We start from the raw sequence: 55892 nt of genomic DNA, 5'->3' as shown, positions 1-55892 counted from the left end.
GGGCTTCCGTCCCTGCGCTCCGTCGGGAAAATAAAAACAAATACAGTATTTTATCTTTATTCTCTGTGAAAAGAGATCCGCCTGAACAGGGGCGAACCTGATATATTCAGGCGAATCTGTGGGGTTTATTCTCTCACTGTCTCCAGATAGTCCACAATGGCGTCGATCTGAAAGGCCACGGTCCTGTCGGCGGCCTCGGGCACAAACAGGGGCAGGGTGCTGGGGATGGCCCGGCGGAGGATCATGATGCTCAGGCTCAGGTTGGTGAACAGGGCCACCCGCTCCCCGTTCGCCCGGACGCCGAAGCACTCCAGGATGTCTCCGAAGAGCCGCGCCTGCTTCTCCCGAAAAGTCTGGTAGCTCTCCGGCGAGAGGCGGCGGAAAATGAGCTGCTGTTCCTCCACGGTGAGGACGGCGATGCCGTTTTTCTCGCCGTAGCAGCATGCGTGGAGAAACTGCCGCACTCCATCCCGCCAGCTGAGGGACGGGTCGGCCATCAGCTGTCTGGCGTAGGCCAGAATTTTGGGCTGCTGGAGGTAGAGGGTCTCCACCACAAAGTCCTCCTTTGTGGGGAAAAAGGAGTAGAAAAAGGTCCGCGAGATGCCCACTGCCCTGTAGATCTGTTCCACAGTGGTGTGCTGGATGCCCTGCCGGGCCATCAGCTCCAGCCCCGTGGCAAGCAGCGCCGCCCGGACCCGCGCCCGCTCCTCCTCCGTATAAGCCACCTTCGGCATGGTGTCCCTCCCAGAATAAAAACAAATCTCTGATTTTGTATTTATTATACCACGCCGCCCCGGCCATGGCAAGCCCCAGCCGGAGCGGCCGCCTCAAATCACACCACGACCTCCACCCGGCTGCCGCCGGTCCGGTCCTTGGTAACCACGATCTGCTTGTCGATCTTCTCCTTCAGCTCGGCCACGTGGGAGATGATGCCCACCAGGCGGTTCCCCTCGGTCAGGCCGGTGAGGGCCCGGATGGCCTGCTGGAGGGACTCCTCGTCCAGGGATCCGAAGCCCTCGTCCACAAACATGGTGTCCAGCCGGATGCCCCCGGCGGCGGACTGGATCTCGTCGGACAGGCCCAGGGCCAGGGAGAGGGATGCCTTGAAGGACTCGCCGCCGGACAGGGACTTGACGCTGCGCTCCGAGCCGTTGTAGTGGTCCACCACGTCCAGCTCCAGGCCGCTCTGGCTGCGGTTGTCCTCCGCCTCCCGGCGGCGCTTGAGCTCGTACTGTCCGCCCGACATGACCAGGAAGCGGACGTTGGCCCGGCGGAGAATGCGGTCGAAGAAGGTCATCTGGATATAGGTCTCCAGGGCCACCTTTCCCTTGCCCTGCAGGGCGCCGTTGGCCGTGTCGGACAGGGCCCGCACCCAGGTGTACCGCGCCTCCAGGGCCTTCAGATCCGCCGCCTTCCCCCGGATGTTCCCCAGGGCGGTCTGGTTGGTGGTCAGGCGGGTGTGGATGGTCCGCCGCTCCGCGGCCCGGGTATTCCGGGCCTCGTTCAGCGCCTGGCTCCGGGCCTGCTGGGCCGGGACGTCGATGGTCTCCCCGCCCTCCAGCAGCTCCGTCAGCCCCCGGATGGCGGTGTCCAGCCCGGCCAGCTCCTTCTCCCGGGCGCCGCAGGCCGTCTGGGCCGCCTCCAGGGCCTTGTCCAGCCCCGCGATCTCCTCCTTCAGGGCGCTCTGCCGTCCCCGGGCGGCGGCGTCGTCCGCCCAGCGGAGGCCGCCGCGCAGCTCGGCCAGCTGTCCCGCCAGCTCCCGCTTCCGGCTCTCCGCCCCGGCCAGCGCCTCCCGGCAGTCGGCGTGCGCCTGCTCCAGCTTCTTCTCCTCCTGCTCCGCCGAGGGGATCTTCTCGTCCAGCTCCTTCTTCCGGGCCGCACGGGCTGCGGCCTCCTTCTGCCGCCGCCCCAGCTCATCCAGCGCGGCCCGAGCGGCCTCCAGCTCCGCCGGAATGCGCAGGGGCGCCGCCTCCAGGGTGCAGCCCTCCAGCTGCTCGGCCAGCTGCCGCCGGAGCTTGCCCTCCAGCTGTTCCCGCTGGCCCTGAAGGCCGCTCTGGGCCACCTCCGCCCCGGTCATGTCCGCCCGCAGCTGCTCCTGCCGGGCGTTCAGCGCCGCCAGTTCCTCCTCCTGGCTCCTGATGCTCCGTCCCAGCTCCTCCCGGTGGGTCTGCCGGGCCTCCAGGTCCTGCTGCTCCCGGTGGATCCGGGCCAGAACAGCGGCGGTCTCCGCCTTGCAGGCCGACAGCTGCGCAGCGGCATCCGCTATGCTGGGCTCCGCCACATAGGGGGCCATCTGGAGGAGCAGCTGCTCCTCCCTGGCCTCCAGGGCGGTCTTCTCCCCGCCCGCCGCCAGGCTCTTCTCGCCGGCCGCCCGGCGGGCGGCCTCGGCAGCCGCCTTGGCCTGGTTCAGTTCCGCCTCGGTGGGGGCCTCCGCGGACGCCCGGGCCGGCGCGGGGTGGTGGAGGGCGCCGCACACCGGGCAGGGCTTCCCTTCCTCCAGGGACTGAGCCAGAATGCCCGCCTGCTCGTCCAGAAAGGCCCGGTTCTTCCGGGTGTAAACCGCCTCCGCCTCCTCGGCTCGTTCCTGCGCAGTCCGGTAGGCCGCCTGGGCCCGCTCCAGAGACGCTCTGGACGCCCGGCAGCGCTCCAGCAGGCCCTCCAGATCGTCCAGGGCTTTGGCCCGCTCCTGGGCCTTGCTCCGGCTGTGGGACAGCTTCTCCCCCTCCGCCTCCAGGCCCTCCGTAGCCGACCAGGTCTCCCGGCTGGCCTGAAGGGCGCTGCTCTGCCGGGAGACCTCCCCGGCCAGCTGCTCCCACTGGCGGGACAGGGCCTCCCGCCGGGTCTGGCTCTCCTGGAGCTGGGCACCGTAATTCTTCCACTCCGCCATGTCCCGGGCCAGGGCATCCAGGGCGGCGCGGCGGCTCTGGGCCATGGACTGCTCCCCGCTCAGCCGCGCCTGCTCCGCCTCCGCCTGGGACAGCCCCTCGGCCTCCTTCTTCCACTCGGAGAGCCGGTCCGCCTGCCCCTGCCGGGCCCGGACCAGCTGCTCCTGCCGCTCCTTCAGGCCGGAAATACGCTCCTCCAGGGCGTCCAGCGCCGCCTGCTTGCCGGTGAGCTCCTGGTAGCGGGGCAGCTCCGCCTCCAGAGCCGCCAGCTCCTTTGCCAGCGCCTCCCGCTGCGGCTGCCTCCCCTGCTCCGCCGCCAGGGCCCCGCGGGCCTCCTCCAGTCTGGGCAGCATCGCCTGCCGCTGGGCCCTGGTCTGCTCCAGGCTGCGCCGGGTCTTGTCCAGTTCCTCCGCCCTGCCCAGCAGCGCCGCCGTCTCCTTCAGCGCCCGGTCCAGCTCCTCCATGGCCTCCTGGCACCGGTCGTCCGCCTCTCTGTCCCGGCCGATCAGGGTCTCGATCAGCTCCTCCGTCTCCTGGAAGGGCAGCTCCCCCGCCTTCGCCTTCTCCAGCCTGGGCGCCAGCGGGTCGTCCTCACGGCAGAGCACGCCGCCGATATACTGCTGCACGCTGGCCCGGGCGGTCTCGCAGGCCTTTTGCAGCTTTCCCGCCTCCCCTTTCACCCGCTCCTGGAAGACCATGTAGTACCGGGTCTTGAAAATTTCCCGGAAAATCTCCTGGCGGGTTCTGGTGTCCGCCTCCAGCAGCTTGCGGAAGTCCCCCTGGGCGATCATGGCGATCTGGCTGAACTGGTTCCGGTCCAGGCCGATGATGGCGGCGATGCGGCTGTTGACCTCCCTGGCCTTGGTCACCAGGCTGCCGTCGGGCAAGCGGAGCTCTGCCTCCGCCTTCTGGACCGTCGTGCCGCCGCCCCGCCTGGCGGGGCGCTGGTACTCCGGGTTCCGGCGGACCGTGTAGGTGCTGCCGCTGTAGGAGAACACCAGCTCCACCTCCGTGGGGGTGTCGGGCCGGGCGTACTTGGAACGGAACATGGACGGGTCCCGGCTCTCGCCGCTGGGCTCGCCGTAGAGGGCGTAGGTGATGGCGTCAAAGATGGTGGTCTTGCCCGCGCCGGTGTCGCCGGTGATGAGGTACAGCCCCTGGGTGCCCAGCTTCTCCAGGTCGACCACCGTCGTGCCCGCATAGGGCCCGAAGGCAGACAGGGTCAGTTTCAGCGGTCTCATGCCTCTCCCTCCCAAATATGCTCCATCAGGTCCCGGGCAAAGGCCCGCTGGGCCTCCTCCATGGGCCGCCCATTCTGCTTCTCGTAGAATTCCTCCAGCAGCTCCAGCGGGGATTTGTTCTCCCTGTCCTCCGGGCCGTCGACCACGGTTCCCGCCCGGGTGCGGGCGTTGTCGTAGTCCAGCTTCATCAGATAGGGATAGATGACCCGCAGCTTGCTCACCGCGTCGGGGATGTCTTCCTCGTCGGTGAGGGTGATGTGGACATAGTCCCCCGGATAGCCTGTCCCCTCGTAAAAGCCCCGGAAGGTCAGCGTCTCATAGGTGCCCTTCAGCTCCGCCATGTCCCGCATGGGGGTGAGGGGCACGGTGCGGACTGCCACGTCCCCCTTGGCCCCCAGCTCCACCACGGTGACCGACTTCTGCTGTCCGGCCTCGGAGAAGGAGTATTTCAGCGGGGTGCCGCAGTAGCGCACCGTGTCCCGGCCCACCCGCTGGGGGCCGTGGATGTGCCCCAGGGCCACATAGTCGAAGGAATCAAAGACGGATACGTCCACGTTGTCCGACCCGCCCACAGACACCTCCTCCGAGTCGCACCGGGCCGCGCCGGTGACGAACTGGTGGGTCACCAGCACGTTGCGCCCGGCGGTGTCCACCTCCATGGCCTCAATGGCCGCGGCCAGGGCGTCGGTGTAGGTGGCGATCTCCCGCTGGGGGAACCACCGCCGGACATGGGCGGGCTTGAGAAAGGGCAGCAGGTACAGGTTCACCGGGCCGTACCCGTCGGTGAGGGTGATGGGCTCCACCCTGCCGCCGTACACGGGGGCCAGGTGGACGCCGCTGCCCTCCATGAGCCGCCCGCCGAAGGCCATGCGCTCGGGGGAGTCGTGGTTGCCGCTGATGACAAAGACCTGGAGGTTCCGCCCGGACAGGCGCACCAGAAAATCGTCCAGCAGGGACACCGCCTCGGCGGAGGGCACGGATTTGTCGTAGACATCCCCGGCGATGAGCACCCCGTCGGGCGCCTCCCGGTCGATGATCCCGAGGATCTCCGCCAGGATGTACTGCTGGTCCTCCAGCATGGAGAACTCGTTGACCCGCTTGCCCAGGTGCAGGTCGGAGAGATGAATGAGCTTCATGGCAGGGCTCCTTCCCATTGGAACTTGGTTTGAAGTGATAAAAGCGGCCGGAATCCGCTGTTTTATGAATCGCCTGGTACAGACAGTATTATACCGGAGCGGTCCCCCGGACGCAACCGGGGCCAAAAAAGCACAGGCCGGACGGAGCGGCGCCCCGTCCGGCCTGTGCCGGTCTCGGTCAGTTGTTTCCCGTGGGGATGAAGGGCCGGATGGCCATGGCCACGCTGCTGATGGGCATGGTCTGGAGCCACACCTTCCCCGGGCCGGTGAGCAGGGTGTTGAAGATGCCCTCGCCGCCGAAGAACATGTTCTTCAGCCCGGGCACCTGCTGGATGTCCATGGACACCGTGGGCTCAAAGCCCGCCACGTTCCCCGTGTCCACCACCAGCTGCTGGCCCGGCATCAGGTCGTACTCGATCAGGTCGCCGTCGATCTCCGCGAAGGCCATGCCCCGGCCGGACAGCCGCTGCATGATAAAGCCCTCGCCGCCGAAAAAGCCCGCGCCCAGCTTGCGGTTGAAATGGATGGACAGCTCCACCCCCGCCTCCGCCGCCAGAAAGGACTTCTTCTGCAAAATCATCTCCCGGCCCGGCCCGATCTCCATAGGCATGATCTTCCCGGGAAAGCTGGAGCCGAAGGTGATCATGCCGTCGCCCCGGGCGGTGTAGATGTTCTGGAAGATGTTTTCGCCGGAGAACGCCCGGGAGAACATCTTGCCCAGGCCGCCGCCGCTGGTCTCCATCTGCATGTTGGGCGACATCCAGACCATGGAGCCGCTCTCGGTGATCATCTTTTCGCCGTTTTCCAAGTGGCACATCACAACGGGGAAGGAACCGCCTGCAATCTCATACCTCATAGCCATCCTCCTCAGCGTTTCTGGATACCTCCATCATAGATGCAGCCGCCCAGGCCGTCAAGCAGTAATTTCGAATCGCGGAAAAACTCTCCCGCCTTCCAAAAGCCGGGAGATCTCCCCCGGACGTGACAACCCGGCCGGGGTATGGTATGATATTGTCCGCTCGATCAACCCTTCTGACGAAAGGAAACGCTTATGAGAGAGAAAAATAGAATCAAGATCCTGTTGGTGGTGGTGCCGCTGCTGGTGGCCTTCCTCTCCGTGTTCGTGGTGTCTGGGATCGCCTCCTCCACCGAATTCCACGCCGACTCCATCGCCTCCCTGGACGCCAAACAGACCACGGTCCTGGAGCTGACCGCCGCCTCCACCGCCGCCTCCGCCGCCCTCACCCTGCTCCCCGGCGACACCGCCACACCCATCGCCGAGAAGCTGGCCGACCTGAGCTCCGGCTTCCTGGTGGTGCTGTGCGCCATCTACCTGGAGAAGTACCTGCTGACCCTCACCGGGTTCGTCTCCTTCACCTTCCTCATTCCCATCTCCTGCCTGCTGTACGCCGTCAACGTGTTCCTGGACCGGGACGGCCTGCGGACCCTGGCCAAAAAGCTGCTCATCTTCGGCCTGGCCATCGTGCTGGTCATCCCGGTCAGCGTGAAGATCTCCACTCTGATCGAGAACACCTACCAGGCCTCCATCGAGGCCACTATCGACAGCGCCAAGCAGACCACCGAGGACGTGCAGGAGAGCACGGAGGGCACGGAAGAACAGGACGACGTGGGCTTCCTGGAGGGGCTTATCTCCAAGATCACCCAGGGCATCTCCAACGTGGCCTCCGGCATCTCGGAGAAGGTGGGCGACATGATCAACAGCTTCATCGAGGCCCTGGCCGTCATGCTGGTCACCTCCTGCGTCATCCCCATCCTGGTCATGCTGTTCTTTGTGTGGCTGGTCAAGGTCACCTTCTCCATCTCCCTGCCCGTCAGCTACACCGGCGCGGTCAAGGGCGTCAGGGGCGCCTTCCCCCACGGGGAGAAGGGCAAGGACACGGAGCAGTCCTGAGGCATACATATTTCCCCGCCGGACGCATATCCTATCCCCGGGTGATTGCGTATGATCAAGCACACATGGAAGGTCTACGGGGCGTGGATCCTGCTCTCCGAGGCGGTGGGCGGGCTGTCGGGCTGGCTGACCCAGGACGGAGCCAAGGCCTACAGCCAGTCCATCGTCAAGCCGCCCCTGTCCCCGCCCCCGCTGGTGTTCCCCATCGTGTGGGCCATCCTCTTTGTCCTCATGGGCATCGGCGCGGCCCGGGTGTTCCTGGCCCCCGCATCCGCCGCCCGCACACGGGGCCTGCGGCTCTTCTTCGTCCAGCTGGGCTTCAATTTTCTGTGGAGCATCCTGTTCTTCTGCCTCCAGGCCTTCGGCTTTTCCCTGCTCTGGCTGCTGGTCCTGTGGGGGCTCATCCTCTGGATGCTCTTCACCTTCCTTCAGGTGGACAGGGCCGCCGGATTGCTCCAGGTCCCCTATCTGCTGTGGGTGACCTTTGCCGCTTACCTGAATCTGGGCGTGTGGGTCCTCAACTGAGCGCCGGACCGGCAGGATATCCTGCCGGTCCGGTTCTCTTTTTACGCGCTCTGTCCCTCCTTTTATTTTAAATACGAAATTTAAGAATAATTTCAGCCGCGGGGGCCAGCGCCCGGGCCCGGATCGTCAAGGGCGCGGCGGGCGGCGCCTGCATCGGGCTGATATGCGGCTTCTTCGGCGCGGGCGGCGGCATGATGATGCTGATGGTCCTCACCGTCCTGCTGGGCTATGAGCTGAAAACCGCCGTGGGCACCAGCGTGTTCGTCATGACCTTCTCCGCCCTGACCGGCGCGGTGAGCCACTTCGCCCTGGGCAGCCCGCCCCGGCCGGACCTGCTGGTGCTGTGCGTGGTGTTCACCCTGGCGTGGGCCCAGATCGCCGCCAAAATTGCCGCCCGGGCCGACGCCAGGCTCCTCAACCGCCTGACCGGGGTGATCCTCACCCTGCTGGGCTTGGTTCTGGTGGTTATCACCTTCCTGTAAGGCCCCCTGATATGCACAAAGGAAAGCGGGTGAATGCAAATGACAACAAAGCGTATAAAAAAGGCGCTGCTGATTCTGGTCATCGCCGCGGCGGTGCTGGCGGTGGGGGTGCCCATGGTGGTGACGGCGGTCTCCAAGGCCTTCACCGCCCAGGAGCACGTGGTGCGCACCGACTGGGAGATCGACGCGGGAGCTGTCATCGACCAGAGCGAGGAGTTCCGGGTGGACATCGCCCAGGCCAAGCTGGGGGACGGCCTGCGGGCCGTTCAGCTGGTCCCCCAGGACATGGACGAGGAGGGCTTCACCTACTACGACCTGGATGTGCAGCGGCGGCTGGACGGCGCCCTCCAGAGCCTGAAGGAGCTCTCCGGCATCTCCTGGACCGCCACCATGCCCCTGGCGGTGCTCAACCCCTTCGGCACGGGCAGCAACGGCCTGTACCTGTACTTTGAGACCGACATGGCCACCAAGGTCACCTACACGGTCCATGTGGAGGGCGGCGATATCGCCGACTTCACCGCCGCGGCCGCCGACAGCTCCGGGCAGGAGTTTACGAAAACCCACGAGTTCCAGCTCATCGGCCTGGTGCCCGGCGAGACCAACCAGGTCACCCTGACCATGACCGGCCAGTGGGGCAACGCCCGGCAGATCGTGACCTTCACCGTGGACATGCCTTCCACCTCCTCCGGCTACTCCACCCGCCTGGAGGTGACCGAAGGAGCGTCGGACCAGGCCCAGGCCGACGGTCTCTTCGCCATGATGCGGGTCAACGGCTATCTGGGGTATGGCTTTTTCTTCGACAACGACGGGGTGCTGCGGTACGAGATGGTGCTGGAGGGGTACGGCCTGGACCGGCTGCTCTTCGACGGGGACGAGATCATCACCTGCGTGTCCTCCTCCAAGCTGGCCCGCATCGACGGGCTGGGCCGGGTGACCCAGGTGTACCGGCTGGACGGATACGACCTGCACCACGACATCGGCCTGGGGGCCGACGGAGAGGTGCTGGCCCTGGCGGAGGTGACCGGCGGCGAGACGGTGGAGGACAGGCTGCTCTCCATCGACCCGGACACCGGCGCGGTCACCGAGCTGGTGGACTTCAGCCAGCTGATGGCGCCCTACTTTGAGACCACCCGGCCTGTGGGCGCCGGGGACGACTTCTTCTGGCAGGCGGGCGAGTGGGACTGGCTCCACCTCAACAGCGTGCAGTACATGGCGGAGGACGACAGCGTGATTATCTCCTCCCGGGAGACCTCTTCCATCATCAAGGTGACGGGGCTCCACAGCACCCCCGCCGTGGACTGGCTGGCGGGGGATGAGCGCTTCTGGGCGGACACCGCCTATGCCGGTCTCTGTCTCACCCAGGAGGGGGACTTTGTCCCCCAGTACGGCCAGCACTGCGTGGAGTACTACGCCGACGGCGAGGAGGCGGGGGTGTACTACCTGGCGCTGTACAACAACAACTACTGGTCCCTGAACAGCCGGGACGGCCTCACCCTGGAGGTGGCGGACAGCGTGGGCACCGAGCTCTACGGCGACGGGGACGACGCCAGCCAGGTCTACGTCTACCGCATCGACGAGAACGCCCGCACCTATTCCCTGGTCTCCAGCTTTGACGTGCCCTACTCCAGCATCGTGTCCAACGCCTCCCCCTGCGGGGACAACTGGGTGGTCAACAGCGGCGTGGCCATGGTGTTCGGCGAGTACGACAGCGCCGGACAGCTCATCCGGCAGTACGCCTACGACTGCACCATGCAGAACTACCGCACCTTCAAGTACGACATGGCCATCTGGTTCCAGTAATTGCCCGCCGTTTTTCACATACTCCTCCCGCTCGGACGCGGCCGGCTGCCCAGTGCAGCCGGCCGCGTCCTTATTTTTTTCTCACCGTCCGTTTCTTTAGCGCCAATTTAGGGCAGCGCACTATATTGAATCAGGTATGGGCGGCTCAGGCCGCCCGGAAACCGCCATCAACGGCGAGGAGGTTCCGCAATGATAAAAGTTGAGCATCTGACCAAGTACTACGGCGACTTTCTGGCGGTGGACGACCTCTCATTCGAGATCGACGAGGGGCATGTCTACGGCTTCCTGGGCCCCAACGGCGCGGGCAAGACCACCACCATGAACATGATGACCGGCTGTCTCTCCGCCACCTCGGGCAAGGTGGAGGTGGGCGGCTACGACATCTTCGAGGACGCCAACAAGGCAAAGAAACTGATCGGCTATCTCCCCGAGCAGCCGCCCCTCTACATGAACGAGACGCCGGAGGAGTACCTGCGGTTCGTGGGCGAGGCCAAGGGCCTGCGGGGCAAGGAGCTGGAGGAGCAGATCGACCGGGTCATCGCCCAGGTGAAGATCCAGGACGTACGCAGCCGCCGCATCTCCGCCCTGTCCAAGGGCTACAAGCAGCGGGTGGGCATCGCCCAGGCCCTGCTGGGCAGCCCCAGGGTCATCATTCTGGACGAGCCCACCGTGGGCCTGGACCCCATCCAGATCATCGAGATCCGGGATCTCATCAAGCAGCTGGGCCAGGAGCACACCGTCATCCTCAGCTCCCACATCCTCTCGGAGGTCCAGGCCATCTGCGAAAAGATCCTCATCATCGCCCACGGCAAGCTGGTGGCCTTTGACGAGCCGGACAACCTGGAGAGGAGCCTGCTGTCCTCCAATGAGATCGTCTTCACCACCGACGCGGAGGCGGAGCAGGTGACGGACATTCTCTCCGGCGTGGAGCACATCTCCGGCGTACAGCTGGACGAAAAGGAGAACGGGCTGGTGTCCGCCCGGGTGAAGACCGACAGCAGCGACATCTACGAGGTGTCCCGTCAGCTGTTCTTCGCCTTCGCGGACCGGAGGCAGGCCCTGCTGGAGCTGTCTCTGAAGAAGGCCAGCCTGGAGGACATCTTCATCGAGCTGACCGAGGGGGGCGACCCCGGCCAGCCGGGCGCGGGGGCGCCGGACAATCCGGCGCCGGAGGGGCCCCGGGCGGAGCAGCCGCCGGAAGGGCCGCCGCAAGATGGGGACGCCCAGTCCGCCGGTACAGAAAGTGAGGCAGATCAGCTATGACAGCGGTACTGAAACATGAATTGAGGAACTATTTCCACTCCTTCACCGCCTACGTGTTCGGGGCCTTCCTGCTGGCCATCGCGGGCATCGGCTCCATGCTGTACAATCTCCAGGCCGCGGTGAGCAATTTCGAGTACGTGCTCAGCTTCGGCAGCATCGTGTTCGTGGTCATCGTGCCCATCCTGACCATGCGGGTCATCGCCGAGGAGCGCAAGCAGAAGACCGACCAGCTGCTCTACTCCCTGCCCATCACCACCACCCAGGTCATCGCGGGCAAGTACCTGGCCCTGCTGGTGGTCTACCTCATCCCCCTGGCCATCATCTCCATCTACCCCCTGATCTTCGCCCAGTTCGGCGAGGTCTACCTGCCCACCTCCTACGGCTCCCTGTTCGCCATCTTCATGATGGGCGCCGCCCTCATGGCCCTGGGGGTGTTCATCTCCTGCCTGACCGACAACCAGGGCCTGGCCGCCGGCATCGGCATCGCGGTCATCCTGTTCAATTACTACAGCGTCAGCCTGTCCGAGTACGTGTCCTCCACCGCCTTCGGCTCGGTGGTGGCCCTGGCCGTCCTCATCCTGGCCCTGGGCGCCCTCATCCGGTACCTGACCAAAAACGAGCTGCTGGCCTACGGCGTGAGTCTGGTGCTGGCGGTGGCGGTGTGCGTGACCTGCTTTGTGGACGCCTCCCTGTTCGAGGGCCTGCTGCCCGCCATCATGAAGCAGCTCTCCCTCTTCGAGCGGTTCAGCGCCTTTGTCAACGGCGTGTTCGACATGACCGCCATTGTGTACTACCTGTCTGTGATCGGATTTTTCCTCTTCCTTTCGGTCCAGTCCCTTGAGAAACGGAGGTACAACTGATGAAGCGCTGGAAGCTCCATGGGGACGGGGAGCAGGCGGCGAGAAACCGCATCGCCTTTCAGGGCGGCTCCTACTCCCTGATTATCACGGCGGTGGTGCTGGCCATTCTCATCGCGGTGAATGTGCTGGTGTCCGCCCTGCCCACCACCCTGACCAAATACGATATCAGCTCCGCCAAGCTCTACTCCATCACCAGCAACACCAAGGTGGTGGTCAACGCCCTGGAACAGGACGTGACCATCTACTGGATCGTCCAGTCCGGCGAGGAGGACGACATCATCGAGAATCTGCTCAACAAGTACGAGAGCCTGTCCGACCACATCTCGGTGGTCAAGAAGAACCCGGACGTGTACCCCACCTTTGCCGAGCAGTACACCGACGAGACGGTGCAGAACAACAGCCTGGTGGTGGAGTGCGGGGACCGCAGCCGCTTCATCAGCTATGACGACATCTATATCCAGGAGGCGGACATGTACTCCTACTCCTACAACACCTCCTTTGACGGCGAGGGCGCCATCACCTCCGCCATCGACTACGTGGTCACCGAGGACCTGCCCCAGCTCTACGTGCTGGAGGGCCACGGTGAGCAGGAGCTGCCCGCCACCTTCAGCGACCAGATTGAGAAGGAGAACATCGAGGTGAACACCCTCTCCCTGCTGACGGTGGACGAGATCCCCGAGGAGGCCGACTGCATCATGATCTACGCCCCCTCCTCCGACATCTCCACCGAGGAGAAGGATATGCTGGCCCAGTACACCCAGAACGGCGGCAAGCTGCTGGTGGTGGCCGGGCCGGTGGAGGACGGCAGCCTGGACAACCTGTACAGCCTGCTGACCGACTACGGCGTGGAGCCCCGGGAGGGCATCGTGGTGGAGTCCGACCGGGAGCACTACACCCTCCAGCCCTACGTGCTGCTGCCCGACATGGCCAGCAGCGACATCACCGACTCCCTCATCGACGAGCACTACTACCCCATCATGCCCATCTCCCTGGGCCTGGATATGAGCGGCGCCGACAGCGCCGTCACCGCCCTGATGACCACCTCCGACGCCTCCTTCAGCAAAATTGCGGGCTACGACCTGGAGACCTACGAGAAGGAGGACGGGGACATTGACGGCCCCTTCGCCGTGGCGGTGTCCGTGGACTGCGGCAGCGAGGGGCAGATGGTGTGGTTCACCTCCTCCGCCTTCCTGGAGGACATGTACAACGCCTTCTCCTCCGGCGCCAACTCCGACCTGGCCATGAACGCCCTGTCCTCCCTCATCGGCGAGCGGGAGGCCATGGCCATCCGCAGCAAGTCCCTCAACTACAACTACCTGAATATCAGCAGCTCCACCGCCTCCCTGCTGAAGGTGCTGATGATCGGCGTGTTCCCCCTGGCCTATCTGGGCATCGGCATTGGCGTGATTGTGAGAAGAAGGAGGCTTCAGAATGAAGCGGGCTAAACGGATCTATATCCTGCTGGGGGTGCTGGCGGTGGTGTGCGTCGCCGCCTTTGCCGTCATGCACTACCAGGAGCAGCAGGAGCTCATTCAGAACACCGACGAGATTATCCTGGAGGTGGACTCCAGCACGGTCCAGTCCCTCTCCTGGACCTACGACGGGGAGAGCCTGGCCTTCCACAAGGACGGCGCCTGGCTCTACGACGGGGACGAGGCCTTCCCGGTGGATGAGGAGAAAATCAATAACCTGCTGGAGCCCTTCCAGGCCTTCGGCGCCGCCTTCATCATCCACGACGTCACCGACTTCGCCCAGTACGGCCTGGACGACCCCACCTGCACCATCGATCTGGCCACCGAGGACGCCAGCTACGAGATCCAGCTGGGGGACTACAGCACCATGGACGCCCAGCGGTATGTGTCCATCGGGGACGGCAACGTGTACCTGGTCCAGGAGGACCCCCTGGACACCTTTGACGTGGAGCTCAGCGACCTGATCGCCAACGACGAGACCCCCGACTTTAATCAGGTGACGTCCATCCAGTTCACCGGCAGCGACTCCTACCAGGTCATTTATCAGGAGGACAGCGGCTACTCCTACTGCGCCGACGACGTGTACTTCAAGGAGCAGGACGGGACCTACCTGCCCCTGGACACCGCCCTGGTCACCAGCTACCTGAGCGGCATCACCAGCCTGAGCCCCACCGACTATGTGACCTACAACGCCGGTGAGGAGGACCTGGCGACCTACGGCCTGGACGACCCGGAGCTGACCGTGGCCGTCACCTACACCCCCGAGACGGACGAGGACGGCAAGGAGGCCGCCGAACCCGTTGTCTTTACCATCAGCGTCAGCCGGGACCCCGACGAGCGGAGCGCGGCGGAGGATGCGCAGTCCACTGAGGAGGACGACGCCGACATCACCGCCTATGCGCGCATCGGCGAGTCCAAGATCATCTACCAGATCACCGGCACCCAGTACAAGGAGCTGATGGCCGCCTCCTACGACGACCTTCGGCACCAGGAGGTGTTCTACGCCGACTTTGCCGACGTGACCGGTCTGGACATCACCCTGGAGGACGCGGCCTATACCATCACCTCCCAGGGCGCCGGCGACAGCAGGGCCTTCTCCTATGACGGCGAGGAGATTGAGATTGACGACCTACGGGACGCCCTGGAGGCCCTGACCGCCTCCAGCTTCACCGGCGAGGCGCCCACCGAGAAGGAGGAGATCAGCCTGACCGTCCATCTGGACAGCGAGGACTACCCGGAGATCCGGATCCAGCTGTACCGCTACGACGGCGAGCAGTGCCTGGCCGTGGTGGACGGCGAGCCCGTCTCCCTGGTCTCCCGTTCCTCTGTGGTGGACCTCATCGAGGCGGTCAACGCCATCGTCCTCTAAACAGAGCCCAACACAGCGCAAAAAACCAGGACCGCTTCTGCGGTCCTGGTTTTTTGTATTACAGCTTTACCCGGAAGCGGATGGTCCGGCCGTCCAGGTTGAAGACGCCGATCTCACCCCGGTGCTTCTCCACAATGGCCTTGGCGATGGACAGCCCCACGCCGAACCCGCTGCCGTAGGTCCTGGCCCTGTCCGCCCGGTAGAACCGGTCAAAGAGGCGGTCCAGCTGGATGCTGCCCACCTCCTCATAGGTGTTGTCCACGGTCAGCACCGCCCGCCGCCCGCCGGACAGCCCCACCCGGATAACGCCGCCCCTGTCGCAGTATTTCACCGCGTTGTCCATGAGGATGGAGAGCAGCTGTCGGATGGCGGCCTCGTCTCCGGTACAGGTCACCCACGGCGGCACGTCCTGCTCCAGGGTCATGCCCTTCTCCCGGATCGTCCCGGCAAAGGCCGCCGCCGTCTCGCCCACTGCCTCGCTCAGGCTGAAGCGGGCCATCTCCAGGGTGCTCTGGTCCTCGTCCATCCGGCTGAGCATCACCAGCCGGTTCACCAGCTCGGTCATGATGCCCGTCTCCTCCCGGATGTCGCTGAGCCACTCATTGGGCCCGTTCTCCGACTCCATGATGTCCAGGTTGGTGCGGATCAGGGTCAGGGGGGTCTTGAGCTCGTGGTTGGCGTCGGTGACGAACTGCTTCTGCTTCTGGTAGCTCTCCACGGCCGGCTTCACCGCCCGCCTGGAGATCAGAATCACCAGCAGCAGCACCACCACGCTGCCCGCCACAAACACCGAGGAGGCGGTCAGCAGAAAGCGCTGGTTCAGCTCCCTGGTGTCAGCGCCGTTGATGAACACCACCGCCGTGCCGCCCGATACGGCGTACACCTTGTAGCGGAAGTTTCCGATCCAGCCCCGCTCCTTCCCCTTCTCCAGGGCGGCGGAGGCGTAGGCCTGGGCCTCCTCCCCGCTGACGCTGGCAATGGCCCGGATGTCCACCGAGTCCAGCTCCCCGTCCCCGTCAAAGCGGACGGTGAAGAACCGGGTGGTGAAGGGGGACTCCTGGTTCACCCCGTCCGGCGGCAGGATCTGCCCCGCCTCCGGCCCGAACTGCTCAAAGTCCGGGAAAATGCCGTCGTTCTCCGACACCAGGTCGGCCAGGGTGTCCAGCCGTGCGCTGGTCTGGACCTCGGTGAACAGATAGATGACCGCAAAGAGGAGGAAAAACACCGTCACAAAGGACAGCATGCAGATCCGGATGAACTTCTTTCTCAGCCGGTCGATCATGCTTCCTGCTCCAGGGTGTACCCCGCGTTGCGGACAAAGCGGATGGTCACAGGGGCCTTCAGGGCCGCCAGCTTTTTCCGCAGGTTGGAGATGTGCACCCACACCACGCTGATGTCCACCTCGCTGTCCCAGCCCCACACGTGAGCGAGAAACTCGTCGGCGGTGACGATGAAGCTGGGCCGCTGGATCAGCATCTCCATGATCTGGAACTCCCTGCCGCTGAGGGCCTGGGTCAGCCCGTTGCAGCTGAGCTCGTAGGTGGACCGGTTGAGCACCAGATCCCCCACCCGCACCAGATCGGGCACGTAGTTGTCCTTCCGCCGCAGCATGGCCCGCACCCGGGCCAGCAGCTCGGAGGTGGAGAAGGGCTTGGACAGGTAGTCGTCCGCCCCCGCGTCCAGCCCCTCCACCCGCTGGTCCACCTCGGTCCTGGCCGTCAGGAACAGGGCGGGGGTGGAGATGCCCTGGCCCCGCACCTGCCGCAGCACCGCCATGCCGTCCAGACCGGGCATCATGATGTCCAGCGCCATGCCGTCGTACTCCTCCGTCTCGGCATAGGCCAGGGCGTCCGTTCCGGTGGACACCGCGTCCACCATGTACTTGTTCTTCTCGAAGATGTGCTTGAGGGATTTCAGCAGCTTCAGGTCGTCCTCTGCCACAAGCAGCCGCATAAGCCCAACCCGCCTTTCCTGGGTGATGTTCTGAGCTGCGCGCCGCTTCTCTCCCTTTGTTTCTTTCCTGTGCCTATTATAGTCTCCCGCCGGTCCGGTATCAACGTGCGGACCGTTTCGTTTACAAAATGTTTTGATTTTCCCGGCTTTTTACAGCTGGATTCACAGTTTGTTCACGAAAAATTTTAGCATGCCTTTAGCGCCCGGCCTTATGCTGTACCTGCGGCCGGAAGAGAGGCCGCTCCACTCCATCAACCAGACCCAAGAAAGAAGGTTGCTGCATGAAACACAATACCAGACGACTTTTCACCCTTTTGACGGCTCTTGTGTGTATCGGCCTGCTTGCGGGCTGCGGGACGGATACGGCGGAGAACGACACGGCGGACGGCGGCACAAACACCCCGGTCAGCTCGGAGGCCGCCGACGCCGCCACCGGAACGGACGCCGCCGAAACTGAGGACCTGATCGGCGAAGTGACCTACGTCAGCGACTCCTACATCAGGCTCAGCGTCTACCAGTCGGACACGGAGATCACCGACTACACCGACCTGGGCTCCGCCGTCCTCACCGACACGGGCAGCTCCGAGACCGTCATTCTGGACTCGGACGCGGTGTTTGAGTACGTGTCTTCCGGCATCCTGTACAGCACCACCGCGGACGGCGTGACCGTGGGGGACATCATCGCCGTCACCGCCACGGAGGACGGCATCCAGGAGTTCATCGTCCTGGACTACACCGCCCCCACCCAGTCTGAGGACGCCACAGAGGGCGACGGCAGCTCTGATGCACAGGACGGCGGCAGCGCCACAGAGGACGGCGGCAGCGACGCCGCCCAGGACGGCAGTACCTCCGGCGATGCGGAGAACGGCTCCGACGCCTCCCCCGAACCCACCGGCACCCCCTCCGCCGACAGCGGTGACTCCACCCTGGTCACCGCCGCGGCCTGACCTCCCCCTTCCGGGCCGGCAGAATGAATCCTCATTCTGCCGGCTTTTTTCTCTTTTCCATCTTCCGGCGGCAGCCTTTAGTCCGGCTTTAGTCCGGGGGCGTATGATAGCCGGGAGAACTGCGCCGGAGGCGTGATATCCCAGAACAAGAGAGGTTGAATACCATGGCAGAAATCACAGACAGCGCCCGCAAGGGCAGCCCCGAGGCGATGCGCACCCTTTATGAGCAGAACAAGGACCGGATCATGTTTCTGTGCCAGGCCCTGCTCCTGGACGAAAACGCCGCCTGTAACGCCGTGTCCCACGTGTTCAAGGCCATGTGGGAGCTGGTGGTGTCCGGGCAGGTCATCTCAGAGCAGGATTTCAGGGACACGGTCACCAAGAAGGCGGTCAACTACTGCAAGGCCCAGACGGCCAGAAAGAACGCCAAGGCCTTCCGGGTCCCCGTCAACCGGAACTTCATCAACACCCCCTACGATGCCGGGAAGATGTCCCTCAGCGGAGCGCCCTGGGAGATAGTCCTGAAAAACCTGCCGCCCCTCCACCGCTTCATCTATCTGCTCCACGGGGTGTTCGGGTACGACGACATGCGCATCGCCAAGCTCTTCAACACCACCACCGAGACCGTCCGGCTGGCGCTCCAGGCGGAGGAGGCCAACATCAGCCGTATCCTGGCCCTGGCCCCGGACCAGGAGGGCGTGTCCATGACGGCGGAGGCCTTCCACCAGGCCCTGCTGGAACAGCCCCAGGCGGTCTCCATCCCCAGGACCGTCACCATTACCGTCCAGATGGGCATCGACAACATCTGCCAGCCCTTCCTGGACAGGAAGAAGAAAAAACGGACCAGGAATTCCATCCTGGCCGCCGCCCTTCTGGTGGCGGTGTGCCTGATCGTGGGGGTCTCGGTGGCCGTGGGCGGGAGCGCCGGCCAGACCGACCCGTCGGCCAGCCCCTCCGAATCCGTCCAGGCGTCCGAGACGCCCACAGCCACCGACAGCACCGACGCTGACACAAACGGCACGGATACCGACAGCACCGGCGCCGACGGGAGCGGCACGGATGCCGACAGCACTGGCGCCGACGGGAGCAGCACGGATGCCGGCGGCGCCGGTGAAGCGGAGAACTCCAGTGATTCCGGGGACGGTCTGGTCTACGAGTGAGCTCCGGCACAGACCGCCCCCTTCGCTGACGCTTCCGGCCCGCCGCGGCGGCAGAGGGAATCTCCCCTCTGCCGCCGTTTTCTTGTTCCCTGCGGGGCAAAAGTCTGTTATACTGGAGACATCACAGGGCGGCGCTTTCCCGTCGGGATGGAAGCTGACCGCCAGAGGAGGGACCATCTGTGATCGTCTACTTTACCGGTACCGGAAACAGCCGCTACTGTGCCCGCATGCTGGCCGACAAGCTGGGAGACCACTGCACCGACGCCTTTCATTTCATCCGGGACGGCGTGGCGGTGGAGCTGTCCTCTGCCAAGCCGTGGGTCTTTGTCTGCCCCACCTACAGCTGGCAGATCCCCCGGGTGTTCGCCGACTTTATCCGCGCCGGCCGCTTCTCCGGCAGCCGGGACGCCTATTTTGTCATGACCTGCGGCGGGGACACCGGCAGCGCCGCCGACAAGAACCGCGCCCTCTGCCAGGAAAAGGGCCTCCGCTGCCGGGGCACCCTGACGGTGGTCATGCCGGAGAACTATATCGCCATGTTCAACGCACCGGAGCGGAAGGAGGCCCTGGGCATCATCGCCGCCGCCCGCCCCGTGCTGGAGCAGGGGGCGGGGTACATCCAGCGGGGCGAGAAGTTCCCCGCCCGGAAGGCCGGAGCTGCGGACCGGCTCAAATCCGGCCTGGTCAACACCCTGTTCTACCGCTTCAACGTGAAGGCCGCCCCCTTCCATGTGGCGGGCAGCTGCGTCTCCTGCGGCAAGTGCGCGGCGGCCTGCCCCCTGGGCAACATCCGTATGGAGCAGGGCGTGCCGGTGTGGGGCGACCGGTGCACCCACTGTATGGCCTGCATCTGCGGCTGTCCCACCGGCGCCATTGAGTACGGCAAGGCCAGCCAGGGCAAGCCCCGCTACCAGTGCCCCGACTACCAGGGCTAGTCTCCGCCGGGAGACCCGCCCCTCAGAGGAGCTGATCGCATGATCTACTGCATGTCCGACCTCCACGGCGAGGAGGGCCGTTTCCACGCCATGCTGGACAAGATCCAGTTCTCCGGCCGGGATACGCTGTATATCATCGGGGACGTCATCGACCGCAGCCCCGGCGGCGTGGCCCTGCTCCGGGAGATCATGGCGGCGGACAACATCCATATGCTGCTGGGCAACCACGAGCAGATGTGCCTGGACACCCTGGGGCCCAACAGCGTCTACGGCAGCCGGGCCCTCTGGCAGCAGAACGGCGGCAGCCGCACCTACCGCCACCTGGTCTACCTCTGCTCCCCCCGGGAGCGGTGGGAGATCCTCAAATTCCTGTCCGGCCTGCCCGACCACCTGGACCTGAACGTGGGGGACCGGGCCTTTCACCTGGTCCACGGCATGCCGTCGGAGGACCCCTACCGCCGGATCTGGGACCGGCCGGAGCCGGACGCCCCCGCGCCCCTGCCCGGCCGCACCGCCATTGTGGGCCACACCCCCACCTGCTTCCTCACCGGCCACATGTACGACCCCCTGACCATCTGGCACGGGGACGGGATCATCGACATCGACTGCGGCTGCGGCAACCCCAGCGAGTGCCGGCAGCTGGCCTGCCTGCGGCTGGACGATATGGCGGAATTTTATGTCTGAACAGGCCAAGCGGCCGGACAGCCCTTCAGCTGTCCGGCCGCTTTTTTCTCTTATCTCCGCCGTCCGCCCGCTTTGGCGGTGCACAGGCGCTCCATGTCGTAGGTGCGGACAAAGGGCGCCACGCTGGCCCCTGACTCCAGGTGGTGGAGCAGGATCTCCCCGCAGGCCAGGCTGTCGCTGCCGGCGTGGTGGTGGTCCAGTTCCAGGCCCAGATAGTCGCTCACCGTGTTCAGCTTGTGGTTGGGCAGCTGGGGCAGCAGGCGGCGGCTCATCTGGCAGGTGCAGGCGTAGGGCACCGTGGGACGCCAGCGGATACCGTAGTCCCGCAGGCACTTGGCCAGCACCGACATGTCAAAGGGGGCGTTGTGGGCGATGAGCAGGCCGCTGTCCATCACCGGGGCGATCTCCCGCCACAGCTCGGGAAATGTGGGCTTGTCCGCCACCATCTGGGGGGTGATGCCCGTCAGGGCCATGTTGAACGGAGCAAAGGGCTCCTCCGGGTTCACCAGCGTGTAGTACTCCCCGGCGATCTCCCCCGCCTCCACCACCGTGATGCCGATGGCGCTCATGCGGTCGTTGGCGTAATTGGGCGTCTCCACGTCAAAGGCGATATATCTGCCGTCCATCTCTCTGTCCTCCCGGCGCTGTGTGTCTGACAGGGGCTTGGCCCCGCCTCCGATTGTACCACAGCCCGGCCACCGGGGCAAGCCGTCCCCGGTCAGAGGTACCGCTGGGCAAACCGCTTCATGGGCTTGTTCACCTGCTTGGCGGTGAGGCCCACGCAGATGGCGGCCGCCACCGTGCCCTCCCGGACGCCGGTCAGCTTCCCCAGGAACAGGAAGGACAGGATGGTGGCCAGCACCACCAGCGTCACGTCAAAGCCCACCTTGGCGTTGGCGAACTTCACGTGGAACGCCTTGCACACGGCCAGGACCATGCCCTCGCCGGCCAGGGTGACCACCCCGGCGGTGACCTCAAAGCTGACGCCCACGCCCACCAGCAGGATGCCCACCACGCACAGCACCCACGCCATGGGGTAGGAGGTGCAGGTAATGCCCTGGAGGGCCCAAACACTGAAGTCGGTCAGGGCGCCGAAGATCAGGGCCACCGGCAGCTGGATCAGCTGGATGGGGTCGTACTGCCTGCGCAGCAGCAGGATCTGCAGCACAATCAGGGTGACGTGCATGGCGATGGTGGCGGTCCCCACGGTGAGGGGGGTGAACTCGCTGATGACGTAGGGCAGGCTGGAGATGGGGGAGGTGCCCAGCCCCGCCTTGATGGAAAACGCCACGCCGAAGGCCATGATGGTCAGGCCCACGCACAGCAGGATGTACCGCTTGACATAGGATGTGATCTTGCTCCGAAGTTCTGTGTCCATTATCCATTTCTCCTTCTCTCGGGCGACACGGACCCGTATACCTTCTCCAGCAGGACCCGCAGCTGGTCCTGCTCCTCCGGCGTCAGTCCGGCAGCCGCCTGGGCGTCGGCCCTGCGGAAAATCTCCGCCATCCGTTCCCCCATCCGCCGGCCCTCCGGCGTCAGGGACACGTACAGGGACCGGCGGTTGCCGTCCCGCTGGGTCCGGCGCACCAGCCCGTCCCGCTCCATGCGCAGCAGGATGCTGCCCACCGTGGCCTGCTCGATCTCGCAGAAGGCGGCAATGGCCTTCTGGTTGCTCTCCCCCTGCCCCATCAGGCACTCCAGTACCTTGGGCTGCCCCGGCGACAGGCCCATGGCCGCCGCCTCGTTCAAAATCCAGCGGTTCAGATTGGTGTGGGTCTTCATCAGCAGATAGTGCAGTGATTCCATGTCTGTTCTCCCGAATAATAAGCTTTCTTATTATATCGATGCTTATTATAGTCCGGTCCATGCCGTTGTCAAGCCCCCGCCCCACATTGCCATTTGAAAGCCGGGCCGCTTTGTGGTATCCTGTCAGCAGACACATTCACCTCAGCCCATCCCATACAAGGAGTCCTGCCATGCGGATCATCATCTCACCGGCCAAGAAAATGATTGTGGACACGGACAGCTTTCCGCCGGAAAGTCTGCCCGCCTTTCTGCCCCGGACAGAGCGGCTGCTCTCCGTCCTCCGGACCATGTCCCCAGCGGCGCTCCAGGCCCTCTGGAAGTGCAACGACGCCATCGCCGCCCTCAATGTGGAGCGGCTGGCGGCCATGGACCTGGAGCGGAACCTGACCCCCGCCGTCCTGTCCTACGAGGGCATCCAGTACCGCTACATGGCCCCCACCGTCTTTGAGACGGGCCACCTGGACTACATCCGGGACCATCTGCGCATTCTCTCCGGGTTTTACGGGCTGCTGCGCCCCTTTGACGGCGTGGTCCCCTACCGGCTGGAGATGCAGGCCCGGCTGTCCGTGGACGGCTGCCGGGACCTGTATGCCTTCTGGGGCGGCGCGCTGGCGGAGGCTCTGGCGGCGGAGACCGGCCTGGTGGTCAACCTGGCCTCCAAGGAGTACAGCCGGGCGGTGGAGCCCCACCTGCCCCCCCAGGTCCGCTTCCTCACCTGCACCTTCGGCGAGGAGAAGGGCGGGAAGGTGCTGGAAAAAGGCACCGCCTGCAAGATGGCCCGGGGCCAGATGGTCCGCTGGATGGCGGAAAACCGCGTGGAGCGGGCGGAGGACCTGCGGGACTTCGCCGGCCTGGGCTACGCCTTCTCCCCCGTCCATTCCGATGAAAACCACTTTGTCTTTTTGAAAGGAGCAACCTGATATGCTGGAAGCCGGAACCAAAGCCCCTGCCTTCACCCTGCCCGACCAGGACGGCAACCCCGTCTCCCTGTCCGACTTTGCGGGGAAGAGAGTGGTGCTCTACTTCTACCCCAAGGACAACACCCCGGGCTGCACCAGACAGGCCTGTGCCTTTGCCGCCGCCTACGGTGAGTTTGCGCGGCTGGGCGTGCCGGTCATCGGCGTGAGCAAGGACTCCGCCGCCTCCCACCGGAAGTTCGCCGACAAGTACAGCCTGCCCTTCATCCTCCTCTCCGACCCGGAGCTGGCCGCCATTCAGGCCTACGACGTGTGGCAGGAGAAAAAGCTCTACGGCAAGGTGTCCATGGGCGTGGTGCGCACCACCTATGTCATCGACGGAAACGGCGTCATCGAGAAGGCCATACCCAAGGTGAAGCCGGACACCAACGCCGCTGAGATCCTGGACTACCTGAAGTCCGGACAGTGATTCTTCCGGGAGGAGGCGCCTGCCGTGAACTGTTCCCCGCACTACGCCGCCGACCTGCTGTTCTACTTTGACGGCAGGCCCCTGGAGCTGTCCCTCTACGAGGCCCTTTTTACCGCCCTGGACGCCGCCTTTCCCCAGGCCTCGGTCAAGGTGCAGAAGAGCCAGATCAGCTTCTACGGGCGGCATCTGTTCGCCGCCGCCTCCCTGCCCGTGCGGCGGAAAAAGGACTGGCCGGAGCACTGCATCCTGGTCACCTTCGGACTGTCCCATCAGGTGGCGGACCCCCGCATTGCCGTGGCCGTGGAGCCCTACCCCAACCGCTGGACCCACCACGTGGTGGTGGACAGGGCGGAGCAGGTCGACGGCCGGCTGCTGTCCTGGCTGCGGGAGGCCTGGGACTTTGCCCAGCGCAAGTGATTTTTTAGGAGGAGGGGCTCACATGACGGAGTTTCCCTACTGCAAGCTGGAAATCTTTATCCCTGAGACCCACCTGGACGACCTCCGGCAGGCCCTGATGGAGGTAGACGCGGGGCACATCGGAAACTACGACTGCTGCCTGTCCTATTCCCCGGTCACCGGCTGCTGGCGGCCCCTGCCTGGCACCACCCCATATCTAGGCTGTGAGGGCCAGATCAGCGCCCAGCCGGAACTGAAGGTAGAGGTCACCTGCCGGACGGAGCGGGTGGACGAGACCATCGCCGCCGTCAAGCGGGTCCACCCCTATGAGGAGCCGGTCATCAACGCCATCCCCCTCTACCGGGTGGGACTATAAATACGCGCAAAAGGGCGCGGGCTGTGTTCACACAGCCCGCGCCCTTTTGCTTTTTATATCTTTTGTACCGCGGCGCGGCCCCTGTAGAAGTCGGTGAGCAGCACGCTCAGGGCCTCGGGGGCGTCCTTATTGGACTCGTGTCCACCCTCGGCGATGAGCCGGAACTCCGCCTGGGGCAGCATCCGCGCCAGCGCCTCCCCCGCCCGGCGGTTGGCCCGGTCCTGCTCGCCGCAGAGCACCAGGACCGGGCAGGCCACCTGCTCCAGCTCCGGCCGCAGGTCCAGATCCGCCATGGAGGCGCACAGCCGGATGGCCGTCCCCTTCTCCAAGCCCAGCTTCCGGAAGGAATCCGCGGGCATCAGCCGGAACAGCAGGTTCTGCACCGTCATCAGAACCTTGGGCATGGAGGCCCGGGCGCCGATCAGGGCCAGGCTGTTCACCCGCTGGGGGTGCTCCGCGGCGTACTGGAGGGCCAGCACACCCCCCAGTGACAGCCCGCACAGGTCCAGGGGCCCCTCCAGGCTGTCACAGTATTGTTCAAACGCCCCATAGAGGGAAGAATAGTCCTCCCCTTCCCGCTCCAGGGCATATAGATTCGGACACAGCGCCCGGCTCCCCTTGTCCAGCCGGCTGACAACCGCATTCCAGTCCTCAGGTCTCTGTCCCAGTCCATGCAGGAACACGATGGGCACGGGTAGATCCTCCTTTCTGATGCAGCCCAAGGCTGCGGCAATCACGAGAATATGTCCTCAGTATAGAGAATCTCCCATTTCCCTGCAAGGGGGAAAATCCTTAATTTTTCATAAACTTTCTCTCTATTCGTGTATTTTTTCACTTGATGGGGCCGATTCGCTATGTGTCCAGCTCATAGCAGTAGAGAACTCCGCTTTCCTTGTCGTAAATTGCCAAAGTGAAGTTATAGGAGCCACGCCCAAAGAGCCCGCTGTCGTCCTCCGGGTCCTCCGCCTCACTGTGGCGGTCCAGGAAATAGTACCAGCCGTCGGTCAGGTCCTGGGGTACGTCCTCACACAGGCCCCCGAAATAGTCCTCATACACCGCTCGATTCAGATTCTCCGTCAGGGGTAGAGCCTTCCAGCCGTCGGCTCCGGCTATCTCTTTCTCCAGGGCAGTCCGGTTCTCCCCAGTGAAGGTAAGTATTAGGGTGGTGTCCCCGTCGCCGAGAAAGCCGCCGTGGGTGTCCTCCTCCTCGACCACGTGTCCGTCGGTCAGGTTTACCCCCAATGTCCGGGAGAACTCCCCCTTGAGCCCGGAGGATGGCCAGGGGGCGCAGCCGGCCAGCTGCATGACGGCGGCCAGGGCCATCAGAAGCATCAAAATTCGTCTCACTGCGCTCCCTCCTCCGGCACATACTCCAGAATGTCCCCGGGCTGGCAGTCCAGGGCCTTACAGATGGCCTCCAGGGTGGTGAACCGCACCGCCTTGGCGTGGTTGTTCTTGAGCACCGACAGGTTGGCCAGGGTCAGGTCCACCCGCTGGGCCAGCTCGCTCAGGCTCATCTTCCGCTTGGCCATCATCACATCCAGATTGACCACAATGGGCATGTCTCTCCCCTCCCTCAGATGGTCAGGTCGTTCTCTTCCTTCAGCTCGGCGGCCTGGCGGAAGAGGGCGGACATGACCATGCACAGCAGAAAGCCCATGAGGAACACGGGGACAAACAGGGTGTTGTAGGTGAATACCGGGATGGCGGAGCGGTAGAAAATCACAGCCCAAATGGTCCTGACCAGGGCCACCAGGGCGATGACCAGGCAGCACACCGCCGCCCGCTTCAGGCTGCGGGCGTTGTCCCGGCAGAAGGGATTGCCCCTCCGGATGGTGCCCAGCACCCGCCTGGCCTGCCATAGGATGACGGCCGTGCACACTCCGCAGAACATGAGAAAGGCGGCGATGGCGGCGGTGTGAGGCGTACGCCAGACACGCGTGAGGTACTGCCAGCAGACCACGAAGAAGAGCGTCACCGCTGTGGGCGTACCGGCGGACAGATTGCCTGGGGATACAAAGTCTGCAAAATATCTCAGTCCGCCCTCCGAGGCGATGCCCACCAGGCCGGGCACCAGGGGCAGAGCCAGGAGATTGCACACAAAGGCGATGGTCACCAGGATGTTCAGGATTTTGGCCAGCTTTGCGGCCGCTGAGTTTTCCATGGGAAATCCCTCCTTGCTGATGGGGCCATTATAGCGCCGGTCATATTGTTTGTCAATCTATTTTTATTGTTTTTCGATAAATATTTATTGATAAAAAGGGTGGGCAGGCAAAGAGCCCGTCCACCCGCAGGTTTTACTTCACTTGTATGCCGCCCAGCACCTGGCCGATGGGGGCGGCGATGACCAGGTCGGCGTTCCGGTCGTAAGGCGTGGGGCTCTTGTTGATGAGCACCAGCTTATTGCCCCGGTAATAGTTCACCAGGCTGGCCGCCGGATAGACCGCCAGAGAGGTTCCGCCGATGATGAGCATGTCCGCCTGCTCTATGGCCTTCAGGGCGGCGGTGAGGATTCCCTGGTCCAGGGCCTCCTCATAGAGGACCACGTCGGGCTTGACCCGGCCGCCGCACTTGTCGCAGCGGGGCACGCCGTCACAGGCCATCACGTCCGCCAGGGAGAAGAACTTGCCGCACTTCTCGCAGTAGTTGCGCAGCACCGAGCCGTGGAGCTCCAGCACGTTCCTGCTGCCCGCCTTCTGGTGGAGGCCGTCGATGTTCTGGGTGACCACGGCGGTCAGCTTGCCCGCCGCCTCCAGCTCGGCCAGCTTTTTGTGGGCGGCATTGGGCTGGGCGTCGGGAAAGAGCATCTTGTTCCGGTAGAACCGGAAGAACTCCTCGGGCTGGGCCTCATAGAAGGTGTGGCTCAGGATGGTCTCGGGCGGGTACTTGTACTGCTGGTTGTACAGGCCGTCCACGCTGCGGAAGTCGGGAATGCCGCTCTCCGTGCTCACCCCGGCGCCGCCGAAAAAGACGATCCGGCTGCTCTCGTCAATCCAGCGCTGAAGGAGCGCTCTGTTTTCCTCCATATCACTCGTCCCCCCTGATCTGATGTACCCCTATTGTACCACAGCCCCGCCCCCATTCCAATATGGGAAAATTCCGCTGTGTGAAAATCTTGACAGTGTGGTGCCTTCTCCGCTATACTGAAGCCAAATTGACCGCTGGGTAGCAGGTGATGCTTCTATGACAAATCATTTGAGGAAGCTGGAACTGAAGGAGCGCATCCAAGCGGCAGCCAAGCGCGTGTTTCTGAAGAAAGGCTTCTCTGAGACAAAAATCAGCGACATTGCCGCTGAAGCGGGCATCTCTCCCTCCACCATCTATCTCTATTTCTCCGGGAAAAAGGACCTCTTCGCCTCTCTGGACATCCAGCACATGGCGGACGTCCGGCCGGAATTCGAGCGCAGGCGGGAGGATATCTGCCGCATCGCCCTAAAGATCTTCGGCGACGAGGGCTTTGAGCGCACCACCATGGACTCCATCGCCGAGAAGGCGGGGCTGTCCAAGGCGGCGCTGTACCAGTACTGTTCCAGCAAGGAGGATCTGTTCCTCCAGGTGCTCCAGTACTACATCGCCAGCGGCTTCCACGGCCCGGACGAGACCCGGAACGACAGCGGCGACTGGCGGGAGTACCTGCGCACGGTGGCCAAGAGCTGCCTGAACAATGCCCGCAACGCCGAGCGCAGCGCCTTCCTGGGCACGGTCATCCGGGACTCCAACAAGTTCCCCAGCTTCGGCGCGGCCTACTATCAGTACAGCTACTGCGTGGCCCGGAAGGGGCTGGTCCAGTTCCTCACCCGCCAGCAGCAGCGGGGGCTCATCCGGGCCGACGCCGACGTGCCCGGCATCACCGACGTGTTCCTGGGCAGCCTGATGTCCTACGTGGTGATCTTCCGCATCATCAACGGCGTCACCTGCGACGTGGAGGAGCAGGACTACATCAACAACACGGTGGACACCTTTGTCCGGGCCCTGGAGCCCTGAGCCGGCAGACAGAAAACGCGTGCGTCTCTCCGGAGACGCACGCGTTTTTGTTTTCAGCTGTTCTTTTTTCCGCAGCAGGAGCAGTCGCCGCTGCACCCGCCGCAGGAGCCGCAGTCGCCCTTGAGCTGGCGGCGGACATGGCGGACCAGATAGACCACCGCCCACACCGCCAGAACGGCCACAGCTCCATAGATGATGTATTTCACAGAAAACCTCCCGCGGATTTCACCGCGCAACTCAGAAGATCAGGCTGCCCACCTGGTACACCAGGAAGGAGATGAGATAGGCGCAGCACAGCTGCCACAGGATGGACCGGATGGTCCACTTGGTGGAGTTCATCTCCTTGTGGATGGTGGACACAGCCGCCACACAGGGCACGTACAGCAGCACGAAGACCAGGAAGGCGTAGGCCGCCACCGGGGTCTGGAAGGTGCCGGACAGGGCGGAGGCCACCACCGCGCCGCTGGCGCTCAGGGAGAAGCCATAGAACAGGCTCATGGAGGAGACCACCGCCTCCTTGGCGATCAGGCCGGACAGCAGGGCCACCGCGGCCTGCCAGGTGCCGAAGCCCAGGGGCACCAGGATGGGGGCGATGATGCCGCCGATGCCGCCCAGCAGGGACTGTCTGGCGTCCTCCACCATGACCAGGCCACCGTTCCAGCCGAAGGACTTGAGGAACCACAGCACCACGCTCATGGCCAGGATCAGGGTGCCCGCCTTCACCAGAAAGCCCCGGACCTTCTCCCACACGTGCATCAGGCAGTTCTTCAGGGTTGGCAGGCGGTAGGGGGGCAGCTCCAGCACAAAGGCGGCGGGCTCGCCCTTGAATATGGTCTTTTTCAGGATCAGGCCGGAGCAGACGGCCATCAGCAGGCCGATGATGTACAGGGAGAAGACCACCAGACCGGCGTACTGGGGGAAGAAGGCGGCGGACAGCAGGCCGTACACCGGCAGACGGGCGGAGCAGGACATGAAGGGCACCAGCATGATGGTCATGCGGCGGTCCTTCTCATTCTCCATGGTGCGGGCGCCCATAACGGCGGGCACCGTGCAGCCGAAGCCCATCAGCATGGGGATGAAGGCCTTGCCGCTCAGGCCAAACCGGCGGAGCAGCCGGTCCATGATGAAGGCCGCCCGGGCCATGTAGCCCGAGTCCTCCAGCAGGGAGAGGAACAGGAACAGCAGGGCGATCTGGGGCAGGAAGGTGAGCACGCCGCCCACGCCGGAGATAATGCCGTCCACCAGCAGGCTGGACACCCAGGGGGCGGTATCCGCCGCGGCCAGGGCGCCGGAGACCCAGGTGCCCAGGGCGCCCATCAGGTCCTCGATCCGGTCGGACAGGAACACGCCAGGCCCGAAGGTGAGGGAGAACATGGCCAGCATCATCAGCAGGAACACGGGCACGGCGAACCACTTGTGGGTGACGATGGAGTCGATCTTGTCCGACAGGGTCAGCTCCCCCGCCTTCCGTCCCTTTTCCACCGACACGCTGGTCACCCGCTGGATGAACTGGTACCGGGCGTCGGCGATCAGGGTCTCCCGGTCGCCCAGGGCGTAGGCCTCCTCGTAGTCGTGGAAGATTTTTTCCAGCTTTTGCTTGGTCTCAGCCGGCAGGTCCAGGGCCTTCTCCACCAGGGCGTCCCCCTCAATGAGCTTGATGGAGGCCCAGTGGGCGGGCAGGCCGATCTCATAGGCCCGGTCGTGGATCAGCTCGCCCACCTGGTGGTGGATCAGGTGGGTGTAGTCGTCGTACAGGTCGTCGGGCTCCAGGGTGACGCCCACGTGCATCTGCTGGTGGGCCACCCGCAGCAGCTCCTGGATGTTCTCACCGGTGCGGGCGGTGATGGGGATCACCGGCACGCCCAGCAGCTCGGACAGCCGCTGGCAGTCGATCTTGTCCCCGTGGCGCCGGGCCTCGTCCATGAAGTTCAGGGCGATGACCATGGGCCGCTCCAGCTCCAGCAGCTGGGCGGTGAGGTACAGGTTCCGCTCGATGTTGGTGGCGTCGATGATGTCGATGATGGCGTCCGGGTGCTCCCCCACGATAAAGTCCCGGGCCACGATCTCCTCCATGGAGTAGGGGGACAGGGAGTAAATGCCGGGCAGATCCACCACGGTGACACTCTTGCCATCCACCTCGGCCTTGCCCTCCTTCTTCTCCACCGTGACGCCCGGCCAGTTGCCCACGTACTGGTTGGAGCCGGTGAGGGCGTTGAACAGGGTGGTCTTGCCGCAGTTGGGGTTGCCCACCAGGGCCAGCTTCATCTCACGGGTGTCGTGGCTGGCGTAGTCGGGCACGGAGCTGTGCTCCTCCTCCTCGTGCTGGTGGGCGGCGCTCATCCGCCGCAGGGTCTCCTCGTCGGGCACCCGCTGGATCATGCCGGACCGGCGCTTCCGCTCGCTGCGGCAGGCCTGAGCCTCTTCTCCCATGGCCAGGGTGATCTGGGCCGCGTCCTCCTTCCGCAGGGACAGCTCGTAGCCCCGCAGATTGACCTCGATGGGGTCGCCGAAGGGGGCCACCTTCCGCACCATCACTTCCGTACCCGGCGTCAGGCCCATGTCCACCAGGCGGCGCTTCACCGCGCCCTTGTCGCTGCCCACCCGGAGGATGATGCCACGCTCGCCAGGGACCAGGTCCTCCAGGGTCCTTTTTTCCTTCTCCGTTCTCATGGAAAACTCCATCCTATCCAAAAAAGTTTCTTGCGTCTAACTTCGTCTGTATTATACCTTTGCCTTCTCAGCCGGTCAAGGGAAAACCTGCCCGAAAATCCAGTCTTTCGCTGGGCTTCTCTCTGTATCACTTGTTTTTCGCCCGGTTTCTTATTTTCTGCAAAAGCAGAAATTCCTCTTGACAAGTATTTTCTGCAAATGTAGAATATACTTGAAGATAAGATTTGCATTTGCAGAAAAGGAGGTACCCCCTATGGATGGCTTCAAGCGCCTGCCCGAGTCCGAGCTGGACATCATGCTGGCCGTGTGGGCCGCCGAGGGCGCGATCACTGCGCCGGAGATCCTCTCCGCCCTGGACCGCCCCCTCACCGCCAGCGCCCTCCACAGCTACCTGAAGCGGCTGGAGGAGAAAGGCTTCCTCTCCTGCCGCAAGGAGGGCAAGACCAACCTGTACGCCCCTCTGGTCTCCAAGGCCCGCTATCAGGAGGAGGAGGGAAAGACCGTTCTGGGCAAGCTCTACGCCGGCTCTCTCCGCCGCTTTGCTGCCGCACTCCACGACGGCGGCAGCCTGCGCCAAGAGGATGTGGCCGAGCTGCGGGCCTACCTGGACCAACTGGAAGAGGAGGCGAGGTAAATGGAAGATCTGCTCCTGCGCGTGCTCACCGTGTCGGCGGCCTGCTCCGCCGTGCTGCTGCCCCTGCTGCTCCTGGCCCGGCGCATCCGCCACCGGTACGCCGCCCCCACCCTGTACGTGCTCTTTCTCCTGCTGGCTCTGCGGCTGGTTCTGCCAGTCCAGCTGAGCCGGTCCGCCCCCGCCGTCACGGTGGAGGTGCCGTCCTACTCCATCTCCGCGCCGGTTCAGCGCCCTGCGCCAGTGCAGAGCCAGGTCTCCACCCTGCCCCAGCAGCCCGCCGGGCAGACTGCCCTCACCCCGGTGGAGCCTCTGCCCCAGCAGACCCAGACCGCCCCGGAGACTGAGCCTGTGACCATCCACTCCACCCAGCTGCTGGCCATTCTCTGGCTGGCGGGCGCGGGGGTCTTTCTGGCGTTCCACTGCATTTCCTACCTGCTGGCCCGGCGGCGGCTGCTCCGCCTCGCCCTGCCCCCTGCCCCGGAACAGGCGGACAAGTGCTCCTCCCTCCGGCAGGAACTGCACATCCGGCGGTCCGTGGGGCTGATGCGCTCTGCCGCCGTCAGCTCCCCCATGATGCTGGGACTGGTCCGGCCGGTGATCCTTCTCCCCACCCGGGACCTGGCGGACAATGAGCTGGACCTGACCCTCCGCCACGAGCTGCTCCACCTGAAGCGCAGGGACGTGGCCTACAAGGCGGTCATGCTGCTGGCCAACGCGGTCCACTGGTTCAACCCCCTGGTGTGGTGGATGGCCCGGGAGGCGGGCCGCAACCTGGAGCTGTGCTGTGACGAGGCGGTGATCCGCAGCCTGAACGGCGGCGGACGGCGGGCGTACGGTCAGGTGCTGCTCCAGGCCGCCGCGGATGCCTCCGGCCCTGCCCTGTCCACCCGCTTCGGCAGCGGGAAGGGGCAGCTAAAGGACCGGCTGGGCAACCTGTTCCTGAAAAAGCGCCGGGGTATCCCCCTGCTGTGCTGTGCCCTGGCCCTGGTGCTGGCCCTGGGCGGCCTGGTGGCCTGTGAGCAGGTGGACGGCGGGGAAACTCCGTCCGGAAACACCCTCACCGCCCAGGAGGCCCTGGACGCACTAACGGAGAGCATTGCCTTTGACCCCGATACCGCCACCCTCACCTTCACCGTTCCGGCGGGCTACGCCCCCGCCTCCGACTGGTCCATCCACATCGCGGGACGACAAGAGATGGAGGGCGGCAGCGGCATGAGCCTCCACTTCCTGGACGGCACCGACTGGGAGGCGGGCGAAACCTACACCATCCCCCTCACCGACGCCCAGATTGCCGCCATCCGTACTCAGGACGAGGAGCTGCTGGCGTCGCGGGGCCTCTCCTCCGTCACCGAGCTCACCCTGGACGCCGCCCTGCCCGACCCGGAGAACGGCGAGCGGAGCATCACCGTGGACCTGCTGCCCGTGGTGCGGACAGTGGCCAATCCCTCCTACACCAGCCAGGTCTGGGGCTTCACCCTTCAGCTGCCCGAGAACTGGGCCGGGCTGTACGAGGTGGCAGAGGGGCCGGACAGCTGGGGCTTCTACCTGAAAAACCGGGATGAAATGGGCGGCTGGCTCCTGAGCGTATATACAGAGGACCGGGACGCCTTTTATGAGGCATGGGGCGGCGACCCAGAAGGCGCCTATCCCTCCCAAATGGAAATTCTGGCCGAGACAGAGGATACGGTTTTCTACGCCACATACGCCAGCGACGTGCAGTTCTCCGAGGCGAATCAGGATGAGTACCAGGCCCTGGACGCCACCGGCCGGCAGCTTACCCCGGAGGACTTCACCCTGAGCGGCGCACCCTTCCCCACCCGGCTGACGGGGCAGGTGGTCTCCTTCTCCGACAGCTCCCTCACTTTCCGGACCGCGGACGGAAGTGAGCGTACCTACGCTCTTTCCGACCCCGACTTCCCCGTAAACCTCTTCATGCACGGCTTTGAGCAGATTTCTCCCCTTCCTTACTCCGCCGCCATGGTCTCGCTGGAGGGCCGCCTGAACTCGGGCTACACCCTCTATCTGGACGGAGATGAGCAGGTGGTTGGCCTGACTGAGTCCGCCCGTCAGCCCATCACCTACAGCGGCTATCTCTGGCCCGCCATCAGCCACTACCAGATCGCCCGCCCCTTCTCCCAGGACCACCCGGGTGTGGACATTGTCGCAGTCGCCGTTGCCTCCGTCTGCTCCGGCACAGTCACGGAGACAGGCACGGACCCTCAGTACGGGAATTACATCCTTGTTTCCTGTGAGGAGGGCTCCTTCCGCTATGCCAATCTGTCGGAACTCTATGTGACGGTTGGCGAGCAGGTGGAACCCGGAGACATGCTGGGCCGTCTGGCCGAGGGCGCGGAGGGCAAGGTGCTCCATCTGGAGTGGATTCCCGCCCGGACCGGCCAGCCCGAGGACCCGCTCTCTCTGACCTTTGTAGATGAGGACAATTTCCCGGTCAACGACCGGCTGACCGACTTCCCCGTGGACAAGGCCGTGGACGCCTTCCTGGCCACTGAGGACGGCTATGAGGTGGTGGTGGCCACGCCCTATGAGAGCCCTGAGATCAGCTATCTGATCATCGGCAGCTGGACCGGGAACGGCGAGGTGGGCTATGCGGCCCGGCTGGCCTGGCGGAATGAGGACGGCACCTGGCGTCTCTCGGAGCGGGGCACCTGCCCGCCCCTGATGAGCCCCCGGGTCACCGCCGGTGTGCTGCGGTACGATGAAGAAAACGCCCTGGTGTTCGGCTTCCTGGGCAGCTCCACCTGGACCGATTTCGACGGCCCCGACGTGCCCTACAACACGGCGGAAATCACCGTCCAGACTGCTGGCGAACCTCCCTATACGCTGCGTACCTCAGCGGCTGCCAACGGCTGGTTTGCCCTCAACGTCCCCGCGGAAGTTCTGCCTGTGGAGGACCTGCTCTTCTCCATGGACAACGGCGTCTCCTTCCGATACAGCGACTTCTTCGGCGACGCCCTCTCACAGGAGTAACCCCATACAGACGAAGTGCCCGGAGCGAAAGCTCCGGGCACTTCTCTTATTCAAGGCTTCAGGGAGAGGATGATGCTCTCCTGCTGGTTGGGGTCGGTGTCGGGGAAGTCGGTGCGGGTGTGGCAGCCCCGGCTCTCGGTCCGCCGCAGGGCGGCCTGGAGTACCAGGCTGGCCAGATAGACCAGCTGGGTCAGGCGGCGCTTCTTCTGCTGCTGGACAAAGTTGGGGGTGGGCAGGTCGGAGAGCTGCCGGTCCAGATGCCCCAGCTCCACCAGGCCCTGGGTCAGGCCCCGGGCGTCCCGCAGGATGCCGCCGTACTGCCAGAGGATGTGGTGGATGCTCTTCTCCCCGCCGGTGAGCACCGCCTCGGTCTCCGGGTCGGGCGGGCAGTCGCTGCACTGGCCGGGCGCCTCCCAGGCCAGATCGGCGGGCAGGGGCGTCTTTTCCGCCTCCTCCGCCGCCAGCTGTCCGGCGGTCTGGCCGAAGACCACATTCTCGGTCAGGGCCGTGGCCCCCAGCCGGTTGGCGCCGTGGATGCCGCCGGTCACCTCGCCCACGGCGTACAGTCCGGGCACATCGGTGTGGCAGTCCACATCGATGACCACGCCGCCGCAGGAGAAGTGGGCCGCGGGCACCACCTCGATCAGGTCCCTGGACGGGTCGATCCCCGCCGCCCGCAGGGCCTTGCACGCGCCGAAGCTCTGGAGCAGGGCTTTTTCCGGGATGTGCCGGGCGTCCACATACGCGCCCCCCATGGGGCTGCCCCGGCCCGCGGCCACCTCCTTGGCGATGGCGGCGGACAGGATGTCCCGGGCCGCCATATCCTTCAGCACCGGGTCGTAGCGCTCCATAAACCGCTCCCCGTCCTTGTTGCGCATGATAGCCCCCTCGCCCCGGAGGGTGTCGTTGACCAGCTTGCCCTTCAGGCTGGGAGGCGCGGCCAGGGTGGTGGGCATGAACTGGACAAACTCCATGTCCCGCAGGCGGCAGCCTGCCTCCAGGGCCAGGATGTACCCCTCGCCGGTGAGGCCGGGGGCGGTGGTGGTGTGCTCGTAGAGGGCGGCCATGCCGCCGGTGGCCAGCACCACCGTCCTGGCGGCGATCATCAGGGGCTTGCCCTCCCCGTCCACGCCCGCCGCGCCGCACACCCGGCCGTCCTTCAGCAGCAGCTGGGTGATGAGGACATTTTTCAGCATGGTCACGCCCTGCTCCCCCGCCCGGCGGAAGAGGACGCCGTAGGCGTCGCTGCCCCGTCCGGAGGCGCACCGCAGGGACCGGGGCACCGTGTGGCCGCCGGAGCGGAAGCGGCGGTAGCTGCCGTCCTCGTTCCGGTAGAACGCCACGCCCCAGTCTGTCACCCGCTGGATGGCGGGGTAGGACCGCTCGGCCAGCCGGCGCAGCAGGGTCTGGTCCACCAGGCCCGCGCCGCTGCGGAGGGCATCCGCCATCAGGTGGTCCGCCGAGTCATCCGCCGCGTCGGGCAGCACCACGGCATACCCGCCCGCCGCCACGGCGGTGGCGTTGCCCCCCGTCTTGTACACCAGGGTCACCCGGGCGCCCGCCTCCCGGGCCGCCATGGCCGCGCACAGTCCGCCGCTGCCGCCTCCCAGCACCAGCACGTCAGTATCCAGCTTCACAGGTGTCATTGCTCCGGCTCCTTTCCGTCTTCCCGCATGTTGGCGGCCCCTGCGGCCGCCTGTCTCTTCCCTATCAGAATAACCCCTCCTCCAGGGGGAATGTCAAGAGGATTTTATGGCGCTCCTTGCAGCGGAGATTTCATGGTTGCAGCCGCTCCCCTTCCGTATTATAATAGTGGCTGCCCACAATTTACCGAAAATGAGGGATTTCTATGGAAAAACGCGGGCCTGCCCTGTACTGGCGGCTCTTCTCGTCCACATTTCTGCTCTCCGCCTTCACCTTTGGCGGCGGATACGTCATCGTCCCGCTGATGAAGCAGCGCTTTGTGGACAATCTGGGCTGGCTGGAGGAACAGGAGATGCTGGACCTGACCGCCATCGCCCAGTCGGCGCCCGGACCGATCGCGGTCAACGCCTCCATTCTGGTGGGATACCGTGTGGCCGGTCTGCCCGGGGCCGCGGTCGCCATTCTGGGCACCGTGCTGCCGCCCCTTATCGTCCTCTCTGTGCTCTCCCTGTTCTACTCCGCCTTCAAATCCAATCCGGTGGTGGCCGCCGTGCTCCGGGGCATGCAGGCCGGTGTGGCCGCCGTGATCGCCAGCGTTGTGGTGGACATGGCGGGCAACATCCTCCGCCAGCGGGATTGGCTGGCCACGGTCATTATGGTGGTCTCCTTTGCCGTCACCTGGTTCCTGGGGGTCAACGTCATCTGGATCATCCTGGCCTGTGCCGCCATCGGCATTCTGGCCACCCTGTTCCGCCTCCGGAACCCGGGAGAAGAGGAGGGGCAGGTATGATCTATCTCCAGCTCTTCTGGAGCTTCTTCCAGGTGGGCCTGTTCAGCTTCGGCGGCGGCTATGCCGCCCTGCCCCTGATCCAGGCCCAGGTGGTGGACGGCCACGGCTGGCTCACCATGTCCGAGTTCACCGACCTGATCACCATCTCCCAGATGACCCCCGGCCCCATCGCCATCAACTCAGCCACCTTTGTGGGCACCCAGATCGCCGGGCTGCCCGGCGCCATCATCGCCACTGTGGGCTGTGTGTTCCCCTCCTGCATCATCGTCTCCCTGCTGGCCTTCCTCTACTACCGCTACCAGAAGCTCACCGCCATTCAGGGCGCCCTCTACGGGCTGCGCCCCGCCGTGGTGGCCCTTATCGCCTCCGCCGGCCTGTCCATCCTGATCACCGCCTTCTGGGGTGAGGGCGGCTTTGTGCCTGCCCTCCCCGACCTGGTGGCGGTCGGCCTCTTCCTCGTGGGCTTTGTGGTGCTGCGGAAGTGGAAGCCCGACCCGGTGTGGGTCATGCTGGGCGCCGGCGTGCTGGGCGCCGTCATCTATCTGCTCTTCCCCGGTCTGACCGGCTGAATCCCCTCTCTGAGGCAACAGGAGGGCGGATGCGTCTGCATCCGCCCTCCTGTCTGTTTTCTCTGGATTCAGCGCTCCTCCAGGGTCTTGTAGGGCTGCCGGTGTCCCACGTACTGGTAGGCGGGACGGATGATCTTGCCCATGTTGATGAGCTCCTCGATGCGGTGGGCGCTCCAGCCCGCCACACGTGCCAGGGCAAAGATGGGGGTGTACAGCTCCAGGGGCAGGTCCAGCATATGGTAGACAAAGCCGGAGTAGAAGTCCACGTTGGCGGACACGCCCTTGTAGATCTTGCGGTCGCCCGCAATGATCTGGGGACCCAGCCGCTCCACCAGGGAGTAGAGCTCGTACTCCTCGGTGCGGCCCTTCTCCCGGGACAGCCGCTCCACAAAGGACCGGAGGATATTGGCCCGGGGGTCGGACAGGGAGTACACCGCGTGGCCCATGCCGTAGATGAGGCCCGCCTTGTCAAAGGCCTTCCGGTCCAGCAGGGCCTGGAGGTAGGCCTTCACCTCATCCTCATCCTTCCAGTCCCGCACCTTCTCCTTCATGTCCTCAAACATGCGGATGACCTTGATATTGGCGCCGCCGTGCTTGGGGCCCTTCAGGGAGGCCAGGGCCGCCGCCATGCAGGAGTATGTATCCGTGCCGGAGGAGGTGACCACGTGGGTGGTGAAGGTGGAGTTGTTGCCGCCGCCGTGCTCGGCGTGGAGGGTGAGGCACACGTCCAGCACGTGGGCCTCCCAGAAGGAGTAGGACGCATCGGGCCGCAGCAGGGCCAGAATATTCTCCGCCATGGACAGCTCCGCCCTGGGGGCGTGGATATACAGGCTGTTGCCCTCCTTATAGTTGTAGGCCTGGTAGCCGTACACCGCCAGCAGGGGGAATACGGCGATCATCTGCAGGCACTGGCGCATTACGTTGGGCAGGGAGGTGTCGTCCGCCCGCTCGTCGTAGGCGGCCAGGTTGAGCACGCTGCGGGCCAGGGAGTTCATGATGTCCCTGCTGGGGGCCTTGAGGATCACGTCCCGGACAAAATTGGTGGGCAGGGAGCGGTAGTACGAGAGCTGGCCCCGGAAGGCGGAGAGCTCCTCGGCGTTGGGCAGGCGGCCCACAAGGAGCAGATAGGCGGTCTCTTCAAAGCCGAACCGCTTCTCCTTCAGCGCCCCGCTGACCAGCTGCTCCACGTTGATGCCGCGGTAGTAGAGCTCACCGTCACAGGGCATCTCCTTGCCGTCCACCAGCTTCTTGGCCACGATCTCCGATATCTCGGTCAGGCCCGCAACGACGCCCTTACCGTTGAGATCACGCAGTCCCCGCTTTACGTCGTACTTCACGTAGTCGTCGGGGGAAATACTGCTGTTGGCCAGGGCCAGATTGGCCAACTCGGTCACCTCAGGCGTCACTTCATTGTAATTCGGATTGCTTGCCATTGTCAGACCTCCTTTTTCCGGGAAACGCCGCCTCCGTGCGGCCCAGTAATTTCGCTGATTAAAGTGATAGCTTGCTGATTATTATACCGTGAAATTGTTTCTATTTTATGAATGGATACATAATGTTTTTGTAAAACCCGGTTTTTCAATCTTATTTTATATGAAACATTTCGCCATCCGTCCTCAAATTCACGCAAAAATGTGCAAAAAAGCGTGCTGCTCAGAGAGCAGCACGCTTTTTGAGGTGGATTTATGCCCTCAGCGGCAAAGGCGGCTTACAGGATGTCCTCCGCCACGGAGGCGCCGGCGATGCGGCCGAAGGTGACAGCCGCGCTGTAAGCGCCGCTGATCCAGGTGACCTCACCGGCGGCATACAGGCCGGGCACCACGGTGCCGTCCTCATAGAGGACCTGGGCCCGCTCGTCGGCGGTGACGCCGCCCTTGGTCATGTGGTTGGCGGTCTGAACCTTGGCGCCGTAGTAGGGGCCCTCGGCATCAAAGGGACGGGCGCCCTCGGGCAGGTTGGCGTTGTAGTCCGCCACAGAGGCCTTCAGGCCCTCGGCGTCGATCCCCAGCTTTTCGGCCAGCTCGTCCAGGGTCTCGCCCTGCTGATAGTAGCCGGCGGCCACGTGCTTGCGGGTGCGGTAGTTGTCCTCATACAGGGTGCGGTCAGCCAGATAGAATGCAGCGCCGTCGGGCTGGGCCAGAATGGCGGTGCCCAGGGTCAGTCCGGAGGTGGAGGCCTCATCCACAAAGCGGGCGCCGTCCTTGTTCACCAGCAGGAAGCCGGAGCCGCCGCCGGTCAGGTCACGGCGGGGGTTGAGGATGTAGGAGAAGACGGACATCTTGCCCATGTTCTCCAGGCCGAAGCCGTTCTTCTCAAACACGGGGATGAAGTCGCCGGTGGTACCCATGGAGTTGGAGGTCTCCAGCACCTCATAGCCGGGGGCGTACTTGGCCAGCAGCTCCTTGTTGTTGCAGAAGCCGCCGGTGGCCACCACCACAGCGTCGGCGGTGATGTTGTAGGTGCCGCCCTTGGTCTCCACCACAACGCCCTTGCACACGCCGTCCTCCATGATGAGGTCGGTGCCCTTGTTGTCCAGGCGGATGTCAACGCCCAGCTCATAGGCCTCCTTCTCCAGACCGGTCTGGATGTGGTCGCCGGCGTAGACGTCGCTCTCCGCCATGTGGTTGGTGCCGCCGTTGGACTGGTTGAGCAGGATGTCCATGTCGCGGAGCCAGGCGTCCAGGGTCCACTCGCCCTCAGCCCAGGCCTGGAGGCGCTCGGGAGTGTTGCCGGCATCCTTCTTCTCCTCGATGAACTGCTCGATGGTATACTCAATGCCCGCCTTGTGCTGGGCCTTGGAGTTGATGAGGTCAAAGAAGTTCATGTCGAACTTGCCGTTGCCGGACAGGATGCCCAGCTTCTCGATGAGGATCACGTTCTCCACGCCGCTCTGCTTGGCGGAGATGGCGGCGGCGAGACCGGCAGGGCCGCCGCCCACCACCACCAGCTGGGTGGAGGTATCCTCGGGAGCGGCGGGGGTCTCCGCGCTGGCGGTGGTCATGGTGATCTCACCGAAGTCCTGGCCGTACTGGCTGGCAGCGTCGGCCACAGCGGCCTTTACGGCGAAGGAGGTGAAGGTGGCGCTGGAGACGCTGTCCACCACGGGGGACTGGGCCTCCAGAATGCGCTCCTTCAGAATGGGGAACGCCCGGTTGACAACAGGAGCCGTTTCATGGTTGTCCAGCAGCCGCAGGTCGGTCATCTGTCCGTCTTCCACGGTCACCAGGACGGACACCTCACCGCCGTAGCCGGTACCCTTGCCCTCGTAGACGCCGTTGGCCGCAGTGGTCTGAGCGGGCTCACTGGCCTGAGGCTGGCTGGCAGAGGGGGTGCCGGAGGGGCTCTCCGCAGAGGGAGCGTTGGAGCAGGCCGCCGTCAGGAGCAGGGCGCCGGCCGCAACCAGGCTGAGTACGCGTTTGCTTTTCTTCATTTCATGCATTCCTTTCCACTATCCGCGTTTTTTCTGTGCTGCTTTTGGGCCCTCTGCCCTCTTTCCCGCAGGGCAGAGCTTTTTGCAGCACATTGTGAATTATATATCATTTGTCCAAATTGTCAACTGCTAATTGTCTCCGGCCCCAGAGATTTTCGTCATAATATACAAATTCCGCATGTCCCCTGTTGGGGGACATGCGGAATCACTTCGCAGTTAAAACAAATCGTGTTTTTTCAGGATCAGGGCCACGATGCTGAGGATCAGGATGGCCAAAATCAGGGGAATCCACCAGAACTGATCCAGGGGCAGGCCGGCGGTGATGTTCATTCCATAGAATCCGAAGATGATATTCGGCACTGTGAGCAAAACGGTGATGGAGGTCAGCACCTTCATGATCACGTTCAGGTTGTTGGAGATGACCGAGGCGAAGGCGTCCATCATGCCGGAGATGATGGAGGAGTAGATGTTGGCCATCTCAATGGCCTGACGGACCTCGATCAGCACATCCTCCAGCAGGTCGTGGTCCTCCTCGTAGAGGGTGATGATGCGGCCACGGAGGATCTTCTCCAGGGTGACCTCGTTGGCCTTCAGGGAGGTGTTGAAGTAGACCAGGGACTTCTCCAGGTCCAGCAGCTGGATGAGCTCCTTGTTCCGCTGGGACTTGTAGAGGTGGCGCTCCATGTAGTTGTAGATCTTGTCGATCTGCTTCAGGTATTGCAGGAAGCGTTTGGCCACCTGGAGCAGCATGTAGAGGATGAACCGGGTCCGCTTCTGGGTCTCTGCGTTCTTCACCAGACCGTCCTGGAAGTCCTTCACAATGGAGGATTCCTTCAGGCAGACGGTGATGATGTGCTTTTCCGTCACGATGATGCCCAGAGGGATGGTGGAGTAGACCACCGCGTCGTCCTTCTCCACGGCAGGTACGTCGATGATAATCAGGGTCTGGCCGTCCTCCGTGTCGATACGGGAGGTCTCCTCCTCGTCCAGGGCGGCCCGGAGAAACCCGGAGTCCACGTTCAGCGCCTCGGACACGGTGTTCAGCTCGTCCTCGGTGGGGTAGGTCAGGTTGATCCAGCAGCCGTCCTGGATGGCGTCCAGCCGGGTCATCTTCTTGTCAATGGTCTTATGGATGGAGAGCATTCAAATCACGTCTTTCCGACGCGCCGGGGACAGGCAGGCTCGGTCTCCGCAGCGCCCGCAATGCGGCAGTCCGCCCTTGTCCGTCACATGATCGGGACAAGGGCCGCCGTCGAGGCGCCGGCCGCAGCCGTTCCCGCACCTGCCGGGAGAGGTCCGCGCGTCCTTTTTTGAGGCCGCCGCGGAAAACGCCCTGTCATACCCTCATCCAAATCCCGCGATGGCGCGGGCCTTGGATGGGTGCGTGACGCGCTCCGCCAGCGGCATGGGCGCCGCAGACATGGGGCGGACCGCCTCCGCCCTTCAGCCTCCATGCGCCGTGCTGGTCCTGTTTTTCTTCCACGTTCGACTCAGAGGGTCGCTGCTCACGGCGCATATCACTCCTTCTCCATGCGATTCGCCGGATCTCCCGCCGGCAGCCCCACGGCCAAACCCTGAGGCGGCCTGTCCGGCAGATCCTATCGTAACATACATTATGGCAATGGATAAATTCTTTCAAACCTCCGGTGTGCGCCGTTTGAAAGAATTATGCGGCTGTACCGCATCGATCAAACGCATTGCCGCTGATTCAGCAGACATTATTATAAGCCTGTTTTTTCTGGAATGCAACCCGGGAAGCCCCAGGTATGCCAGCCTCCGGCGAAAAACCACGCCGGTCTGCCCGAGAGCAGACCGGCGTGCAGCGTCACAGTGTTATTTTCCCCGGTTGAAGATCTTGAAGATGTCGTTGAAGGGGTCGTCCTCGATCTTGGAGTCGGCCTCCGTCATGGGCTCCAGGGTCTTGGGGGCCTGAGCGGCGGCGGCAGCGGCGGCAGGCGCCTTCTGCTCCCCGCCTCTGGAGAAGGGGGTGGCGGAGATCTTGCTCTCCACCTCCTCGAAGCCGGTGGCGATGACGGTGACCCGGATCTCGTCGTCCAGGGAGTCGTCAAAGGCGGCGCCGAAGATGATGTTGGCCTCCTCGTGGGCGGCCTCCTGCACCAGGTTGGCGGCGGTCTCCACTTCCTCCAGGCCGATGTCCATGGAGCCGGTCACGTTGACCAGCACGCCCTTGGCGCCGTTGATGGAGGTCTCCAGCAGGGGGCTGGAGATGGCCATCTTGGCGGCCTCCTCGGCCTTGTTCTTGCCGGCGGCCCGGCCCACGCCCATGTGGGCCATGCCCGCGTTCTGCATGACCGCGGTTACGTCGGCAAAGTCCAGGTTGATGAAGCCGGTGTTGCTGATCAGGTCGGAGATGGACTGCACCGCCTGGCGCAGCACATCGTCGGCGATCTCGAATGCGTTGGCGAAGGTGATCTTCTGGTCGGTGGCGTACTTGAGGCGCTCGTTGGGGATGATGACCAGGCTGTCCACCCGGGTGCGCAGCTCCTCGATGCCCTTTTCCGCCTGCATCATGCGGCGGCGGCCCTCAAACTTGAAGGGCTTGGTGACCACGCCCACGGTGAGGATGCCCATCTCCTTGGCGATGTCCGCCACGATGGGGGCCGCGCCGGTGCCGGTGCCGCCGCCCATGCCGGCGGTGATGAAGACCATGTCCGCGTCCTCCAGGGCCTTGGAGATCTGGCTGCGGCTCTCCTCGGCGGACTTGCGGCCCACCTCGGGGTCGCTGCCCGCGCCCTGGCCGCCGGTCAGCTTCTCGCCGATCTGAATCTTATAGGTAGCGCTGGACACGGTAAGCGCCTGCTTATCCGTGTTCACCGCGATAAAATCCACGCCCTTCATCCCGGACTTCACCATCCGGTTGACCACGTTGTTGCCGCCGCCGCCGACGCCGATGACCTTAATGGTAACTACCGTATCGGGGCCGCTGTCCAATCCAAAAGGCATAACTGCTCCTCCTATGTGAAAGAAGTGAAATCTCTCTTTTTATGAAAATTATGGCAGCTCATTTTCTGAGGTCTGACCATTATTTATGTCTCGTTCTATTCTAGCCTTCTTTTGGCGTGAGGTCAATAGTTCCCGCCGGATTTCCGCAAAGTTTTGGAACATGCGGGTGCCGAAGACCACCACCGCCGCAAGATATAGGGGCAGTCCCAGCTTGTCCCCCAGCCAGGTCAGGAACACGGCGATGATGGCGTTGCCGAAGAACCCGGACAGGAAGATGGACAGGTTGAAGGTCTTTTTGATGCGGGCGTTCATGCCGCCCAGAGCGGAGTCCAGGGCGGCCAGCAGGCCGGTGGCCACATAGAGGCTGTACTGGCTGGGCACGTGCCAGGGCAGGAAGCAGCCGATGACCAGTCCCACGATCAGTCCGGCAAATTCGATCATCCCACAGCGCCCCCTTCCGTGCCCTCGCTCTGGGCGGTGGAGGGCTTGGCGTACTGGAAGTCGATGACCCCGTTGTAGGCGGGCACGGTGAGCATCTCGCTGGGGGTCACCTTCACCTCGATCTTCCACTGCCCCAGCACGTCCACCACGCCGTTGCGCATGGTGAGGGCGGAGTAGAGGGTGTCGGGGTCGCCGATGGCGTTGAACACAAAGGGCGCGGTGTACCGCCGGCCGTTGACGATGACCACCGACCCGGCGCAGCGGATCTCGGTGGTGGCCATGATCCGCTCCCCGTTGAGGGAGATGGCCTCCGCCCCCGCGTCCCGCAGCTCGTTGAGCACCGAGAGCAGGTCGTTGTCGTGGATGAGGTAGTCGGCCTCGTCGCCGGTGACGTTGGCGGCGCTGGAGTCCTGCAGGCTCACCATCACGCCCGGTCCAACCACCTCCACCAGGCCGGCCTCCATCTCCAGCTTGTCCACCTCGGCCCGCAGGGCCTCGCTCTCGCCGCTGCCCGAGGCGGCCTCGTCCCGGTAGGTCTGGAGCTCGGCCTGCACCTGCTCCAGCTGGGCCTTGGTGGTCTCCAGGTTGTCCACGGTCTCGTTGTAGAGCTGCTGGAGGGTCTCCAGGCGCCCTGCGCTGGTGGCGTCGGCGGCGCTGTTCACCTTGACGCTGCGCAGCTGCACCGCCAGCAGGATGCCCAGCAGCACGCACACGCCGCCGATGGCCAGCTCACCCCGGTTTTTCTTCCTGCGTTCGGTCTGTTCCATCGCTTCTCCTTCCTTCCCGCCGGATCTCTCAGCCCAGCAGGGATGCGTAGGGGATAAAGTGGGGCTCGTCCAGGGTCAGGTCGATGACGCCCCGGTCGGTCTCCTCCAGGGCCCCGATGGCCGCCTCCAGGATCTTGGCCGCCTGGTTGAAGTCGGTGTTCATGGGGATCTTCACCGTGAACCGGCCGCCGTAGCCCATTTTGATGAAGTTGATGGCGGTCAGGTCAAAGCTCTCGGCCTGGTCCGTCATGCCCCGGGCGGCCAGGGCCGCGAAGAGCTTCTCCAGGCTGGAGAGCTTGTTCTCCTCCCCTTCCGCCGCCTTCAGCTGCTCGCCCACCACGGGGCTGTCCGGCGTCAGGCCGGTGAGGGGCGGGAACTCCGCCGCCCGGGTCTCGTCGGTCCGCTCCAGGATCTTGCCCTTGGTATCGATGATCCACCAGGCGTCGCCGCCCTGGATGGCCGCCGCGGGCACACACTCGGTCACGTTGATGACCAGGGTGTCAGGCAGGCGGCGGGACACGGAGATCTCGTCCACATAGGGCAAGCGGGAGATGATCTGCCGCATGACCTTGAACTTGTTGACGGCAAAGAGGTTGTCCCCCTGCTCCACCTCGGCGGCGCTGATGATCTGGTCCGCCGTGTAGGCCGACTGGCCGTTGACCTCGATGTTCTCCACCCGGAAGAACACCGCGCAGCCCGCCACGATCGCCGCTACGATCACGGCGGCGGACAGCACTTTATAGAGGAAGCCGAAGCGTCCTCTGTTCCGCCGCTTGCGCTTGTTCCGTCTCGCCGCCATTTCCCTGCTCCTCTGCTGCCGCCGGGCTGGGCCCGGCGGCCTGTTTTTTCTTCTCAGTATACCGGAGATAATCGAAAAATGTGTGAGGAAATTCTTAAGTTTCCCTTATCCGTCCGCTTCCCGGCGGACGATGTCCGCCCCCAGGCTGCGCAGGGCCCCGTCCAGGTCCTGGTAGCCCCGATCCACGTGGTGGAGGCCGGAGATCCTGCTCCGTCCCTCCGCCCCCAGGGCAGCCACCACCAGGGCTGCGCCGCCCCGCAGGTCGGCGGCGTGGACTGCCGCGGCCTTCAGCCGCTCCACGCCGAATACCACGGCCACCCTTCCCTCCACCCGGATATGGGCTCCCATGCGGGCGAGCTCATCCACGTGGCGGTAGCGGCTCTCAAAGATGTTCTCCACAAAGACCGAGGTCCCCGCCGCCGTGGTCAGGGCCGCCATCAGGGGCGCCTGGGCGTCGGTGGGAAAGCCGGGATAGGGCGCGGTGCGCACCGGGCTGACCCCCCGCATGGGGCCGGACCGGGAGAGGGAGATCCGGCTGTCGTCGCTGCGGACCTTGCAGCCCGCCTGGCTGAGCACCGCTGTCACCGTGGACAGGTGGCGGCAGTCTGCGCCGGTGACCTCGATCTCCCCTCCCGCGGCGGCGGCCGCCGCCAGGTATGTAGCGGCCACGATGCGGTCGCCCATGACAGTGTGCTCCGCCCCGTGGAGGGGCAGTCCCCCCCGGATGGTGATCATGGAGCTGCCCGCCCCCCGGACGTCCGCCCCCATGGCGCGCAGGAAGGCCTGGAGATCGGCGATCTCCGGCTCCCGGGCGGCGTTGGTGATGGTGGTGACCCCATCGGCGGCCACCGCCGCCAGCATGGTGTTCTCCGTGGCCCCCACGCTGGGGATGGAGAGCACGATGTCCGCACCGGTCAGGTGTCCGCCAGTGCAGCGCAGGGCGCCGCCGGCCTCGTCCACCGCGCCCCCCAGGGCCCGGATGGAGGCCAGGTGGAGATCGATGGGCCTGGGGCCCAGCTCGCAGCCCCCGGGGGCGGACAGCACCGCCTCCCCCATCCGGCCCAGGATGGCCCCCAGGAAGATGACCGAAGAGCGCATCTCCCGCATCAGGTTGTCGGGCACGTCGCACCGGGACAGGCTGGAGGCGTCCACCCGCACCGTGTCCCCCTCCCGGGCCGTTTTGCAGCCCAAGTGCTCCAGAATGGCCAGGGACGCGGTCACGTCCGACAGGTCGGGGCAGTTGCGGATGACGCTCTCCCCCCTGCCCAGGATTGTGGCCGCCAGAATGGGCAGCACGCTGTTCTTGGCGCCGTGGGCGCGGACCGTCCCCTCCAGCCGCCTGCCGCCCTCCACCAGAAAAATACTCATATCCTCCGTCCTCCGCAAAGTTGGTCTTGTTTTCACTCAGGCCATACTATGCGGCCCTTCCCAGGGGCGTTCCCGGGGCAAAGAGGGCAAAGGACGCTGAAATGGGACGGATCTCAGCCTTTCTTCATCAAACCCACCAGGGTCTGGTAGATGTGCTCGCTGGCGTCGGGCACGGCCATCTCCCGCAGGTTCCGGCTCATGTCCTCCCGGCGGGCGCTGTCGGCCATCAGGCCGTTAAGCAGCTCCAGCAGCACCTCCGGCTTGCCGGCGCACTCCTTCTCGGGCAGCAGCACCGCCGCACCCCGGTCGGAGAGCACCTTGGCGTTCTTGGTCTGGTGGTCGGCTACCACGTTGGGGGAGGGCACCAGCACCGAGGGCTTGGCGATGGCGGAGATCTCCGAGATGGTGGAGGCCCCCGCCCGGCAGACCACCAGGTCGGCGGCCGCCATGATAAGCGGCATATCGTAGATGTACTCCCGCAGCTCCACGCCGGTGTCCTTCAGGCTGACGCCCTTCCGGGACAGGGCCGCCTGCATCCGCTGAAAGTCCCGGCCGCCGCCGTGGATGTGGCGGAAGGGCGCGCCCTGGGCGCACTCCTGGGCGATGACGTCCACCATCAGGTCGTTCATCACCGCCGCACCCAGGGAGCCGAAGAAGGACAGCAGCAGGGGCCGGTCGTCGGCAATGCCCAGCTTCTCCCGGGCCTCCTTCCTGGTGTACCGGAAGAAGTCGCCCCGGACGGGGGTGCCCGTCACCACCACCTTCTCCGGATGCTCGTAGTGGTTCCGGCTCTCCTCAAAGCCCACCATCACCACGTCCACCACCTTGGACAGGGCCTTGGTGGTCAGACCGGGGACCGCGTTGGACTCGTGGACCGCGGTGGGGATGTGCCGCTTGGCGGCGGCGTTGACCACCGGGTAGGAGGCGTAGCCGCCGGTGCCCACCACCAGGTCGGGCTTGAACTCGTTCAGGATAGCGTTGGCCTGCTTCTTGGAGCGGCCCATGTTGAAGAGGGTCTTCAGGTTGTGGCCCACCGCCGCCGGGGTCAGGGACCGCTGGAAGTTAGTGATGGTCACCGTGCGGATGTCATACCCCTCCTTGGGTACCAGGCGGGTCTCCATGCCCCCGTCCGCTCCCACAAAGAGGATGCGGCAGCCCGGATTCCGCTCCTGAAAGAGCCGGGCCAGCGCCACCGCCGGATTGATATGTCCCGCGGTGCCGCCGCAGGTGAAAAGGATGTTCATCAATACCTCACTCCAAACCTCTCGTACCGTAACGTATCAGCCCTGTCTGGGCGCCGGTATCTGCCTGGACACCGACAGGACAATTCCCATTTCTACCAATTGTATGACCAGTGCCGTGCCGCCGTAGCTGAAGAAGGGCAGCGAGATGCCGGTGGGGGGGATCAGGTTGGTGACCACGGCGATGTTCAGGAACACCTGCACCGCCACCAGGGTGGTGATACCCACCACCAGCAGCGCGCCGAACCGGTCCCGGGAGTGGATGGCGATCCAGTAGCCCCGGATGACCAGCAGGGCGAAGAGAATGATAATGATGGCCGCGCCGATGTAGCCCAGCTCCTCGCAGGTGATGGAGAACACGTAGTCGTTCTCCGGCTCGGGCAGGTAGTTGAACTTCTGCCGGGAGTTGCCCAGGCCCACGCCCAGCAGTCCGCCGGAGCCGATGGCGTAGAGGGACTGGATGGTCTGGTAGCCGCCGTCGAGGGGGTAGTTCCAGGGGTCCTCCCAGATGGCCAGGCGGGCGGCCATGTAGCTGGTCTGGGTCATGATGAACCACAGCCCCGCGGCCACCGCCGCGCCGCCGGCCACGAACCAGCCCAGCTTGATGCCGCCGGCAAAGAGGACAGCCGCGCCGCCCACCAGGATGAGGATGGTGCCCGACATGTGGGGCTCCATGAGCATGAGCAGGGCCACTGCCCCCAGGATGAGCATATAGGGCACCAGCTCGATGAAGCCGATCCGGTCCAGCAGGTCCAGCAGGCGGCCGGAGGGCTTGCGCAGGTCGTACTTTTTTCGCTTCTCCGTGCTCCGCTTGGACAATCGTGAGGAGAAGTAGAGGATCACGCCCAGCTTGGCGATCTCAGAGGGCTGGAAGCTGCCCAGGCCGGGCACACGGATCCAGCGCTGGGCGCCGGTGGTGGCCTTGCCGAAGCCCAGGGGGGTGAACACCAGGACCAGGCACAGGAAGGCCGCCAGCAGGGCAAAGACCGCCAGCCAGCGGTAGTGCTGGTAGTTGAGTTTGCTCACCAGGTACATGACCACAATGCCGGCCGCGCCGAACAGGGCCTGGCGGACAAAGTAGTAGGTGGGGTCGTGCTTGGCCACCACGCCGTCGTAGTAGGCTGTGGCGTAGGAGGCGGAGAACACCATCACCAGCCCGATTCCCGTGAGCATTAGGGTCAGCATCAGGAAGGGCAGATCCATGGGTCCCCGTGCCAGCTGCTCCTCCACGGTGAGATCCCGCTTCATTTTCCGCGCCGTGACGGTCACCTCCCAAAGGTTTCTCCCGCTCTGTCAGCTCAGAACGGATAGCGGTTGATCAGGCCGAAATAGGCCAGCAGACAGGCCGCCAGCGTGATCAGGGTAAAGACGGTAAAGAGCTTCACCTCGCTCCAGCCCCCCAGCTCCAGGTGGTGGTGCAGGGGCGCCATGCGGAAGATCCGCTTGCCGTGGGTCAGCTTGAAATAGGTCACCTGGATGATGTCGGACAGGGTCTCGGCGATGTAGATGATGCCCACCAGGATCAGGAGCAGGGGGATATCCAGGGCAAAGGCCATGCCGCACACCACGCCGCCCAGGAACAGGGAGCCGGTGTCCCCCATGAACACCTTGGCGGGGTGGAAGTTGTAGATGAGGAAGGCGCACAGGCCGCCGAACAGGGCGGATGCGAACACGCCCAGCTCAGTGGCGCCCCACAGGACGGACACCGCCAGGAAGAACAGGGACACGGGCATGGTCACGCCGGTGGCCAGGCCGTCGATGCCGTCGGTCAGGTTGACGGCGTTGACCGTGCCCACCATGACAAAGGCGGCAAAGACCATGTACAGCCACTCGGGCAGGTCCAGGGTGACGTTGACAAAGGGGATGTACAGGTCGAAGCTCAGGTAGCCGAAGTGGCGCAGCAGCAGGGTGAACACGATGGCGGCCGCCAGCTGGAGCAGGAACTTCATCCCGGCGGACAGGCCGTCGCCGTGGTGGTACTTCACCTTCACATAGTCGTCAAAGAAGCCGATGGCGCCGAACACCAGGGCGAACACCAGCACGAACAGGGCGCCGTAGGCCCCGGCGGCGATGTCCCGCCAGCCCACGGTGAGCACCGCCACGGTGATGCCCACGATAAAGGTCAGGCCGCCCATGGTGGGGGTGTTCTGCTTGGAGTTGTGCCACGCGGGTCCGTATTCCTTCACGCCCTGCCCCGCCTTCAGCCGGCGCAGCAGGGGGATCAGCACCTTACCCGCCAGGAAGGCCACCACAAAGGCCACCAGGAAGCTTACTACATATCTCATCTTTTGAACCTCCCAAACCTCCGCCCGCACACGCCGGGCTTCTCCGGTCCGTTTTCACAAAGTGGTATTTTACCATAAGCGAGCTGGTGTTTTCCACTCAAAAAGTAACAAATTTTCCTTCTGTTTTCCGATTTTCATGGACAGTCCCGGGACTGGCCGTCAAAATAGGCGGCCACCTCCTCCCGCTCGTCCAGGTGGCGGCGGGTGGTGCCGATCTCCTGATAGGTCTCATGCCCCTTGCCCGCCAGCACCACCGTGTCCCCGGTCCTGGCCTCGTCCAGGGCCCGGCGGATGGCCTCCCGCCGGTGGGGCACCACGATGCAGGGGGTGTCGCTCCCCTCCATGCCCGCCTGGATGTCGGCCAGGATGGCCTCCGGGTCCTCGGTGCGGGGATTGTCGGAGGTGAGCACCACCAGGTCGGCCAGCTCCGCCGCGATGGCCCCCATGACGGGCCGCTTGGTCCGGTCCCGGTCGCCGCCGCAGCCGAACAGGCAGATGACCCGGCCCGGGGTGAAGTCCCGCACGGTGGTGAGAATGTTCTCCAGGGCGTCGGGGGTGTGGGCGTAGTCGATGATGACCGTGTAGTCCGCCGGGGTGGGCACCACCTCGATGCGGCCCTTGACCCCCCTGGCCTCCGCCAGGGAGCCGCACACCTCCGGCAGGTCCAGCCCCAGGGCCAGGCCGCAGGCGATGACGCCCAGGGCGTTGTAGATGGTGAACCCGCCGGGGATGGGCAGCTTCACCCGGGCGATGGCCCCGGTGGTGAGGGCCTCGAATTCCACCCGGTCAGGGAACAGGCGGATGTTCTTGGCGGTCACGTCGGCCTCGTCCTTGTTCTCCGAGTAGGTCACCGCCGGGCAGGTGACGGCGGAGGCGTAGTACCGCCCGGCCTCGTCGTCCAGGTTGAGCACCGCCGTGCCGGTCTGGCGGAAGAGAAGCCCCTTCACCCGCCGGTACTCCTCCATGGTGCCGTGGAAGTCCAGGTGGTCCCGGGTCAGGTTGGTAAAGATACCGGCCTGGAACCGGATGCCGTCCACCCGGTGGAGGGCCAGGGCATGGGAGGACACCTCCATCACCACGTGGGTGCAGCCCCGGTCCGCCATGTCCCGCAGCAGCTTCTGTACCTCCCAGGACTCGGGGGTGGTGCGGTGGGCGGGGACGATCTCCTCCCCGATCATGTTCTGGTTGGTGCCCATGAGCCCCACCTTTGCCCCCAGCACCTGCTCCAGCATGGCCTTGAGGAGATAGGTGGTGGTGGTCTTGCCGTTGGTGCCGGTGACGCCGATGACGGTCAGGGCGTCGGCCGGGCGGCCAAACCAGTTGGCGGACACCGCCGCCAGGGCGGCCCGGGTATCCCCGGCGATGAGCCAGGGCCCGGGCCCGTCGGGGGCCTTATGGCAGATGACCGCCGCCGCCCCCTTCTCCACCGCCTCATGGAGGAATTGGTGGCCGTCGGTCTTGTAGCCGGTGAGGGCCACAAAGAGCTCCCCCGGCCGGATGGTGCGGGTGTCGTAGCTGATTCCTGAAATTTCCACATCCTCGTCCACGGAGCCCCCAAGGAGGGCCACGCCGGACAAAAGCGCCTTCAGTCTCATGCTGTCACCCCTCACTCTGTGTGCCGATATCAGAATCTTCGCTTCAGCCCGGTCCGGGAATGCTCCCGGACCGGGCTGGTCGCCTTGGGAAATGCCGTCCGCTCAGAAGCCTGCGCCGGCGGTGGTGGCGGTGTTGTCCATGAACTGGACCTCCACCACGGTGCCCCGGTCCACCATGGTGCCGGCGGCGATGGACTGGCCGGCGGCGATGGTGCTGGAGGTGTAGTAGTCGGACACGCCGGTGGCCTTCATGTACAGGCCCAGGTTGCTGAGGGTCTGGCGCACCGTCTCAGGAGACTTGCCCGACAGGTCGGGCACCTCCACCTGGTCGGTGGGCTTGGCCTCGCCCAGGTAGAGCACCATCTCGCTGCCGCCGGGGATGGACGCGCCCTGGATGGGGATCTGGTCGGTGACGGTCTCGCCGCTGCCCACGGTGCGCACCGTAAGCCCGGCGGCCTCCGCCTTGGCCTGGGCGTCGGCCACGGACAGGCCCACCACGCTGGGGGCCAGCACGTCGGCGCCCGAGAGCTCCTCGGCGGTGTACTGCTTCTCCACGCCCATGTAGTCCAGGATGTTGGCCAGCAGCTCGCCGGCCCGGGTGGCGCCCATGACGCCGCCGCTGATGTAGTAGCCGCCGGAGGTGTAGTTGCTGCCGGGGGACACGGGCTTGGGGTTATCGAAGGCGATGAGGATCACCACCTGGGGGTCGTCCGCGGGGGCGAAGCCCAGGAAGGAGACGATGGTGTGGTCGTCTTCCAGGGTCTCGGAGGAGCCGGTCTTGCCGCCGATGCGGTAGCCCGCCTGGTAGGCGTTCTTGCCGGTGCCGCCGTTGACCACGCCCTCCAGGATGGTGCGGCACTTCTCGCTGGTGGCCTCGCTGACCACCTGGCGGCGCTCGGTGGGCTCGGTGCTCTGGAGCACGTTGCCGTCGGCGTCGGTGATGGACTCCAGCACATAGGGCTGCATCAGGTGGCCGCCGTTGATGACGGCGGAGGCGGCGGTGATGAGCTGGATGGGGGTCACGTTGAAGCGCTGGCCGAAGGAGGCGGTGGCCAGGGAGGCCTCGCCGTAGGGGCCGGTGAACCAATCACGGGACCACACCGTACTGCCCGCCTCGCCCTGCATGTCGATGCCGGTGAGCTCCAGGAAGCCGAAGTCCTCCAGGTAGTCGTAGAACTTCTCCGCGCCCAGCCGCTGGCCGATGGCGATGAAGGCCGGGTTGCAGGAGTTGGCCACCGCCTTGGCCAGGGTCTGGGTGCCGTGGCCTTTGCGGTCGGAGCAGCGGATGGTGCTGCCGGCGATGACCACCGAGCCGGTGCAGTTGAAGGTGTCGCTCTCGCTGACCACGCCCTCCTCCAGGGCGGCGGCCAGCACCACGGACTTGAAGGTGGAACCGGGCTCGTAGGTGTCGTTGATGGCCTTGTTGCGCCACTGGAGCAGCTGGGCCTCGCCCAGGGCCTCTTTATACTCGTCGCTGTCCTCCCCGTAGGTGCTCTTGAGGGTCTCCAGCTCGGCCAGGGTGTCCGGGTCGGTGACCTGGCTGGGGTTGTTCAGGTCGTAGGTGGGGGAGTTGGCCCAGGCCAGGATGGCCCCGGTGTTGGGGTCCATGGCGATGGCAAAGCCGCCGTTCTGCACGTCGTACATCTCGATGCCCTTCTCCAGGGCCCGCTCGCAGTAGTACTGGATGGTGGCGTCAATGGTGAGATTCAGGTTGTTGCCGTCGGTGGCGTCGTAGTAGTTCTCGTAGCGGGAGAGCATCTCGGTACCGTTGCCGTTCTTGGCGGTCACCACCCGGCCGGTCTCGCCGGAGAGCACGCTGTCGTAGTAGGCCTCCATGCCGTAGGCGCCCTCGTTCTCCGAGTTGACGAAGCCGATGACCTGGGCGGCCAGGCTGGAGTGGGGGTAGTACCGCTTGGAGGTGGGGGTGGAGTAGAGGGCGTTGGACAGGCCGTACTCCAGCTTGAAGGCCATGACCTGCTCGTTCACGTCCTGCTCCACCTTGGCGGCCAGGCGCACGTAGGAGGTGTCCTTCTGGAGGCGGAGGAGAATGGTGTCCTTGTCCATGCCCAGGATCTCCGCCAGGCCGGACGCCACCGCCTCGTCGGTGGGCTCGGGGCCGGGGGCCGTCTTGCTCTCCCCCTTCTGATAGGCCTCCACCTTTTTCTGGTAGTTCTCCTGGACGGTGTTCAGGTCCCGGGGGGAGACAATGATATCGTAGGCCGTGGAACTCAGGGCCAGGGGGGTGCCCTTGCTGTCATAGATGGTGCCCCGGTTGGCCGTCACCGCCACGTCCCTGGTCTGCTGGCCGATGGCCAGCTCCTGGTAGTACTCATGGTTGGTGATTTGGAGGTTGTACAGCCGCACCAGCAGGGGGATGAAGATCACCACGCCGAAGATGGCCATCAGGAAGATGGTGCGCCCCAGGATGGTGCGGTTTCCCCGCCGGTCGGGCTGCTGCTTCTGTTTCTTTTCGCCGTTCATCATGCGATCACCTCTGTGCCTGTAAAAACGCGCTGACTGTTTTCTCTCTATGAGGCCGGGCGTCCGGGGACGGCTGAGCGGCCGCCCCTGTGCTCCCTGCTCAACGGTTTTCACTTCCGTCGCTCTTTCCCCACTGAAATATGGAGGGCGTAAGAAAATTTTATTTTCTTACGCCCTCTCTGTGTGGGCTGCGGGTGCAACCCTTTTTCTCTTTTCGGGTCTTACAAAACTATATGGGGTGGCTCACTTGAAATATTCCACCACATTGCCCAGGATGTTCTGGATGCCCTGGAGGGCGCCGTTCAGGCCCTGGACCGGGGTCTCCTCGTCGTTGAACAGCACCACGCTGTCCGGCTCGGACAGGTCCAGGTAGAGGATCTGCCCCGCCTGAGGCTTGACCATGGTGCCGTCGGACGTCACCGCGGTCTCGATGCTGGCCAGGTCAAAGGCCAGCTCGTACTGGGTGCGCAGGTAGCTCTCCTGCTCCTCCAGCTCGGACAGGTCGCTCTTCAGGCTGGCGATATCGTCGGACAGGGTGGTGAGCTGGATGGAGCTGAACAGCACCAGCACGGCAAACACGCCGATGGCCAGGAAGCCCACCACCGCGAAGGGGGAGACGGCCCCCGCCTCCCGCACCCGGGCTTTGGGCCG

General features: G+C 64.6%; 52 protein-coding genes (1 of these 52 cut by a window edge). 21 read left to right on the top strand and 31 right to left on the bottom strand.

All coding sequences use genetic code 11. The annotated features are described in order from the left end of the window. Positions 1-125 precede the first annotated feature (125 nt). The 4 genes from WMO64_RS04140 to WMO64_RS04125 all read right to left on the bottom strand — a co-directional run bounded on the left by WMO64_RS04140 (position 126) and on the right by WMO64_RS04125 (position 6118). Entirely contained in the window at positions 126-734 is a 609-nt protein-coding gene (locus WMO64_RS04140) for a TetR/AcrR family transcriptional regulator (protein ID WP_294517141.1), read from the bottom strand. A gap of 98 nt (positions 735-832) precedes the next feature. Beyond that, positions 833-4126, bottom strand: a complete 3294-nt coding sequence (locus WMO64_RS04135; RefSeq protein WP_349231102.1) for an AAA family ATPase — start codon at positions 4124-4126, stop codon at positions 833-835. After that, positions 4123-5262: an exonuclease SbcCD subunit D gene (locus WMO64_RS04130; RefSeq protein ID WP_349231101.1), complete on the bottom strand. Its 1140-nt coding sequence runs from the start codon at positions 5260-5262 to the stop codon at positions 4123-4125. Before WMO64_RS04130 ends, WMO64_RS04135 begins: the two co-directional genes overlap by 4 nt. A 178-nt stretch (positions 5263-5440) precedes the next feature. Further along, complete coding sequence (locus tag WMO64_RS04125; RefSeq protein ID WP_294517147.1) at positions 5441-6118, bottom strand: TIGR00266 family protein; 678 nt, start codon at positions 6116-6118, stop codon at positions 5441-5443. Positions 6119-6313: 195 nt separating this feature from the next. Here WMO64_RS04125 and WMO64_RS04120 point away from each other — a divergent pair, with 195 nt between their 5' ends. The 8 genes from WMO64_RS04120 to WMO64_RS04085 all read left to right on the top strand — a co-directional run bounded on the left by WMO64_RS04120 (position 6314) and on the right by WMO64_RS04085 (position 14945). Beyond that, a complete protein-coding gene (locus WMO64_RS04120; RefSeq protein WP_294517150.1) occupies positions 6314-7174 on the top strand; it encodes a hypothetical protein in 861 nt (286 codons plus the stop codon). Between the two features lie 51 nt (positions 7175-7225). Beyond that, positions 7226-7699 carry a TspO/MBR family protein gene (locus tag WMO64_RS04115; protein WP_294517152.1) on the top strand — a complete coding sequence of 158 codons (474 nt, stop codon included), beginning with the start codon at positions 7226-7228 and terminating at the stop codon, positions 7697-7699. Positions 7700-7770: 71 nt separating this feature from the next. Next, on the top strand, positions 7771-8181 hold the full coding sequence (locus tag WMO64_RS04110; protein ID WP_349231123.1) for a TSUP family transporter: 411 nt from the start codon (positions 7771-7773) through the stop codon (positions 8179-8181). Between the two features lie 39 nt (positions 8182-8220). Beyond that, positions 8221-9981 (top strand): aryl-sulfate sulfotransferase, encoded by a 1761-nt coding sequence (locus tag WMO64_RS04105; protein ID WP_349231100.1) that lies wholly within the window; start codon positions 8221-8223, stop codon positions 9979-9981. A gap of 189 nt (positions 9982-10170) precedes the next feature. Further along, a complete protein-coding gene (locus WMO64_RS04100) occupies positions 10171-11244 on the top strand; it encodes an ABC transporter ATP-binding protein (protein ID WP_349231099.1) in 1074 nt (357 codons plus the stop codon). After that, positions 11241-12104 (top strand): ABC transporter permease, encoded by an 864-nt coding sequence (locus tag WMO64_RS04095; protein WP_349231098.1) that lies wholly within the window; start codon positions 11241-11243, stop codon positions 12102-12104. The genes WMO64_RS04100 and WMO64_RS04095 overlap by 4 nt, the downstream gene beginning before the upstream one ends. Then, on the top strand, positions 12104-13549 hold the full coding sequence (locus tag WMO64_RS04090) for a GldG family protein (protein ID WP_349231097.1): 1446 nt from the start codon (positions 12104-12106) through the stop codon (positions 13547-13549). The genes WMO64_RS04095 and WMO64_RS04090 overlap by 1 nt, the downstream gene beginning before the upstream one ends. Then, on the top strand, positions 13536-14945 hold the full coding sequence (locus WMO64_RS04085; RefSeq protein WP_349231096.1) for a DUF4340 domain-containing protein: 1410 nt from the start codon (positions 13536-13538) through the stop codon (positions 14943-14945). Before WMO64_RS04090 ends, WMO64_RS04085 begins: the two co-directional genes overlap by 14 nt. Positions 14946-15003: 58 nt before the next feature. Here the strand turns inward: WMO64_RS04085 and WMO64_RS04080 are convergent, their stop codons facing one another. Continuing rightward, positions 15004-16227 carry a sensor histidine kinase gene (locus WMO64_RS04080; protein ID WP_349231095.1) on the bottom strand — a complete coding sequence of 408 codons (1224 nt, stop codon included), beginning with the start codon at positions 16225-16227 and terminating at the stop codon, positions 15004-15006. Continuing rightward, positions 16224-16898 carry a response regulator transcription factor gene (locus WMO64_RS04075; protein ID WP_349231094.1) on the bottom strand — a complete coding sequence of 225 codons (675 nt, stop codon included), beginning with the start codon at positions 16896-16898 and terminating at the stop codon, positions 16224-16226. The genes WMO64_RS04080 and WMO64_RS04075 overlap by 4 nt, the downstream gene beginning before the upstream one ends. Before the next feature lie 281 nt (positions 16899-17179). Here WMO64_RS04075 and WMO64_RS04070 point away from each other — a divergent pair, with 281 nt between their 5' ends. From WMO64_RS04070 to WMO64_RS04055, 4 genes are all read left to right on the top strand, one after another. Next, positions 17180-17845, top strand: a complete 666-nt coding sequence (locus WMO64_RS04070) for a hypothetical protein (RefSeq protein ID WP_349231093.1) — start codon at positions 17180-17182, stop codon at positions 17843-17845. A 164-nt stretch (positions 17846-18009) separates the two neighbouring features. Continuing rightward, positions 18010-19005, top strand: a complete 996-nt coding sequence (locus WMO64_RS04065; RefSeq protein WP_349231092.1) for a sigma-70 family RNA polymerase sigma factor family protein — start codon at positions 18010-18012, stop codon at positions 19003-19005. A gap of 179 nt (positions 19006-19184) precedes the next feature. After that, positions 19185-19940, top strand: coding sequence for an EFR1 family ferrodoxin (locus tag WMO64_RS04060; RefSeq protein ID WP_294517175.1), 756 nt, complete (start codon positions 19185-19187; stop codon positions 19938-19940). A 39-nt stretch (positions 19941-19979) separates the two neighbouring features. Then, positions 19980-20624 (top strand): metallophosphoesterase, encoded by a 645-nt coding sequence (locus WMO64_RS04055; RefSeq protein WP_294517177.1) that lies wholly within the window; start codon positions 19980-19982, stop codon positions 20622-20624. A gap of 50 nt (positions 20625-20674) precedes the next feature. On the opposite strand, the gene WMO64_RS04050 is transcribed toward WMO64_RS04055, so the two are convergent. The 3 genes from WMO64_RS04050 to WMO64_RS04040 form a co-directional block, all read right to left on the bottom strand. Further along, a complete protein-coding gene (locus WMO64_RS04050) occupies positions 20675-21250 on the bottom strand; it encodes a 3'-5' exonuclease (RefSeq protein ID WP_294517179.1) in 576 nt (191 codons plus the stop codon). Positions 21251-21342: 92 nt separating this feature from the next. Continuing rightward, the gene (locus tag WMO64_RS04045; protein WP_294517181.1) at positions 21343-22002 is read right to left on the bottom strand and encodes a YczE/YyaS/YitT family protein; all 660 of its coding nucleotides are present in this window, start codon (positions 22000-22002) and stop codon (positions 21343-21345) included. Then, entirely contained in the window at positions 22002-22433 is a 432-nt protein-coding gene (locus tag WMO64_RS04040) for a MarR family winged helix-turn-helix transcriptional regulator (RefSeq protein ID WP_294517183.1), read from the bottom strand. Before WMO64_RS04040 ends, WMO64_RS04045 begins: the two co-directional genes overlap by 1 nt. 170 nt (positions 22434-22603) lie before the next feature. On the opposite strand from WMO64_RS04040, the gene yaaA reads away from it, so the two are divergent. From yaaA to cutA, 4 genes are read left to right on the top strand one after another with little or no spacing between them, the layout of a single operon-like run. Continuing rightward, a complete protein-coding gene (gene yaaA / locus WMO64_RS04035) occupies positions 22604-23353 on the top strand; it encodes a peroxide stress protein YaaA (RefSeq protein ID WP_349231091.1) in 750 nt (249 codons plus the stop codon). Between the two features lies 1 nt (position 23354). Next, complete coding sequence (gene bcp, locus WMO64_RS04030; protein WP_349231090.1) at positions 23355-23819, top strand: thioredoxin-dependent thiol peroxidase; 465 nt, start codon at positions 23355-23357, stop codon at positions 23817-23819. A gap of 24 nt (positions 23820-23843) precedes the next feature. Then, on the top strand, positions 23844-24236 hold the full coding sequence (locus WMO64_RS04025) for a DUF5655 domain-containing protein (RefSeq protein ID WP_349231089.1): 393 nt from the start codon (positions 23844-23846) through the stop codon (positions 24234-24236). A 22-nt stretch (positions 24237-24258) separates the two neighbouring features. Then, complete coding sequence (gene cutA, locus WMO64_RS04020) at positions 24259-24591, top strand: divalent cation tolerance protein CutA (protein ID WP_349231088.1); 333 nt, start codon at positions 24259-24261, stop codon at positions 24589-24591. A 53-nt stretch (positions 24592-24644) separates the two neighbouring features. Here the strand turns inward: cutA and WMO64_RS04015 are convergent, their stop codons facing one another. The 5 genes from WMO64_RS04015 to WMO64_RS03995 all read right to left on the bottom strand — a co-directional run bounded on the left by WMO64_RS04015 (position 24645) and on the right by WMO64_RS03995 (position 27617). Next, positions 24645-25283, bottom strand: coding sequence for an alpha/beta fold hydrolase (locus tag WMO64_RS04015; RefSeq protein WP_349231087.1), 639 nt, complete (start codon positions 25281-25283; stop codon positions 24645-24647). A 160-nt stretch (positions 25284-25443) separates the two neighbouring features. Next, positions 25444-25938 carry a lipoprotein gene (locus WMO64_RS04010; protein WP_349231086.1) on the bottom strand — a complete coding sequence of 165 codons (495 nt, stop codon included), beginning with the start codon at positions 25936-25938 and terminating at the stop codon, positions 25444-25446. Further along, positions 25935-26153, bottom strand: a complete 219-nt coding sequence (locus WMO64_RS04005) for a helix-turn-helix domain-containing protein (RefSeq protein WP_294517199.1) — start codon at positions 26151-26153, stop codon at positions 25935-25937. The genes WMO64_RS04010 and WMO64_RS04005 overlap by 4 nt, the downstream gene beginning before the upstream one ends. Before the next feature lie 14 nt (positions 26154-26167). Next, complete coding sequence (locus WMO64_RS04000) at positions 26168-26755, bottom strand: DUF2975 domain-containing protein (RefSeq protein ID WP_294517201.1); 588 nt, start codon at positions 26753-26755, stop codon at positions 26168-26170. Positions 26756-26888: 133 nt separating this feature from the next. After that, entirely contained in the window at positions 26889-27617 is a 729-nt protein-coding gene (locus tag WMO64_RS03995; RefSeq protein WP_349231085.1) for an NAD-dependent protein deacylase, read from the bottom strand. Positions 27618-27774: 157 nt separating this feature from the next. Here WMO64_RS03995 and WMO64_RS03990 point away from each other — a divergent pair, with 157 nt between their 5' ends. Next, positions 27775-28575 carry a TetR/AcrR family transcriptional regulator gene (locus tag WMO64_RS03990; RefSeq protein WP_349231084.1) on the top strand — a complete coding sequence of 267 codons (801 nt, stop codon included), beginning with the start codon at positions 27775-27777 and terminating at the stop codon, positions 28573-28575. Between the two features lie 53 nt (positions 28576-28628). Here the strand turns inward: WMO64_RS03990 and WMO64_RS03985 are convergent, their stop codons facing one another. After that, entirely contained in the window at positions 28629-28781 is a 153-nt protein-coding gene (locus tag WMO64_RS03985; protein ID WP_294517210.1) for a FeoB-associated Cys-rich membrane protein, read from the bottom strand. A gap of 31 nt (positions 28782-28812) precedes the next feature. After that, positions 28813-31245, bottom strand: a complete 2433-nt coding sequence (feoB, locus tag WMO64_RS03980; RefSeq protein WP_294517212.1) for a ferrous iron transport protein B — start codon at positions 31243-31245, stop codon at positions 28813-28815. A 253-nt stretch (positions 31246-31498) separates the two neighbouring features. Between feoB and WMO64_RS03975 the strand changes: the two genes are divergently transcribed. Beyond that, entirely contained in the window at positions 31499-31879 is a 381-nt protein-coding gene (locus WMO64_RS03975) for a BlaI/MecI/CopY family transcriptional regulator (protein WP_294517215.1), read from the top strand. Beyond that, positions 31880-34867 carry a M56 family metallopeptidase gene (locus WMO64_RS03970; RefSeq protein WP_349231083.1) on the top strand — a complete coding sequence of 996 codons (2988 nt, stop codon included), beginning with the start codon at positions 31880-31882 and terminating at the stop codon, positions 34865-34867. A 50-nt stretch (positions 34868-34917) separates the two neighbouring features. On the opposite strand, the gene WMO64_RS03965 is transcribed toward WMO64_RS03970, so the two are convergent. Next, on the bottom strand, positions 34918-36513 hold the full coding sequence (locus tag WMO64_RS03965) for an L-aspartate oxidase (protein ID WP_349231082.1): 1596 nt from the start codon (positions 36511-36513) through the stop codon (positions 34918-34920). Positions 36514-36716: 203 nt separating this feature from the next. Between WMO64_RS03965 and WMO64_RS03960 the strand changes: the two genes are divergently transcribed. Continuing rightward, positions 36717-37301 (top strand): chromate transporter, encoded by a 585-nt coding sequence (locus WMO64_RS03960; protein WP_349231081.1) that lies wholly within the window; start codon positions 36717-36719, stop codon positions 37299-37301. Further along, entirely contained in the window at positions 37298-37870 is a 573-nt protein-coding gene (locus tag WMO64_RS03955; protein WP_349231080.1) for a chromate transporter, read from the top strand. The genes WMO64_RS03960 and WMO64_RS03955 overlap by 4 nt, the downstream gene beginning before the upstream one ends. 68 nt (positions 37871-37938) lie before the next feature. On the opposite strand, the gene WMO64_RS03950 is transcribed toward WMO64_RS03955, so the two are convergent. The 14 genes from WMO64_RS03950 to WMO64_RS03885 all read right to left on the bottom strand — a co-directional run. Next, complete coding sequence (locus WMO64_RS03950) at positions 37939-39303, bottom strand: citrate/2-methylcitrate synthase (protein WP_294517226.1); 1365 nt, start codon at positions 39301-39303, stop codon at positions 37939-37941. A gap of 275 nt (positions 39304-39578) precedes the next feature. Next, the gene (locus WMO64_RS03945) at positions 39579-41300 is read right to left on the bottom strand and encodes an FAD-binding protein (protein ID WP_294517229.1); all 1722 of its coding nucleotides are present in this window, start codon (positions 41298-41300) and stop codon (positions 39579-39581) included. A gap of 216 nt (positions 41301-41516) precedes the next feature. Further along, positions 41517-42443, bottom strand: a complete 927-nt coding sequence (locus WMO64_RS03940) for a magnesium transporter CorA family protein (protein ID WP_294517231.1) — start codon at positions 42441-42443, stop codon at positions 41517-41519. A gap of 690 nt (positions 42444-43133) precedes the next feature. Beyond that, a complete protein-coding gene (ftsZ, locus tag WMO64_RS03935) occupies positions 43134-44264 on the bottom strand; it encodes a cell division protein FtsZ (protein WP_294517233.1) in 1131 nt (376 codons plus the stop codon). Between the two features lie 48 nt (positions 44265-44312). Next, positions 44313-44705, bottom strand: a complete 393-nt coding sequence (locus WMO64_RS03930; protein ID WP_294517235.1) for a small basic family protein — start codon at positions 44703-44705, stop codon at positions 44313-44315. Further along, positions 44702-45472 carry a DUF881 domain-containing protein gene (locus tag WMO64_RS03925; protein ID WP_294517237.1) on the bottom strand — a complete coding sequence of 257 codons (771 nt, stop codon included), beginning with the start codon at positions 45470-45472 and terminating at the stop codon, positions 44702-44704. The genes WMO64_RS03930 and WMO64_RS03925 overlap by 4 nt, the downstream gene beginning before the upstream one ends. A 28-nt stretch (positions 45473-45500) precedes the next feature. Then, entirely contained in the window at positions 45501-46271 is a 771-nt protein-coding gene (locus tag WMO64_RS03920) for a cell division protein FtsQ/DivIB (protein WP_294517239.1), read from the bottom strand. A gap of 105 nt (positions 46272-46376) precedes the next feature. Further along, complete coding sequence (gene murA, locus WMO64_RS03915; RefSeq protein ID WP_294517241.1) at positions 46377-47639, bottom strand: UDP-N-acetylglucosamine 1-carboxyvinyltransferase; 1263 nt, start codon at positions 47637-47639, stop codon at positions 46377-46379. A gap of 113 nt (positions 47640-47752) precedes the next feature. Continuing rightward, positions 47753-48883, bottom strand: coding sequence for an undecaprenyldiphospho-muramoylpentapeptide beta-N-acetylglucosaminyltransferase (gene murG / locus WMO64_RS03910; protein ID WP_294517393.1), 1131 nt, complete (start codon positions 48881-48883; stop codon positions 47753-47755). A 36-nt stretch (positions 48884-48919) separates the two neighbouring features. Continuing rightward, complete coding sequence (gene ftsW, locus WMO64_RS03905; protein ID WP_349231079.1) at positions 48920-50128, bottom strand: putative lipid II flippase FtsW; 1209 nt, start codon at positions 50126-50128, stop codon at positions 48920-48922. Between the two features lie 50 nt (positions 50129-50178). Beyond that, positions 50179-51165, bottom strand: coding sequence for a phospho-N-acetylmuramoyl-pentapeptide-transferase (gene mraY / locus WMO64_RS03900; protein ID WP_349231078.1), 987 nt, complete (start codon positions 51163-51165; stop codon positions 50179-50181). Positions 51166-51299: 134 nt separating this feature from the next. Then, positions 51300-52760 (bottom strand): UDP-N-acetylmuramoyl-L-alanyl-D-glutamate--2,6-diaminopimelate ligase, encoded by a 1461-nt coding sequence (locus tag WMO64_RS03895; RefSeq protein ID WP_349231077.1) that lies wholly within the window; start codon positions 52758-52760, stop codon positions 51300-51302. A gap of 102 nt (positions 52761-52862) precedes the next feature. Beyond that, positions 52863-55244, bottom strand: a complete 2382-nt coding sequence (locus WMO64_RS03890) for a penicillin-binding transpeptidase domain-containing protein (protein ID WP_349231076.1) — start codon at positions 55242-55244, stop codon at positions 52863-52865. Positions 55245-55484: 240 nt separating this feature from the next. Then, a protein-coding gene (locus WMO64_RS03885; protein WP_349231075.1) for a hypothetical protein crosses the window boundary here: on the bottom strand, positions 55485-55892 show its 3' portion. Its footprint extends 165 nt past the window's final position; the window shows 408 of its 573 coding nt (coding positions 166-573); the start codon falls outside the window, past its right edge; it ends in the stop codon at positions 55485-55487.

The sequence above is a fragment of the Pseudoflavonifractor intestinihominis genome (assembly GCF_040096055.1).
Taxonomy (GTDB): Bacteria; Bacillota; Clostridia; order Oscillospirales; family Oscillospiraceae; genus Pseudoflavonifractor; species Pseudoflavonifractor intestinihominis.
Note: the sequence above shows the minus strand (reverse complement) of the source record. Positions and strands in the feature narration are given on the sequence as shown.

Bases quoted from the DNA above. Each gene is read 5' to 3' on its own strand.
- WMO64_RS04040 (WP_294517183.1), bottom strand. From the start codon at position 22,433: ATGGAATCACTGCACTATCTGCTGATGAAGACCCACACCAATCTGAAC.
- WMO64_RS03970 (WP_349231083.1), top strand. From the start codon at position 31,880: ATGGAAGATCTGCTCCTGCGCGTGCTCACCGTGTCGGCGGCCTGCTCC.
- cutA (WP_349231088.1), top strand. From the start codon at position 24,259: ATGACGGAGTTTCCCTACTGCAAGCTGGAAATCTTTATCCCTGAGACC.
- murG (WP_294517393.1), bottom strand. From the start codon at position 48,883: ATGAACATCCTTTTCACCTGCGGCGGCACCGCGGGACATATCAATCCG.
- WMO64_RS04045 (WP_294517181.1), bottom strand. From the start codon at position 22,002: ATGGACACAGAACTTCGGAGCAAGATCACATCCTATGTCAAGCGGTAC.
- WMO64_RS04105 (WP_349231100.1), top strand. From the start codon at position 8,221: ATGACAACAAAGCGTATAAAAAAGGCGCTGCTGATTCTGGTCATCGCC.
- WMO64_RS03975 (WP_294517215.1), top strand. From the start codon at position 31,499: ATGGATGGCTTCAAGCGCCTGCCCGAGTCCGAGCTGGACATCATGCTG.
- WMO64_RS04080 (WP_349231095.1), bottom strand. From the start codon at position 16,227: ATGATCGACCGGCTGAGAAAGAAGTTCATCCGGATCTGCATGCTGTCC.
- WMO64_RS04000 (WP_294517201.1), bottom strand. From the start codon at position 26,755: ATGGAAAACTCAGCGGCCGCAAAGCTGGCCAAAATCCTGAACATCCTG.
- WMO64_RS03950 (WP_294517226.1), bottom strand. From the start codon at position 39,303: ATGGCAAGCAATCCGAATTACAATGAAGTGACGCCTGAGGTGACCGAG.
- WMO64_RS04120 (WP_294517150.1), top strand. From the start codon at position 6,314: ATGAGAGAGAAAAATAGAATCAAGATCCTGTTGGTGGTGGTGCCGCTG.
- murA (WP_294517241.1), bottom strand. From the start codon at position 47,639: ATGAGTATTTTTCTGGTGGAGGGCGGCAGGCGGCTGGAGGGGACGGTC.
- bcp (WP_349231090.1), top strand. From the start codon at position 23,355: ATGCTGGAAGCCGGAACCAAAGCCCCTGCCTTCACCCTGCCCGACCAG.
- WMO64_RS04095 (WP_349231098.1), top strand. From the start codon at position 11,241: ATGACAGCGGTACTGAAACATGAATTGAGGAACTATTTCCACTCCTTC.
- WMO64_RS03940 (WP_294517231.1), bottom strand. From the start codon at position 42,443: ATGCTCTCCATCCATAAGACCATTGACAAGAAGATGACCCGGCTGGAC.
- WMO64_RS04050 (WP_294517179.1), bottom strand. From the start codon at position 21,250: ATGGACGGCAGATATATCGCCTTTGACGTGGAGACGCCCAATTACGCC.
- WMO64_RS03995 (WP_349231085.1), bottom strand. From the start codon at position 27,617: ATGGAGGAAAACAGAGCGCTCCTTCAGCGCTGGATTGACGAGAGCAGC.
- WMO64_RS03920 (WP_294517239.1), bottom strand. From the start codon at position 46,271: ATGGCGGCGAGACGGAACAAGCGCAAGCGGCGGAACAGAGGACGCTTC.
- WMO64_RS03990 (WP_349231084.1), top strand. From the start codon at position 27,775: ATGACAAATCATTTGAGGAAGCTGGAACTGAAGGAGCGCATCCAAGCG.
- WMO64_RS04065 (WP_349231092.1), top strand. From the start codon at position 18,010: ATGGCAGAAATCACAGACAGCGCCCGCAAGGGCAGCCCCGAGGCGATG.
- WMO64_RS03925 (WP_294517237.1), bottom strand. From the start codon at position 45,472: ATGGAACAGACCGAACGCAGGAAGAAAAACCGGGGTGAGCTGGCCATC.
- yaaA (WP_349231091.1), top strand. From the start codon at position 22,604: ATGCGGATCATCATCTCACCGGCCAAGAAAATGATTGTGGACACGGAC.
- WMO64_RS04090 (WP_349231097.1), top strand. From the start codon at position 12,104: ATGAAGCGCTGGAAGCTCCATGGGGACGGGGAGCAGGCGGCGAGAAAC.
- WMO64_RS04100 (WP_349231099.1), top strand. From the start codon at position 10,171: ATGATAAAAGTTGAGCATCTGACCAAGTACTACGGCGACTTTCTGGCG.
- ftsZ (WP_294517233.1), bottom strand. From the start codon at position 44,264: ATGCCTTTTGGATTGGACAGCGGCCCCGATACGGTAGTTACCATTAAG.
- WMO64_RS03965 (WP_349231082.1), bottom strand. From the start codon at position 36,513: ATGACACCTGTGAAGCTGGATACTGACGTGCTGGTGCTGGGAGGCGGC.
- WMO64_RS04070 (WP_349231093.1), top strand. From the start codon at position 17,180: ATGAAACACAATACCAGACGACTTTTCACCCTTTTGACGGCTCTTGTG.
- WMO64_RS04115 (WP_294517152.1), top strand. From the start codon at position 7,226: ATGATCAAGCACACATGGAAGGTCTACGGGGCGTGGATCCTGCTCTCC.
- WMO64_RS03890 (WP_349231076.1), bottom strand. From the start codon at position 55,244: ATGATGAACGGCGAAAAGAAACAGAAGCAGCAGCCCGACCGGCGGGGA.
- WMO64_RS03945 (WP_294517229.1), bottom strand. From the start codon at position 41,300: ATGAAGAAAAGCAAACGCGTACTCAGCCTGGTTGCGGCCGGCGCCCTG.
- WMO64_RS04055 (WP_294517177.1), top strand. From the start codon at position 19,980: ATGATCTACTGCATGTCCGACCTCCACGGCGAGGAGGGCCGTTTCCAC.
- WMO64_RS04135 (WP_349231102.1), bottom strand. From the start codon at position 4,126: ATGAGACCGCTGAAACTGACCCTGTCTGCCTTCGGGCCCTATGCGGGC.
- WMO64_RS04125 (WP_294517147.1), bottom strand. From the start codon at position 6,118: ATGAGGTATGAGATTGCAGGCGGTTCCTTCCCCGTTGTGATGTGCCAC.
- WMO64_RS04130 (WP_349231101.1), bottom strand. From the start codon at position 5,262: ATGAAGCTCATTCATCTCTCCGACCTGCACCTGGGCAAGCGGGTCAAC.
- WMO64_RS03955 (WP_349231080.1), top strand. From the start codon at position 37,298: ATGATCTATCTCCAGCTCTTCTGGAGCTTCTTCCAGGTGGGCCTGTTC.
- WMO64_RS04085 (WP_349231096.1), top strand. From the start codon at position 13,536: ATGAAGCGGGCTAAACGGATCTATATCCTGCTGGGGGTGCTGGCGGTG.
- WMO64_RS04140 (WP_294517141.1), bottom strand. From the start codon at position 734: ATGCCGAAGGTGGCTTATACGGAGGAGGAGCGGGCGCGGGTCCGGGCG.
- feoB (WP_294517212.1), bottom strand. From the start codon at position 31,245: ATGAGAACGGAGAAGGAAAAAAGGACCCTGGAGGACCTGGTCCCTGGC.
- ftsW (WP_349231079.1), bottom strand. From the start codon at position 50,128: ATGAAGCGGGATCTCACCGTGGAGGAGCAGCTGGCACGGGGACCCATG.
- WMO64_RS03930 (WP_294517235.1), bottom strand. From the start codon at position 44,705: ATGATCGAATTTGCCGGACTGATCGTGGGACTGGTCATCGGCTGCTTC.
- mraY (WP_349231078.1), bottom strand. From the start codon at position 51,165: ATGAGATATGTAGTAAGCTTCCTGGTGGCCTTTGTGGTGGCCTTCCTG.
- WMO64_RS04005 (WP_294517199.1), bottom strand. From the start codon at position 26,153: ATGCCCATTGTGGTCAATCTGGATGTGATGATGGCCAAGCGGAAGATG.
- WMO64_RS03895 (WP_349231077.1), bottom strand. From the start codon at position 52,760: ATGAGACTGAAGGCGCTTTTGTCCGGCGTGGCCCTCCTTGGGGGCTCC.
- WMO64_RS04075 (WP_349231094.1), bottom strand. From the start codon at position 16,898: ATGCGGCTGCTTGTGGCAGAGGACGACCTGAAGCTGCTGAAATCCCTC.
- WMO64_RS03960 (WP_349231081.1), top strand. From the start codon at position 36,717: ATGGAAAAACGCGGGCCTGCCCTGTACTGGCGGCTCTTCTCGTCCACA.